Source organism: Pseudobutyrivibrio sp. MD2005 (assembly GCF_000621865.1).
Taxonomy (GTDB): Bacteria; Bacillota; Clostridia; order Lachnospirales; family Lachnospiraceae; genus Pseudobutyrivibrio.
This window is the reverse complement of record NZ_JHXE01000008.1, coordinates 230,686-288,356: the sequence shown is the minus strand read 5'-3', so window position 1 is coordinate 288,356 and position 57,671 is coordinate 230,686. Positions and strand designations below refer to the sequence as shown.

At 40.4% G+C, this 57,671-nt stretch carries 46 protein-coding genes, 6 tRNA genes and 1 other annotated feature (1 of these 53 running past the window's edge); of the genes, 48 read left to right on the top strand and 4 right to left on the bottom strand.

The features are described from left to right. Positions 1-88 precede the first annotated feature (88 nt). From T498_RS0102845 to uvrA, 11 genes are all read left to right on the top strand, one after another. Positions 89-172: transfer RNA gene (locus tag T498_RS0102845), tRNA-Leu, on the top strand. 15 nt (positions 173-187) lie between these two features. Beyond that, positions 188-261, top strand: a tRNA-His gene (locus T498_RS0102840). 19 nt (positions 262-280) lie between these two features. Beyond that, positions 281-353, top strand: a tRNA-Lys gene (locus tag T498_RS0102835). A 15-nt stretch (positions 354-368) separates the two neighbouring features. Next, positions 369-450: transfer RNA gene (locus T498_RS0102830), tRNA-Tyr, on the top strand. A 13-nt stretch (positions 451-463) separates the two neighbouring features. Beyond that, a tRNA-Met gene (locus T498_RS0102825) sits at positions 464-537 on the top strand. A gap of 32 nt (positions 538-569) precedes the next feature. Further along, positions 570-642: transfer RNA gene (locus T498_RS0102820), tRNA-Phe, on the top strand. Positions 643-810: 168 nt separating this feature from the next. Further along, on the top strand, positions 811-2,394 hold the full coding sequence (locus T498_RS0102815) for a glucose-6-phosphate isomerase (RefSeq protein ID WP_028234623.1): 1,584 nt from the start codon (positions 811-813) through the stop codon (positions 2,392-2,394). Positions 2,395-2,484: 90 nt separating this feature from the next. Next, positions 2,485-3,186 (top strand): hypothetical protein, encoded by a 702-nt coding sequence (locus T498_RS0102810; RefSeq protein WP_028234622.1) that lies wholly within the window; start codon positions 2,485-2,487, stop codon positions 3,184-3,186. A 3-nt stretch (positions 3,187-3,189) separates the two neighbouring features. Then, complete coding sequence (locus T498_RS14645; RefSeq protein WP_051524551.1) at positions 3,190-3,816, top strand: YesL family protein; 627 nt, start codon at positions 3,190-3,192, stop codon at positions 3,814-3,816. Between the two features lie 953 nt (positions 3,817-4,769). Then, positions 4,770-6,764 (top strand): excinuclease ABC subunit UvrB, encoded by a 1,995-nt coding sequence (uvrB, locus tag T498_RS0102800; RefSeq protein WP_028234621.1) that lies wholly within the window; start codon positions 4,770-4,772, stop codon positions 6,762-6,764. After that, positions 6,751-9,573 (top strand): excinuclease ABC subunit UvrA, encoded by a 2,823-nt coding sequence (gene uvrA / locus T498_RS0102795; RefSeq protein WP_028234620.1) that lies wholly within the window; start codon positions 6,751-6,753, stop codon positions 9,571-9,573. Before uvrB ends, uvrA begins: the two co-directional genes overlap by 14 nt. Before the next feature lie 217 nt (positions 9,574-9,790). On the opposite strand, the gene T498_RS0102790 is transcribed toward uvrA, so the two are convergent. Continuing rightward, a complete protein-coding gene (locus T498_RS0102790) occupies positions 9,791-10,678 on the bottom strand; it encodes a LysR family transcriptional regulator (protein WP_028234619.1) in 888 nt (295 codons plus the stop codon). 151 nt (positions 10,679-10,829) lie between these two features. Between T498_RS0102790 and T498_RS0102785 the strand changes: the two genes are divergently transcribed. The 8 genes from T498_RS0102785 (at position 10,830) to recD2 (ending at position 19,556) form a co-directional block, all read left to right on the top strand. Next, positions 10,830-12,074 carry a dicarboxylate/amino acid:cation symporter gene (locus tag T498_RS0102785; RefSeq protein WP_028234618.1) on the top strand — a complete coding sequence of 415 codons (1,245 nt, stop codon included), beginning with the start codon at positions 10,830-10,832 and terminating at the stop codon, positions 12,072-12,074. Between the two features lie 59 nt (positions 12,075-12,133). Continuing rightward, positions 12,134-12,802, top strand: coding sequence for an L-serine ammonia-lyase, iron-sulfur-dependent subunit beta (gene sdaAB / locus T498_RS0102780; RefSeq protein ID WP_028234617.1), 669 nt, complete (start codon positions 12,134-12,136; stop codon positions 12,800-12,802). Between the two features lie 23 nt (positions 12,803-12,825). Next, on the top strand, positions 12,826-13,695 hold the full coding sequence (gene sdaAA / locus T498_RS0102775) for an L-serine ammonia-lyase, iron-sulfur-dependent, subunit alpha (protein WP_028234616.1): 870 nt from the start codon (positions 12,826-12,828) through the stop codon (positions 13,693-13,695). A 151-nt stretch (positions 13,696-13,846) separates the two neighbouring features. Next, positions 13,847-14,830, top strand: a complete 984-nt coding sequence (locus T498_RS0102770) for a rod shape-determining protein (protein ID WP_028234615.1) — start codon at positions 13,847-13,849, stop codon at positions 14,828-14,830. A 122-nt stretch (positions 14,831-14,952) separates the two neighbouring features. Next, positions 14,953-15,756 (top strand): flagellar hook-basal body protein, encoded by an 804-nt coding sequence (locus T498_RS0102765; RefSeq protein ID WP_028234614.1) that lies wholly within the window; start codon positions 14,953-14,955, stop codon positions 15,754-15,756. 28 nt (positions 15,757-15,784) lie between these two features. After that, the gene (locus T498_RS0102760) at positions 15,785-16,600 is read left to right on the top strand and encodes a flagellar hook-basal body protein (RefSeq protein ID WP_028234613.1); all 816 of its coding nucleotides are present in this window, start codon (positions 15,785-15,787) and stop codon (positions 16,598-16,600) included. Positions 16,601-16,829: 229 nt separating this feature from the next. After that, a complete protein-coding gene (locus T498_RS16080; protein ID WP_051524550.1) occupies positions 16,830-17,282 on the top strand; it encodes a hypothetical protein in 453 nt (150 codons plus the stop codon). A gap of 39 nt (positions 17,283-17,321) precedes the next feature. After that, positions 17,322-19,556: an SF1B family DNA helicase RecD2 gene (recD2, locus tag T498_RS0102750; RefSeq protein ID WP_028234612.1), complete on the top strand. Its 2,235-nt coding sequence runs from the start codon at positions 17,322-17,324 to the stop codon at positions 19,554-19,556. Here recD2 and T498_RS0102745 read toward each other — a convergent pair. Further along, on the bottom strand, positions 19,546-20,679 hold the full coding sequence (locus tag T498_RS0102745) for an HD-GYP domain-containing protein (RefSeq protein ID WP_028234611.1): 1,134 nt from the start codon (positions 20,677-20,679) through the stop codon (positions 19,546-19,548). The genes recD2 and T498_RS0102745 overlap by 11 nt on opposite strands. A 213-nt stretch (positions 20,680-20,892) precedes the next feature. On the opposite strand from T498_RS0102745, the gene metK reads away from it, so the two are divergent. From metK to T498_RS14620, 16 genes are all read left to right on the top strand, one after another. After that, positions 20,893-22,074, top strand: coding sequence for a methionine adenosyltransferase (gene metK / locus T498_RS0102740; RefSeq protein WP_028234610.1), 1,182 nt, complete (start codon positions 20,893-20,895; stop codon positions 22,072-22,074). A 96-nt stretch (positions 22,075-22,170) separates the two neighbouring features. Next, positions 22,171-23,316 (top strand): sensor histidine kinase, encoded by a 1,146-nt coding sequence (locus T498_RS0102735; protein WP_028234609.1) that lies wholly within the window; start codon positions 22,171-22,173, stop codon positions 23,314-23,316. Further along, entirely contained in the window at positions 23,309-23,998 is a 690-nt protein-coding gene (locus T498_RS0102730) for a response regulator transcription factor (protein WP_028234608.1), read from the top strand. Before T498_RS0102735 ends, T498_RS0102730 begins: the two co-directional genes overlap by 8 nt. Before the next feature lie 55 nt (positions 23,999-24,053). Continuing rightward, a complete protein-coding gene (locus T498_RS0102725) occupies positions 24,054-24,710 on the top strand; it encodes an RluA family pseudouridine synthase (protein WP_028234607.1) in 657 nt (218 codons plus the stop codon). A gap of 19 nt (positions 24,711-24,729) precedes the next feature. After that, the gene (locus T498_RS14635) at positions 24,730-27,018 is read left to right on the top strand and encodes an EAL domain-containing protein (protein ID WP_051524549.1); all 2,289 of its coding nucleotides are present in this window, start codon (positions 24,730-24,732) and stop codon (positions 27,016-27,018) included. 112 nt (positions 27,019-27,130) lie between these two features. Beyond that, positions 27,131-28,570 (top strand): proline--tRNA ligase, encoded by a 1,440-nt coding sequence (gene proS, locus T498_RS0102715; RefSeq protein WP_028234606.1) that lies wholly within the window; start codon positions 27,131-27,133, stop codon positions 28,568-28,570. Further along, the gene (locus tag T498_RS0102710) at positions 28,566-29,897 is read left to right on the top strand and encodes a CCA tRNA nucleotidyltransferase (protein ID WP_028234605.1); all 1,332 of its coding nucleotides are present in this window, start codon (positions 28,566-28,568) and stop codon (positions 29,895-29,897) included. The genes proS and T498_RS0102710 overlap by 5 nt, the downstream gene beginning before the upstream one ends. Before the next feature lie 4 nt (positions 29,898-29,901). Continuing rightward, positions 29,902-31,140 (top strand): hypothetical protein, encoded by a 1,239-nt coding sequence (locus T498_RS14630; RefSeq protein ID WP_051524548.1) that lies wholly within the window; start codon positions 29,902-29,904, stop codon positions 31,138-31,140. 226 nt (positions 31,141-31,366) lie between these two features. Then, on the top strand, positions 31,367-31,639 hold the full coding sequence (locus tag T498_RS0102700) for an HU family DNA-binding protein (RefSeq protein ID WP_028234604.1): 273 nt from the start codon (positions 31,367-31,369) through the stop codon (positions 31,637-31,639). A 110-nt stretch (positions 31,640-31,749) separates the two neighbouring features. Then, a complete protein-coding gene (locus T498_RS0102695) occupies positions 31,750-31,989 on the top strand; it encodes an RNA-binding S4 domain-containing protein (protein ID WP_028234603.1) in 240 nt (79 codons plus the stop codon). Then, positions 31,982-32,290 carry an FtsB family cell division protein gene (locus tag T498_RS0102690; protein ID WP_028234602.1) on the top strand — a complete coding sequence of 103 codons (309 nt, stop codon included), beginning with the start codon at positions 31,982-31,984 and terminating at the stop codon, positions 32,288-32,290. The genes T498_RS0102695 and T498_RS0102690 overlap by 8 nt, the downstream gene beginning before the upstream one ends. Continuing rightward, positions 32,259-33,599, top strand: coding sequence for a tRNA lysidine(34) synthetase TilS (tilS, locus tag T498_RS0102685; RefSeq protein ID WP_036977673.1), 1,341 nt, complete (start codon positions 32,259-32,261; stop codon positions 33,597-33,599). Before T498_RS0102690 ends, tilS begins: the two co-directional genes overlap by 32 nt. Before the next feature lie 4 nt (positions 33,600-33,603). Then, a complete protein-coding gene (gene hpt, locus T498_RS0102680; RefSeq protein WP_028234600.1) occupies positions 33,604-34,128 on the top strand; it encodes a hypoxanthine phosphoribosyltransferase in 525 nt (174 codons plus the stop codon). 33 nt (positions 34,129-34,161) lie between these two features. Next, a complete protein-coding gene (gene ftsH, locus T498_RS14625) occupies positions 34,162-35,997 on the top strand; it encodes an ATP-dependent zinc metalloprotease FtsH (RefSeq protein WP_051524547.1) in 1,836 nt (611 codons plus the stop codon). A gap of 200 nt (positions 35,998-36,197) precedes the next feature. Next, the gene (locus T498_RS0102670; protein WP_028234599.1) at positions 36,198-38,228 is read left to right on the top strand and encodes a glycoside hydrolase family 13 protein; all 2,031 of its coding nucleotides are present in this window, start codon (positions 36,198-36,200) and stop codon (positions 38,226-38,228) included. 97 nt (positions 38,229-38,325) lie between these two features. Then, the gene (locus tag T498_RS14620; protein WP_051524546.1) at positions 38,326-38,778 is read left to right on the top strand and encodes a hypothetical protein; all 453 of its coding nucleotides are present in this window, start codon (positions 38,326-38,328) and stop codon (positions 38,776-38,778) included. Here the strand turns inward: T498_RS14620 and T498_RS0102660 are convergent. Both T498_RS0102660 and T498_RS0102655 read right to left on the bottom strand, forming a co-directional pair. Further along, positions 38,767-39,654 carry an RluA family pseudouridine synthase gene (locus T498_RS0102660; protein ID WP_028234598.1) on the bottom strand — a complete coding sequence of 296 codons (888 nt, stop codon included), beginning with the start codon at positions 39,652-39,654 and terminating at the stop codon, positions 38,767-38,769. The genes T498_RS14620 and T498_RS0102660 overlap by 12 nt on opposite strands. A gap of 91 nt (positions 39,655-39,745) precedes the next feature. Continuing rightward, the gene (locus T498_RS0102655) at positions 39,746-42,181 is read right to left on the bottom strand and encodes a GH36-type glycosyl hydrolase domain-containing protein (protein ID WP_028234597.1); all 2,436 of its coding nucleotides are present in this window, start codon (positions 42,179-42,181) and stop codon (positions 39,746-39,748) included. A gap of 330 nt (positions 42,182-42,511) precedes the next feature. On the opposite strand from T498_RS0102655, the gene T498_RS0102650 reads away from it, so the two are divergent. From T498_RS0102650 to rpoC, 13 genes are all read left to right on the top strand, one after another. Further along, positions 42,512-43,525 (top strand): LacI family DNA-binding transcriptional regulator, encoded by a 1,014-nt coding sequence (locus T498_RS0102650; protein WP_028234596.1) that lies wholly within the window; start codon positions 42,512-42,514, stop codon positions 43,523-43,525. Between the two features lie 86 nt (positions 43,526-43,611). Then, positions 43,612-45,030 carry an ABC transporter substrate-binding protein gene (locus tag T498_RS0102645; protein WP_028234595.1) on the top strand — a complete coding sequence of 473 codons (1,419 nt, stop codon included), beginning with the start codon at positions 43,612-43,614 and terminating at the stop codon, positions 45,028-45,030. 112 nt (positions 45,031-45,142) lie between these two features. Further along, complete coding sequence (locus T498_RS0102640; protein WP_028234594.1) at positions 45,143-46,048, top strand: carbohydrate ABC transporter permease; 906 nt, start codon at positions 45,143-45,145, stop codon at positions 46,046-46,048. 10 nt (positions 46,049-46,058) lie between these two features. Then, positions 46,059-46,916, top strand: coding sequence for a carbohydrate ABC transporter permease (locus T498_RS0102635; RefSeq protein WP_028234593.1), 858 nt, complete (start codon positions 46,059-46,061; stop codon positions 46,914-46,916). Between the two features lie 297 nt (positions 46,917-47,213). Continuing rightward, on the top strand, positions 47,214-47,363 hold the full coding sequence (gene rpmG / locus T498_RS0102630; RefSeq protein ID WP_028234592.1) for a 50S ribosomal protein L33: 150 nt from the start codon (positions 47,214-47,216) through the stop codon (positions 47,361-47,363). 18 nt (positions 47,364-47,381) lie between these two features. Then, entirely contained in the window at positions 47,382-47,579 is a 198-nt protein-coding gene (secE, locus tag T498_RS0102625; protein ID WP_028234591.1) for a preprotein translocase subunit SecE, read from the top strand. Between the two features lie 14 nt (positions 47,580-47,593). Continuing rightward, positions 47,594-48,124, top strand: coding sequence for a transcription termination/antitermination protein NusG (gene nusG / locus T498_RS0102620; RefSeq protein ID WP_028234590.1), 531 nt, complete (start codon positions 47,594-47,596; stop codon positions 48,122-48,124). A gap of 54 nt (positions 48,125-48,178) precedes the next feature. After that, the gene (gene rplK, locus T498_RS0102615; RefSeq protein ID WP_028234589.1) at positions 48,179-48,604 is read left to right on the top strand and encodes a 50S ribosomal protein L11; all 426 of its coding nucleotides are present in this window, start codon (positions 48,179-48,181) and stop codon (positions 48,602-48,604) included. Positions 48,605-48,688: 84 nt separating this feature from the next. Continuing rightward, positions 48,689-49,384: a 50S ribosomal protein L1 gene (gene rplA, locus T498_RS0102610; protein WP_028234588.1), complete on the top strand. Its 696-nt coding sequence runs from the start codon at positions 48,689-48,691 to the stop codon at positions 49,382-49,384. Positions 49,385-49,413: 29 nt separating this feature from the next. Further along, positions 49,414-49,551, top strand: a sequence feature (ribosomal protein L10 leader region). Positions 49,552-49,595: 44 nt separating this feature from the next. Then, positions 49,596-50,102 carry a 50S ribosomal protein L10 gene (rplJ, locus tag T498_RS0102605; protein WP_028234587.1) on the top strand — a complete coding sequence of 169 codons (507 nt, stop codon included), beginning with the start codon at positions 49,596-49,598 and terminating at the stop codon, positions 50,100-50,102. A gap of 56 nt (positions 50,103-50,158) precedes the next feature. Beyond that, positions 50,159-50,533 carry a 50S ribosomal protein L7/L12 gene (gene rplL, locus T498_RS0102600; RefSeq protein WP_028234586.1) on the top strand — a complete coding sequence of 125 codons (375 nt, stop codon included), beginning with the start codon at positions 50,159-50,161 and terminating at the stop codon, positions 50,531-50,533. A gap of 225 nt (positions 50,534-50,758) precedes the next feature. Continuing rightward, on the top strand, positions 50,759-54,667 hold the full coding sequence (gene rpoB, locus T498_RS0102595; protein WP_028234585.1) for a DNA-directed RNA polymerase subunit beta: 3,909 nt from the start codon (positions 50,759-50,761) through the stop codon (positions 54,665-54,667). Positions 54,668-54,686: 19 nt separating this feature from the next. Beyond that, a protein-coding gene (rpoC, locus tag T498_RS0102590; protein WP_028234584.1) for a DNA-directed RNA polymerase subunit beta' crosses the window boundary here: on the top strand, positions 54,687-57,671 show its 5' portion. It continues 672 nt past the right edge of the window; only the first 2,985 of its 3,657 coding nucleotides appear in the window; it begins with the start codon at positions 54,687-54,689; its stop codon lies off the right edge, out of view.

The following is a 57,671-nucleotide window of genomic DNA, read 5'->3' as shown; positions in this document are numbered from 1 at the left end:
ACGCTGGTTTACATAGTTTATAAAAATGCAAAGCATTTTTATTGGTCACACTAATTTTAAAGGCAAGCTTTAAAATTAGTATGAATATGCCGTAGTGGCGGAACTGGCAGACGCGCAGGACTTAAAATCCTGTGGTGGCGACATCGTACCGGTTCGATTCCGGTCTACGGCATTTAATTTGAATATGGTGGGTGTGGCACAGCTGGTTAGCGCGTCGGATTGTGGTTCCGAAGGTCGAGGGTTCGAACCCCTCTACCCACCCTTTACAATTTAATAATGTGCGCGATTAGCTCAGCTGGCAGAGCACCTGACTCTTAATCAGGGTGTCCAGGGTTCGAACCCCTGATCGCGCATTTTTTGTTATACATGGGCGGTTTCCCGAGTGGCCAAAGGGGACAGACTGTAAATCTGCTGCAAATTGCTTCGGTGGTTCGAATCCACCACCGCCCATCTTTTTTAATATCGCGGGATGGAGCAGTCTGGAAGCTCGCCGGGCTCATAACCCGGAGGTCGATGGTTCAAATCCATCTCCCGCAACTCTGTGATTTGTTTGCAAATCATGAATTTGTGTCCAGATAGCTCAGTTGGTAGAGCAGAGGACTGAAAATCCTCGTGTCGTTGGTTCGATTCCGACTCTGGGCACTTTTTTCATGCATAAATATCATTATTCATTGTACTTCTTAATTCTTTTACAAATTATTGTGAAATCCATTCTACTATCCTTGAAAAGCAATCCCATTTATTATAAACTTTCTTAGATATCGTTTTTTGGTAATATTGTTTTAACATAACTATAAAGGAGTGATCAAAATGGTAGAATGGAAAAATTTTGATAAGCTCGAGTCTTACAAGACTCTCCAAGGGCTTAAGAATCAGGTGGAGTTAAAAGAAGTTATGTCAGGAGCAAACGGAGCAGACCGTGTTGCTAAATATTCAGTTCCAATGTCAAATGGTATGTCATACAATTTTGCATCAAAGCAGGTTGATGACACTGTTTTAGATGCACTTGCAAAGCTTGCTGATGAGGCTCAGCTTGCTGACAAGTACGCAGCTCTTTACAATGGAGAGGTTATTAATACAGGTGAGAAGAGATTAGTTCTTCATCAGCTCACACGTGGTCAGCTTGGCGATGATGTTATGGCTGATGGCGTTAACAAGAGAGAGTTTTATGTAAAGCAGCAGGAGCGTATCGCAGAGTTCGCTAACAAGGTTCACGCAGGTGAGATTGTTAACGAAAATGGCGAAAATTTCACAACAGCTGTTCAGATTGGTATCGGCGGATCTGACCTTGGTCCTCGTGCAATGTATCTTGCACTTGAGAACTGGGCAAAGGTTACAGGCACATTCAAGATGGAAGCACGTTTCATTTCAAACGTAGACCCTGATGATGCTGCAGCTGTACTTGCTGGTGTTGATGTTGCTCACTCAATCTTCATTCTTGTTTCAAAGAGTGGTACAACACTTGAGACTCTTACAAACGAGTCATTTGTTAAGGATGCACTTGCAAAGGCAGGCCTTGATGCTTCTAAGCACATGATTGCTGTTACATCTGAAACATCACCACTTGCAAAGTCATCTGATTACCTTGATGCATTCTTCATGGATGATTACATCGGTGGACGTTATTCATCTACATCATCAGTAGGTGGTGCAGTGCTTTCACTTGCGTTCGGCCCAGATGTATTTGCTAGATTCTTAAACGGAGCTGCAGCTGAAGATGCTCTTGCAAAGAATACAGATATCCGCAAGAACCCAGCTATGCTTGATGCACTTATCGGTGTTTACGAGAGAAATATTTTAGGATATGAGTCAACAGCTGTTCTTCCATACTCACAGGCACTTAGCCGCTTCCCTGCTCATTTACAGCAGCTTGATATGGAATCAAACGGTAAGAGCGTTAACCGCTTTGGTGAGGCTATTGATTATGTTACTGGTCCAGTTATCTTTGGTGAGCCAGGTACAAATGGTCAGCACAGCTTCTATCAGCTTCTTCACCAGGGCACAAACATCATCCCTCTTCAGTTTGTAGGCTTCAAGAACAGTCAGATGGCTACAGATGTTGTTATCGAGGGAAGCACATCTCAGCAGAAGCTTAAGGCTAATGTTGCTGCTCAGATTATGGCTTTCGCATGCGGTAAGGATGACGACAATAGAAACAAGTACTTCGAGGGTAACCGCCCATCTTCAATTATCGTTGGAGATCAGCTTACACCTGAGACACTTGGTGCTCTTCTTGCTCACTTTGAGAACAAGGTTATGTTCCAGGGATTCGTATGGAATGTAAACTCATTCGATCAGGAAGGTGTTCAGCTTGGAAAGGTACTTGCAAAGAAGGTACTTTCTGGCGATACAACAGATGCACTTGCTGCATATGCAAATCTTCTTGAGATTTAAGATAGCTTAGATTGTCCGTATTATAAAAAGTTTATAAAAAATAGCTACCGTGTCTTGCGGTAGCTATTTTTTTACGTTAGGATATGTCTTATGGAAAAATATTACATTGATAGAGAACAGGAACAAGTTAATAAAACTCTATCTGGAGAGCGGGCAAAGCTTTCTAGAATGACATTTAGTCAGAAGATAAGTTACATATTTACATATTACAAGATGCATATAGTTATATTCTTAATTATAGTTGGCGCCCTGGTATGGATCGTCCATCATAGATTAAACTATGTAGAATACAAGCTATACGGAACTGTCATCAATTCAGACCAGGTTGATACTAGCCTAGAAAAGACTATGCCTAAGCTTCTTGGTATGGGCAAGCATGAAGGCTTTTCATTAATAGCTGGTTTGTCTGGTGATGTTGATGCTAATTCGTCATCATTTTATAATCAGATAGATATATATACTGTATCTGGCCAAATGGACTTCGTATTTACGGATGAAGTTGGAGTACAATATCTATGTGACATGGGTACACCTCTTGATGTTACCGAAGAATTGCCAGATAATCTTATGGAAATCTGGACAAATAGAGAAGCTGAATTTAGTCAGCGCAAAGAAAATGATGACACTTATTTTGACAACTATGCGGCCGTAGATATCTCCGGCACAAAGGTCCACGATTATTTTGGATTAGACGATAATACCACCTACCTTGTAATCGTAGATTTATCAAACAATGAACAATACATGCAAAACTTTTATCAGCTTTTGTATGACATAGAAATGGGGGAATAGACCTTGGATAAGTTATTTAACAACAGAATTTTTGATGGAATTTCAAAGGCAGCAGATGTTATGCTGATTGGATTTTACTTTTTAGTATGTTCACTGCCTATCGTCACAATAGGAGCCAGTGCTACAGCACTTTATTACGCAACTCACAAATGCATTTTTAAGGGACGTGGTTACACAACAGAGTTTTTCCATTCATTCAAGGATAATTTTAAGCAGTCAACATTGTCATGGCTGATATTTATGTTGTTATTTGGAATCCTTGCAGGCGATATCTACATCACAAGACATCTAATTACACCTGGTAGTCCACTTGCAGCTGCATCAATATTTTTTTCCATAGTATTTGTGGTCAGCATAGTATGGGCAATTTATCATTTTGCCTATATTGCACGATTTGCAAATGGATTCAAGGATTCTTTTAAGGTGTCAGCTATTTTTATGATAGCAAACTTTGGATGGTCACTAATCATCGTTATTGTGGTTGTAATATTATTATTACTAATATACAGATTCCTATTTTTAATAATATTTGCGCCAGGCATCTTTTCATGCGCTCTTCATCCAATGCTTGAGAATGTGTTCCGTAAATACATGTCTGAGGAAGACCGCGCGAAAGAAGATGAATTATAATTAAATAGTTTTAGCATAGAGGCATTCACAAAAGGAATGCCTCTATTTTTACATCAACTAAATTAGTATCTAAAATATATTCTCCTTAATTAATACTTGAATAGAAATATATGTTATAAATTAGCGGGCTAAATGTTGGTAAACCTATTATTTATCAGCATATTAGTCCTGATTTAAGTGGAGAAAAGAATATTTGAATTTCACTTATATAAGAAATGAAAAATAGATAAGTTAAATTTGAAAATAGAATTTTCCACTTAAAAAATGATTTGTGTGGTAAGTGAGTTTTTGCATAAATAAGAAAAAACTTAAGATTCAATAACACAAAAGGCATAATATTAAGTGAAGTTGGCGTGAGAAAAAATATAACTTAACAAGCACACCATTTTTGTTAAGTGAAAAAATAGACATTGACTATAAACTTAAAAATAACTAAAACAATTTAGATAATTTTAAGTGAAAAATAAAAACAAGAAAACTAAACTTAATAACAGCCCTTAATGTTACGCGTAGAGAGAGAAGAATTAAAAAAATACTGATTTATTGCTTATACAAAATGAAACTATCTGCGACAACTCATCTACCACAAGCGCTATTAAAACAAATATCTCTATTCAGTTAAAAAATGGTGGGAAAATATTGCCTAACACAGGCAATAGTACGTAAGTGCTGCTGAGTTTGGTAAGAAAATACCAACCACTTACGGTATGCACATGTTTTGCTGCTACTAATAACATGTGTAAGTTATAAAATTAATGTCTTACGAATAAGACGATGTTATATATAACATATAAAATGCAATTCTGTCAACTATAATAACAAAATTATTTTATGAGCAAACAAATGTTTGACATATATGTATCCTGTGATATAATACTATATACGATTGTGCACAATTAAAATTGTGCGCCTTTAGTAACAATTAACAGATATGCTAATTTTGAGGGCCAAATATGGATTTTAAATTACATTCTGAATACAAGCCAACTGGAGATCAGCCAAAGGCGATAGAGGACCTGGTTCGCGGTTTCAAAGAAGGCAACCAGATGCAGACGCTGCTTGGTGTTACAGGCTCAGGTAAGACATTTACCATGGCTAATGTAATAGAGCAGCTAAACAAGCCTACGCTTATTATTGCACATAATAAGACCCTTGCTGGGCAGCTTTATTCTGAGTTTAAGGAATTCTTTCCTGAAAATGCGGTTGAGTATTTTGTCTCTTATTATGATTATTATCAGCCTGAGGCCTATGTCCCAAGTACTGATACATATATTGCAAAAGATTCATCTATTAATGATGAGATTGATAAGCTTCGTCTTTCGGCTACAGCTTCATTGTCCGAGCGAAGAGATGTAATCATTGTATCGTCAGTATCCTGCATTTATGGTATTGGTGAGCCAGATGATTTCCAAAACATGATGGTAAGTCTTCGCCCAGGAGATTTTAAAGATAGAGATGATGTTATTCACGAGCTTATTAACATTCAGTATCAGCGAAATGATATGGATTTTGCTCGTGGTACATTTAGGGTTCGAGGCGATACATTAGAAGTGATTCCGGCCAACACTAGTGACTATGGCATTCGAGTAGAGTTTTTCGGGGACGAGATTGACCGCATCTGTGAGACGGATATCATGACAGGTCAGGTAAAGCGAGAGCTTGAGCATGTGGCCATTTTCCCGGCTAGCCACTATGTTATCCCGCAGGATAAGATAAATTCTGCCTGCGCCAGCATAGAGGCGGAATTAGATGAGCGTGTTAAGTTTTTCAAATCAGAGGACAAACTTATCGAGGCTCAGCGAATTGCGGAGCGCACGAATTTTGATATCGAAATGCTTAGGGAGACTGGGTTCTGTTCCGGTATTGAAAATTACAGTAGGCATATGACTAATCAGCAGCCAGGGGAGCCGCCAAAGTGCCTTATAGATTATTTTGATGATGATTTTCTCATTATAGTAGATGAGAGTCACATCACCCTTCCACAGGTTCGTGGTATGTTTGCAGGTGACCAGGCCCGCAAGAAGACACTGGTTGAGTATGGCTTCCGTTTGCCATCGGCTTTAGATAATAGACCTCTTAATTTTGGAGAGTTTGAATCTAAGATAGACCAGATTATGTTTGTGTCTGCTACGCCAGGCGATTACGAAGAAGAACACGAGTTGCTTCGTACAGAGCAGGTTATCAGGCCTACAGGTCTTTTGGATCCAGAGGTTGAAGTTCGTCCGGTTGATGGCCAGATAGATGATCTGTTTAATGAGATTCAAAAGGAAGTTGAAAAGAAAAATAAGGTAATGATTACCACCCTCACAAAGCGAATGGCGGAGGACCTTACAGATTATCTGGCAGAGCTAGGTGTGAGAGTGAAATACATGCATTCTGATATTGATACCATGGAGCGCGCGGAAATCATCAGAGATTTGCGATTAGATGTATTCGATGTGCTTGTAGGAATCAACCTTCTCCGTGAGGGATTGGATATACCAGAAATCACATTGGTTGTGATTCTTGATGCTGATAAAGAAGGCTTCCTTAGAAGTGAGCGTTCACTGATTCAGACAATCGGCCGAGCTGCTCGAAATTCCGAAGGACACGTTATCATGTATGCTGATAACATGACAGAATCAATGGAGAAAGCCATATCAGAAACAGAGCGACGTCGTGAGATTCAAAAGGCATATAACGCGGCTCACGGAATCACTCCAAAGACAATTCAAAAGTCAGTTAGAGAGCTTATTTCTATTTCGAAAGAGATTGCTCACAAGGAGATGCAGTTCAAGAAAGATCCAGAAGAGATGGATCAAAAAGAGCTGGAAAAGCTTATTGCAGATATACAAAAGAAGATGCAAAAAGCAGCAGCAGAGCTCAACTTCGAGGCTGCGGCCGAGTATCGTGATAAGATGGTAGAACTTAAACAGATGTTGAGAGATATAGAAAATGAAAGAACGTAAATATATAAAAATTAAAGGTGCAAATGAACACAATTTAAAAAATATAAGCCTAGATATACCAAGAGATGAGTTTGTTGTACTCACAGGTTTATCTGGCTCGGGAAAATCATCCCTTGCTTTTGATACTATTTTTGCTGAAGGCCAGCGTCGATATATGGAATCCCTTTCCAGCTATGCCCGCCAGTTCTTAGGCCAGATGGAAAAGCCTAATGTTGAGCATATGGAAGGTATGCCTCCAGCGATTTCTATTGATCAAAAGAGCACAAACCACAACCCTCGTTCTACAGTTGGAACAGTGACAGAAATCTATGATTACATGCGACTTTTATACGCTAGATGCGGAGTGCCACATTGTCCAAAATGCGGCAAGCCAATCAGCAAGCAGACAGTAGACCAGATGGTTGATTCAATCATGACTCTGCCAGAGCGTACCAAGATTCAGCTTCTTGCCCCAGTTGTAAGAGGTAGAAAAGGTACTCACGAGAAGCTATTTGAGAAAGCTAAAAAATCGGGCTATGTGCGTGTAAATGTTGATGGTAGTGTTTATGATTTATCAGAAGAAATCAAGCTGGACAAAAACATTAAGCATAATATCGAGATAGTGGTAGACCGTCTTGTTGTAAAAGAGGGAATAGAAAAACGTCTTACAGATTCTATCGAGGCTGTTCTTAAGCTTGCAGAAGGCCTTATGATTGTTGATGTTATTGACGGTGAGCCTATCAGGTTTTCAGAGGGATTTTCATGCCCTGATTGCGGAATCAGCATAGATGAAGTGGAGCCTAGAAGCTTCTCCTTCAACAATCCATTTGGTGCCTGCCCAGAGTGCTTTGGTTTGGGATATAAGATGGAATTTGATGAGGATCTAATGATTCCTGACAAGAACCTCTCATTTAATGGCGGAGCAGTTCAGGTAATGGGATGGCAGTCATCGAATAAAAGCAGCAGCTTTGCTCATGCATTATTAGAAACACTGGCAAAGGAATATGACTTCTCACTGGATACACCTTATAAGGATTTACCAGAGAATATTCGCCACATGTTCATTCATGGATTTGATCGTTCTGTAGATGTACATTATGAAGGCCAGAGAGGTCGAGGCGTGTACCCAACTGTATTCGAAGGTCTTATCGAAAATGTAAACAGACGATACAAGGAGACATTTTCTGAGACTGCAAAAAAAGAATACGAGGAGTTCATGTTCTATAGTGATTGCCCATGCTGTCATGGACAGCGTTTGAAAAAGGAATCACTTGCAGTTACTATCGATGATAAAAATATCTTTGAAATGACTCAGTACCCTGTACATGAGCTCTATGACATGATAGAGAATTTGAACCTTACTGAGCAGCAGAAGAAGATTGGTGCTGTAGTGCTCAAGGAGATTAGATCAAGGCTTAAATTCATGGTAGATGTAGGGCTTGATTATCTCACACTTAGTCGTGCCACTGCTACACTTTCAGGTGGAGAGGCACAGCGAATACGTCTTGCGACCCAGATTGGTTCGGGTCTTGTTGGCGTAGCCTATATTTTAGATGAGCCTTCTATTGGATTGCATCAAAAGGATAATGATAAGCTACTTGCTTCACTTAAGGGCCTTAGAGACCTTGGAAATACACTTATTGTAGTTGAGCATGATGCAGATACTATGCGTGCTGCGGATTATCTTGTGGATATCGGCCCACGTGCAGGTAAAGATGGTGGACAAGTTATTGCGGCAGGTACCCCAGAGGAAATCATGGCATGTCCAGATTCTATCACTGGCCAGTATCTTAGCGGAAAGCTTTGCATTCCTGTTCCAAAAGAGCGTCGTCAGCCAACAGGCTGGCTTACAGTTAAGGGAGCAAGAGAACACAACCTTAAAAATATTGATGTGGATATCCCACTTGGAATAATGACAGTGGTAACAGGTGTATCAGGCTCAGGCAAGAGCTCACTTGTTAATGAGATTCTATACAAGGATTTAGCCAAAAGATTAAACCGTGCCCGCAAGGTTTCAGGAAAGCATGATGATATTATTGGAACAGAAGCCTTAGATAAGGTAATCGACATCGACCAGTCTCCAATTGGACGTACACCTCGTTCAAATCCAGCTACTTACACTGGCGTATTTGATTTGATTAGAGATTTGTTTGCAGGAACCACTGAAGCGAAAGAGCGTGGTTATGCAAAAGGTCGTTTCTCTTTCAATGTAAAGGGCGGAAGATGTGAAGCATGCTCAGGTGATGGTATTATCAAAATTGAGATGCATTTCCTTCCAGATGTGTATGTGCCTTGTGAAGTATGCGGAGGTAAGAGATACAATCGCGAGACTCTAGAGGTTCATTATAAAGGCAAGACTATCTACGATATTTTGGATATGACTGTTGAGGAAGCAGTGGAATTCTTCAAAAATGTTCCTAGCATCCTTAATAAGATTCAAAGTCTTTATGATGTAGGATTGGGATATATCAAGCTAGGTCAGCCTTCTACCACATTGTCAGGTGGCGAGGCGCAGCGTATCAAGCTTGCTACGGAATTATCCCGTAGAGCTACAGGTAAGACTATCTACATATTAGATGAGCCTACCACAGGTCTACATTTTGATGATGTTAATAAGCTTGTTGAGATTATGCGTAAGCTATCAGACTCAGGAAATACTGTTGTAGTAATTGAGCATAATCTGGATGTAATCAAATGCGCAGATTATATTATCGACATGGGACCAGATGGAGGAGATAGAGGTGGAACCGTTATTGCAAAGGGTACACCAGAAGAAATTGTTAAGGTGAAGAAGAGCTATACAGGCCAGTATCTTAAAGAATATTTATAATACTCAATATTGATATCATGTGTAAGTTTGAAGAAATTGTGAATTTTTTTCAAAATCTTCACCTAACCATCACATAAGGATTGTATAGTACTACATGTACTAGCGGAAAGCTAATACCAAATTTTTCATAACTCAGCGACCAAGGGCAACTTTGGTCGCACTCCCCGAATATTACGCCAGCGTTTATACGCTGGCTTTTTAAATAGTAAAAAACTTCTTATTTTTCTGGTAGAGTGGCTGCAAGTCTAATAAATTCAGCCATTTCTCGGGTCTTCCATTTGTTTTGATTATAGAATATCTGTCTGTACATAGATGCTGAAAAATCCTTTACATCTAAGACAGAAAGATAGCCATGGCTCACGGCTTCCTCCACGGTAAAATATGGCAAGTAGCTAATGAAATCACTTCCGTGAAGCATTCTTTGAATGAACTCAATAGAACTGATTTCCAGGAAAGGCTTAAAAAGATAGCCTCTGGCAGCAAGCATATTGTCAAGGGAACGTCTGTGAACGGAACCAGCCTCAGGAAGTATGAAAGATTGAGTCAAAAGTGTATCAAACTCAAGATTCTTTTCTTTAGCCAAAGGTGAATCAGGAGAAGCTACAAAAACAGTCTTTTCTCTTACTTCAAGTTCTTTAATCCAATTATTGTTATAGCAAGGCTGATCAAGAATATAAATAAAATCAACTTCTCCGCTGTCCATTTTATCTATCAGAGCATCTGTGTCATTAATGACAATGCTGATATTTACCTTTGGGTAGTGCTCGTGGAAGTATTGCAGTATAGGAGGAAGCTTGTAAAAGCAGATTGAGTCTGTAACTCCAATCCTAAGAGCATTGGATAGTTCCGTGTCCTCTTTGAGGGCAAGATTGGCCTCGTTTATGTCGGACATAATGATATGAGCGTATTTTAGAAAGCGCTGGCCGGGAGGTGTCAAAATGATTTTTTTGCCTATTCTATCAAAGAGCTTGGTATCCAACTCTTTTTCTAATTGTTGGATTTGGATAGTAAGGGCACTTTGAGAATATCCAAGTGAGGCTGCTGCCTTAGAAAAGCTTTCAAATTGGGCTATTTTAGTAAAACTGAGTATCTGTCTAATTTCCATTTTAATCACTCCATCTATTAATAAAATTAATCGATATGATAAAAACTATGAATTTGATTAATCATATAATGCATTATAGAATGATATTACAAATTAAGTCAATGAACGAAAAATTGATTTAAAAATTAAAAGCACTAGGGGGTAAAGTGTAATGAAGAAGAAAAAGATTGGACTAGTTCCAAAGCTAATTATTGCCATTATTTTAGGTATAATAATTGGTCAGTTTATGCCAGAGGGCGTATGTAGACTGGTGGTTACTTTGTCAGGCGTATTTAGCAGTTACTTGAAGTTTGTAATTCCTTTAATGATTTTGGCTTATGTATCAATGGGAATAGCTGATTTGTCACAGGGTGCAGGCAAGCTATTGATATTGACTGTATGCTTGGCATATAGCTCGACATTGATTTTCGGCTCAACATCATTTTTTGTTTCCAGCGCATTGTTCCCAAGCTTCATGAGTCCTGAGGCAATGGATCAAATCGCTGCTACAGCAGACAACTCAGTTGCTCCATTCCTTTCAATTAGCATTCCAGCTTTGATGGATACAATGTCAGCAGTTGTTTTTGCATTTATGTTAGGTCTTTGCATGTCTTTCCTCAGAGGCAAGACAATGGGCGATACACTCTACAATGGAATGCATGATTTCTCAGCTATGATTGATGCAGTATTGCACAACACAATCATCCCAGGTCTTCCACTTTACATTTGTGGAACATTTGTAGATATGACACGTTCAGGCAAGACATTCGCAATCCTTGGTATCCTTTGGAAGGTATTCCTCGTTGTAATTATTATGCATTGGGCAGCAATAATCATTGAGTTTACAATCGCAGGAACAGTTTGTCATAAGAATCCATTAACACTTATTAAGAATCAGCTTCCAGGATATGCAACAGCCCTTGGTACTCAGTCTTCAGCAGCAACAATTCCTGTTAATCTTCAGTGTGCTGAGAAGGACGGAGTAAGTGAGCAGATAAGAAACTTCGTTGTTCCACTTTGTGCAAATATCCATATGTGCGGTTCAATGATTACAATCGTTGCTTGTGCAACAGCCGTTTGTTTGATGAACAATCTTCCTATCAGCCTTGGAACAGTAGTTCCATTTATCTGCACACTTGGCATTGCTATGGTAGCAAGCCCAGGTGCACCAGGCGGCTCAATTATGACAGCACTTCCATTCCTTTATATGATATTTGGACCAGAAGCTGGTAATCCAGATGGCGCAATTTGTGCTATAATGGTTGCACTATATATCACACAGGATTCATTCGGTACAGCATGCAATGTCTCAGGTGACAATGCAATCGGTGTAATCGTAGAGACAATTTACAGAAACTTTATTTACAAGCCAACAGATGGCGAAAGCAATAACAATGAAAAAATAAAAGCGGCATAAATAGACAAAGGTCTGGCAGATTTGCCGGACCTTTATTTAATCTATGCATTGGAGGAAATATGAGTTCAATTAGTGTTTTTGATGTTTTAGGACCAAATATGATAGGACCATCAAGCTCCCATACAGCTGGAGCAAGTTCTATAGCATACCTTGCATGGAAGATGGCAGGAGGAAATGTAAAGAGTGTCACATTCACTTTATATGGTTCCTTTGCAAAGACTTACCATGGTCATGGTACAGACAAGGCTTTGCTAGGTGGAATTCTTGGATTTAAAACAGATGATAAAAGAATCCGTGACTCCTTTAAAATCGCAAATGACAGAGGCGTAGAATTCGAATTTATCGTTAATGAAGAAGAGACTGATATACATCCTAACACAGTAGATATTCATGCTGTATCTGCAGATGGCAGAGTATTGGATGTGCGAGGCGAATCCATTGGCGGTGGAAAATGTCGAATAGTTCTTATCGATAACGTGCCTGTAGATTTTACTGGAGAGTACAGCGCTGCAATCGTCGTTCAAAAGGATATGCCAGGTGTAATCAAACACATTGCCGGTGCATTAAGTGATAGAAATATAAATATAGCATTCATGCGATTGTTCAGAGAAGGAAAGCATGAAAGGGCCTATACAATTGTTGAGACAGACAGCTCGCTTCCAGAAGATATTAAGGATGCGATTATGCAAAACAAATACGTTGAAGATGTAATGATTGTACAGGTGTAAATATATTAAGGAAGGCATGAATTATGGATTTTAAGAAAGCTGATGAAATGTTGGCACTTTGTGAGAAAAAGGGGCTGACAATATCTGAAATAATGAAGCTGCGTGAATGTAGCCAGTTTGAAACTACAGAAGATGAAATAGTTTATAAAATGCAGCATGCATGGGAAATAATGAAAGAATCTGCCATTGGCCCAACAAAAAATGCAGTGAAATCAATGGGCGGTCTTATAGGTGGAGAGGCTAAGAAGCTTAACGAGCATCGTATCAAAGGGAAAAATATAATAGGAAGTGTCATGGGAAAAGCTATCGCTTATTCTATGGCAGTGCTAGAGGTTAATGCTTCCATGGGGCTTATTGTGGCAGCGCCAACAGCAGGCTCTTCCGGAGTTTTACCTGGAGTGCTTTTGGCTCTGCAGGAAGAATACAAAATATCTGACGACAGAATCATAGACGGTTTGTTCAATGCCAGTGCCATCGGATATCTTGCGATGCAAAATGCTACAGTTTCTGGAGCAGTGGGCGGATGCCAGGCCGAGATTGGTGTGGCTTCAGCCATGGCAGCTAGTGCAGCCTGTGAGCTCATGGGTGGAAGTCCACGTGAGTGCTTAGATGCAGCATCAACAGTACTTATGAATATGTTAGGTTTGATATGTGATCCTGTTTTAGGTTTAGTAGAATATCCATGTCAAAATCGTAATGCAAGTGGTGCAGCAAATGCACTTATTGCTGCGGAAATGTCTCTTGCAGGAATAACACAAATGATACCTTTAGATGAAATGCTGGATTGTATGTACAATGTGGGACGTAGAATGCCAGTAGAATTCCGCGAAACAGCTAAGGGCGGCTGCGCAACAACACCATCTGCCTGCAAGCTATGCAACAAATGTTTTTAAAGAGGTAGTATCTTTATCTAATCCATAGTTTTTTACGTTTATATTCCACTTGAAAGTTGTATCATTTCGTATATAATAGAAAAGTAAAAATGCGTAATTTTGCCCAAAGGCAATTTAGATACTTATATAGCAAGAGGAAAGGATTGGAAAAATGGCAGGTTCAGATATCGGAATAGATTTAGGTACAGCTAGTATACTTGTTTACGTTAAGGGTAAGGGAGTAGTTTTAAAAGAGCCTTCAGTTGTGGCTTTTGATAGAGATACAAATAAAATTAAGGCAATTGGTGAGGAAGCACGTCTTATGATTGGACGTACACCTGGAAACATCGTTGCTGTTCGTCCACTTCGTCAGGGTGTTATTTCTGATTACACAGTTACAGAAAAGATGATTAAGTACTTCGTTCAGAAGGCAATGGGCAAGAAGAGCTATCGCAAGCCTCGTATTGCAGTTTGTGTTCCTTCTGGAGCTACAGAAGTTGAAAAGCGTGCCGTTGAGGATGCAGCTTTTGCAGCAGGTGCACGTGATGTAAAGATTATCGAGGAGCCTATAGCAGCAGCTATCGGTGCTGGAATTGATATTTCACTTCCTATGGGAAATATGATTGTAGATATAGGTGGTGGTACAGCTGATATCGCTGTTATCTCACTTGGTAGCTCAGTTGTCAGCACATCTATCAAGGTGGCTGGTGATGATTTTGACGAAGCTATCGTTCGTTACATGAGAAAGAAGCACAATCTTCTTATTGGTGAGCGTACAGCAGAAGATATCAAGATCAAGATCGGCCGTTGCTTCTCACTTGGTGAGCCAGAGACAATGGATGTCAGAGGACGTAACCTTGTATCAGGTCTTCCTAAGACAATCACAGTTTCATCTGAGGAAACAGAAGAAGCTCTTAAGGAATCTACAATGCAGATTGTTGAAGCTATTCACTCTGTTCTCGAGAAGACTCCACCAGAGCTTGCAGCCGATGTTGCAGATAGAGGAATCGTTCTTACAGGTGGCGGTGCACTCCTTCGCGGCTTAGAGGAGCTTATTGAAGAGCGTACAGGCATCAACACAATGACAGCTGACGAGGCAACAACTTGCGTTGCTATCGGTACAGGCCGTTATGTAGAACTTTTATCAGACGAATAATAAAAAATGAAATTTAAACCCCATTTTGTGAAAAAAGTAATTTTTTTTACGAAATGGGGTTAATTTTATTTATAAGTGTCCGATAAACAAGATGGAGAATAATATTATAAGGGGGAAACTGCATGGTAAAGGGACTTTATACAGCCTACACAGGAATGGTAAACGAGCAGAGGCGAATGGACGTAATGACCAATAACCTTGCAAATTCGGCTACCACTGGTTACAAGAAAGAGGCTATGGTTGCACAAGCCTTCGACGAAAGACTTGCAATCAAAATTAAGGACACTTCAGCTTACGCAAACAGACCTGAGGGAATAGGATATATTTCTCTTGGTGCTAAGGTGGGCGAAACCTATACAAATTGGGATCAGGGCGCATTCCAGATTACTGATAAGCCATCTGACATCGCCATAGCAGGAAAAGGATTCTTTGCAATATCTTTTACCAATAAAGCTGGCGAGACATCTGTTAAATATACTCGAGATGGCGCCTTTACAGTAGACCCAGAGGGCTATCTTAGAACATCTGACGGAGATTATGTATTGACTCAAGATGGTGCTATGGATTCCGACCCTAGCGAAGATTATTATGTACAGATTGATCCTAATCTTGAATATGCCATTGCTTCAGATGGAACTATCACACAGAATGGTGAAGAAGTGGCAACAATTGGATTAGTAGATGTAGCTGACTACGATTACATCAATAAATATGGTGAGAACCTTTATGATTTGATTGAAGGTGGCGAGATTATAGAGAGTGAAGGCTACATGGAGCAGGGAATGCTTGAATCATCCAACGTAAATGTAGTTGATGAAATGGTCACTATGATTACAATCGCCAGAGCCTATGAAGCAGGCCAGAAGATGATTCAGGCTGAAGACGAAACACTCGAGAAAACCGTAAATCAGGTCGGCAACGTATAATCAGAAAACCCAGGGGAGGGCAAAAGATATGATGAGATCACTTTGGTCTGCAGCTTCAGGTATGAAGGGGCAGCAAGTATCAGTTGATACAATTGCTAATAACTTGGCTAATGTAAACACAACAGCATATAAGTCTCAGAGCACCCAGTTCAAGACATTGTTGTATCAGACAATGCAGTCAACTAGCACAAATGCCCAGGGCGAGACAAAGCCAACTAGTGCACAGATAGGCTTGGGAACAAGAGTTGCTTCTTTGAATTCTAATTTTACCCAAGGTGCACAGCTTGCAAATGATAGCCCTACTGCAATGTGTATCACAGGAAATGGTTTCTTTGCAGTGCAGGATGGTGAGGAAACACACTATACCAGAAATGGTAATTTTAACTGGGCCCTTAATGAAGGTGGAAATAAAGTCCTTACTACGGCTGAAGGATATAAGGTGTTGGATCAGGGCGGTAGAGAAATTACAGTTCCTAATGCAGTTGAAAAAGGATTTACTGTAAATCCTGAAACTGGTGCAATATCATATCAGAATCCAGATGGCACTTACACAAACACAGGCCAGAACATAGCTTTATATCAGTTTACAAATAGAGTTGGTCTAGAAAAGATAGGCGAAAATTTGTATGATGAAAGTGATGCATCAGGTGAGCCACTTCCTGAATGGAATACGCAAGGAGTAATCAGAAGCCAGATCGTGCAGAACTATTTGGAGGGCTCAAATGTAAATGTAGCGGATGAAATGGTAAATCTTATTATTTCACAGCGCGCATACGAAATGAATTCAAAGGCTATTACAACTTCAGACACAATGCTGGAGCAGGCTAACAACTTGAAACGCTAATGTTACTTTTCACATTAATAAATATTTTATACATTAATTCTTGTCAAGCTTGCTTGTAAGAGAATTATGTATAAATATTTATTAACTGGAATCAGTGACTAATACTACATGAATAATTGCAAGTGCTTTAGCACTTGGAGAACTCTGAAAGAGTTCAATTATGAATGTAGTTTAGTCAATGTGAAAAGTAATATAAAAAGTATAAGTTTTTCAACAGGGGGATAAGAAAATGGATGTATTAAGCACGAGCACGTATTTGCAAACGCAATACGCAAATCAAAGCAAAGCACTTGCAGAATCAACTGCAAAGTCAATTAGTGGGATTTCAGAAACATCATCAAGGGAAGAAATCGAAGATGCGGTTAAAGGTTTCGAAACCTTCATGATGGAGCAGGTCATCAAACAGATGAAGGAAAGCCTTACAGAAGAGGACGAAGAGAGCAGCAACATCTCTATGTACAAGGATTTGTATATGGACAAAGCTATTTCGGAAATCGCTTCTCAGCTTGTTGACCAGATCGGCGGAGATGTAACAGATGATTTTGTTGATCAGATTATGCGAAACTACGGAATCACTGGCACATCAAATGCACCAGCAGATAACAAAGGACTAGATAATGCTCAAGTGTCTGATGCTATTGCTGAGACTAACGCATCAACAGTCACTGAAGTATTGGCTTAAAGGTGCAACATAATAGATTTTTGTGATATTATATATCTCATGGAAGAAATTATAGGATACGTTGAGAATATAATATTTAGAAATACGGATAATGGATACACAGTATTAGACCTGGTAGCAGATGAGGAATTAATCACCTGCACAGGTCTTTTTCCTGTGATAGGGGAAGGTGAAAATCTTCGCTTGAAGGGGGATTACACTGAGCATCCTACATACGGAAGACAGTTTAAAGTGGCAAGCTATGAGGTGGAGGCGCCAGCTGACGAGCTATCTATGGAAAGATATTTGGGCTCTGGTGCTATCAAAGGGATTGGCCCAAAGCTTGCAGCCAGAATTGTTAAGAAATTTGGGGCTGACACATTTAACATCATAGAGATTGAGCCTGAAAGACTTGCAGAGGTAAAAGGCATTTCCATAACAAAGGCTATGGAGATTTCAGATCAGATTGTGGGCGCCAAGGACATTCGTAATGCCATAATTTTCCTGGATAAATATGGGTTACATGGCAATAAAGCTATTAAGATTTTTAACCGTTTTGGAAATGAAATCTACAATGTAATCAAAAGCAATCCATACAAGCTGGCTGATGAAATATCGGGTATTGGCTTTAGAACAGCAGATGAAATCGCAAGCCAGGTGGGAATCAAAGTCGACTCTGAGTTTCGAATCAAAGGTGGAATCCAGTATATTCTTGGTCAGGGGGCAGGCATGGGACACACATATCTGCCTATCGATACATTGACTAAGATGTCGCAGGATTTGCTGGGGGTTGATGCAGATTCCATAGATGCCCAGATAATGAATCTTGCCATGGACAATAGAATCATTATAAAAAAGGATTCTGAAGGCGTAAGGCAGGTTTATTCTAAATCCTTCTACAGAATGGAAGAATCCATTGCAGGTATGCTTAGAGAATTGGATGTTAAATACAAGGTGGATGAGAACGACCTTTCAGACACAATCAGGCGTATCGAAATGCAGGAAAATATCGAGCTTGATGATCTTCAGAAGAATGCGGTAATTGCAGCTGCAAAACGAGGCTTCTTTGTCCTTACTGGTGGCCCTGGTACTGGTAAGACTACTACAATCACTACAATGATTAAGCTGTTTGAAGAGCAGGGCTACAATATCTTCTTAGGAGCCCCAACAGGACGTGCGGCAAAACGAATGAGTGAAGCCACAGGCTATGAGGCTCGTACAATTCATCGTATGCTTGAGGTTGCCGGCAATATCAGCGATGACGATGACAGCAACACATCATTTGCCAGATTTGAACGCAATGAGGATAACCCTCTAGAGTGCGACGTTATAATCATAGATGAGATGTCCATGGTGGATGTTTCTCTTATGTATTCATTGCTTAAGGCTATTGCGCCAGGCACCAGATTAATACTTGTAGGTGATGAGCATCAGTTGCCAAGCGTTGGTCCTGGCAATGTGCTTAAGGATATTTTGGCATCGGACAAGTTCACTTCGGTTACTCTTAAAAAGATTTTCCGTCAAGCGCAGGAAAGCGATATTGTCATGAATGCTCACAAGATTCACCAGGGCGAGCATGTTACCCTTGATAATAAATCAAAGGATTTCTTTTTCTTAAAGAGGGCAGATGCAGACACAATCATCAATGTTATGCTTACCCTTGTTAGGGATAAGATGCCCAAATATGTAGATGCAGGTATCAGTGAAATACAAGTGCTTACTCCTACAAGAAAAGGTTTGATTGGAGTTGAGAGGCTCAATACTATTTTGCAGCAGTTTCTCAACCCTCCATCAAAGGAGAAAAAGGAATGGAGTGGTGATACCAGAATCTTCCGCGAAGGCGATAAGGTTATGCAGATAAGAAATGATTATCAGCTGGAGTGGGAAGTTACAGGTAATTACAACATCACAGTGGAAAAAGGCGTAGGCGTTTTTAATGGTGATGTTGGCATAATAAAAGATATTAATGATTGGGCTAAAACAATCACGGTTGAATATGAGGAAGGCAAAAGAGTTGTTTATCCTTTTGCCAATCTTGATGAGCTTGAGCTTGCTTATGCAATCACAATTCATAAGTCTCAGGGTTCGGAATATCCAGCTGTGGTTATGCCTATTATGGAAGGCCCAAAGATGTTAATGAACAGAAATATTTTATATACAGCGATTACCAGGGCGAAAAAATGCGTCACCATGGTAGGTGACGCAGATGTGTTTTATTCGATGGTGGATAACACCTCTCAAGCCCGTAGATACTCTGGACTTAAATCCAGAATAGAAGAAGCTTTTATAGAATAGATTTAATAAATAAATCTTTATACGCGCTATCGGCGAGATTGATGATTTCGCCATTATCCATTTGGATGACAGGTCGTGACAGGTTGCTCTTATTGATGTAAACCACGCGGCCTGTTTTTGCGTTGTTAAGAATTATACGGCTGTTGTTGTATGTGTTTGCAATATGCTCAAGGAAGGTCAGAACGAATTTGGTATGGTATTTGTTTAATCCATCTTTTTCAAACTCACTGATAACCTGGAAAGAGCAAAGTGGATCGCGATGAGCCCTGGCACTAGTCATAGCATCGTATACATCAGCAATGGCGATAATGCATGAAAAATCATCCATTTCATCTTCCATAAGGCCTCTAGGATAACCACTGCCGTCACTTCTTTCATGGTGCTGCAAAGTGGCAGCTAAAATTCTAGAATCAAATCCTTTATTATTAAGAAGCTTTTTGCCTAGAAGAGGATGTGAGCGCATCATAGCAAATTCTTCGTCGGTAAGTTTACTTGGCTTATTTAAAATTTCCTCTGGGATTTGAGTCTTTCCAATATCATGTAAAAGCCCAGCTAAAGTGAGGGTGTTTAAATCTGCACTAGAAAGATGGAGCCACTTGCCGATTGAACGGGAAATAAGTGCAACATTTAAAGAATGAGAATAGATTGGATCTTCAAGGTTGCGCATATTTGCAAGCATATCAAAAAGCTCCAGAGTAGTTTTTGATTTAAAAAGTGTCTCAATATTTTCAAGCATTAAATCAGTGCAATCAGCGCCGCCACCAGCAATAATTGCTTCGAAATCTTCCTTAAGATATGTGATATTTAAGGCATAATCCGATTGGAATTTCTGGAATTTAGGCGAAGCCTTTAGTCTTTGAGTATAAGAAATCTGCTCACTGACACGGGACTCTGGTTTTGGAGGAGCGGCTGGCTCTGGTTCCGGAATTGGTTCTGGCTCAGGCTCAGGCTCTGGTTCAGGGTCTTCTACAGTGACAGACTCTATTTTGTAAAATGTAAGTTTGGCAATAAGCTGATTCGTAAGAGTTTCGCCTGCTTTTGAAATTGTTTGACCTCGTTTAGTAAGAATTGGCTCGGCGAGAATCATACCAGCTGAAAGTTTGTCTACAGGTAAAGTTGCCATATAATATCCTCACAATTATGTTTTGATATAGTAAATGTATCTTATAATTAAATTTTAACAGATAATAACCTGCAAGCAATCATTATATTTCAAAAATTCTATGTCTTTTATGTGATAAAAATTCACAATATCTCTGTTGAATATGGGGTATAATGGGGATATAATGATTAAGCTTAGGCAACTATTAAAATTTCATAGAAAGAGAGTCACTAAATGGAAAAGTTACTTTTTACTTCAGAGTCAGTAACAGAAGGCCATCCAGATAAGGTATGTGATGCCGTATCGGATGCCATCCTCGATGCTTGCCTAGCTGTAGATCCAATGAGCCGTGTTGCTTGTGAGACTGCTTCATGTACAGGATTCGTTCTTGTTACAGGAGAAATCACAACAAAGGCACAGCTTGATGTTCCAGCTATTGTTCGCAAGACTCTTCTTGAAATCGGTTATGACGATGGAAAGAAAGGCATCGATGGAAATTCTTGCGCTGTTATGGTCGCTCTTGATCAACAATCCGCAGACATTGCAATGGGTGTTGACAAGGCTCTTGAGGCAAAGGAAGGCTCACTTACAGATGACCTGGATACAGGCGCTGGTGACCAAGGTATGATGTTCGGTTTCGCAACTAACGAAACAGAAGAACTTATGCCTTATCCTATTTCTCTTGCTCATAGACTTGCTCTACAGCTAGCAAATGTCCGCAAAGATGGTACACTTAGCTACCTTCGCCCAGATGGAAAGACACAAGTATCTGTAGAGTATGACGAAGCTGGCAAGCCAGTCAGACTTGAAGCTGTAGTTTTATCTACACAGCATGATGAAGACGTTACTCAGGAACAGATTAAGGCAGACATTAAGAAGTATGTCTTCGACCCAGTCCTTCCAAAGGACATGATTGATGATAAGACAAAGTTCTACATCAATCCAACAGGCCGTTTTGTTATCGGCGGCCCACACGGTGATGCTGGTCTTACAGGCCGCAAAATCATCGTTGATACATATGGTGGATACGCTCGCCACGGCGGCGGTGCTTTCTCAGGAAAGGATTGCACAAAGGTAGACCGTTCGGGAGCTTATGCTGCTCGTTACGTTGCAAAGAACGTGGTTGCAGCAGGTCTTGCAGATAAGTGTGAGATTCAGCTTTCATACGCTATCGGCGTTGCAGAGCCAACATCAGTTATGGTAGACACATTCGGCACAGGTAAGCTTTCAGATGAAAAGATTATCGAAATCGTTCGTGAGAACTTCGATCTTCGTCCAGCAGGAATCATCAAGATGCTCGACCTTCGTCGTCCAATCTACCGTCCAACAGCCGCTTATGGTCATTTTGGACGTACAGATGTTAAGCTTCCATGGGAGCAGACAGATAAGGCAGAGGCTTTAAAGAAATATCTTTAAAATTGTCAAATATGATATAATAAAAGCAGTCACATAATGTGGCTGCTTTTTTTAAGGCTTCGCCCCGATGGAGAAGCTGAGTGATGAGGATAAAATATGAAACTGAAAAATCGTCTTATAATCTCATTTTTAATAATCACAATTGTTCCGGTGTTAATTTTCAGCTGTTTAATGATGGGCCTTAAGGGCATAGTAAAAGAAGCTACAGAAAAGCAGCTGTTAACTAACGAATTAATCCATTCAATCAAAATTCATATTGATGAGTCAGGCAAATTTGATGAATTGGTCATCAATTTTTGTGTTGCAGAATTCATAATCCTGTTACTTACGGCAATTATTATGGTTGCTTGGATATATCGCGGTATCGCTCCACAGCTTAAGATACTCAAGGCTGCAGCAAATAACATAAAGGAAGGCAACCTTGATTTTAGCGTGGCAAGCACCGGCAAAGACGAAATGAGTGAGCTTTGCAATGCATTTGAAGATATGCGCGTTCGTCTTAAAAACAATGCCAAGGATAGGTTGGAGGACGAAGCGGAGCAGCGCGCATTGATTTCTAACATTGCCCACGATTTGAAAACTCCAATCACAGCGATAAAGGGATATTCTGAAGGAATGCTTGATGGCGTGGCAGACACCCCCGAAAAGCAGGAAAAGTATATTCGTACCATTTATAATAAAGCAAATGAGATGAACACTCTTATTAATGAGCTGACACTTTATTCAAATATCGATACAAACAAAATCCCATATAATTTCCAAAAGCTCAATTTAAGCGCCTACTTCCAGGATTGCATAGAAGAGCTTGGAATGGATTTGGAAAATCAACATATTAGGCTTGACTATGCTAATTTCGTGGATCCAGAGGTGCTTATAATTGCGGATCCAGAGCAGTTAGGAAGAATTATTCATAACATTGTGAGTAATTCAGTAAAATATATGAGAGCTGATGTTGCTTCCCGAATAGGGATTGTTGTAAAAGATGTAGGCGATTTTGTTCAGATAGAGATTTCTGATAACGGCAAAGGAATTGCCACTCATGATTTACCATACGTGTTTGATAGATTCTATCGAGCAGATACATCCCGCAATTCAGCGGCAGGTGGAAGTGGCATTGGTCTTTCTATAGTTAAAAAGATTATCGAAGATCACGGTGGAAAAATCTGGGTTACAAGCAAGGAAAATCAAGGCACAACAATGTATTTTGTAATTAGAAAATATCAGGAGGTAATAAATGAGTAGAATACTTATCATTGAAGATGAGGAAGCAATTGCAGAGTTAGAAAAAGACTATTTGGAGCTTTCCAACTTTGAGGTAGACATAGAAGCTGATGGAGAAAAGGGCCTCCAAAAGGCGTTAGCTGGCAATTATGATATGTACATATTGGATTTAATGCTTCCTGGCGTTGATGGATTTGAGCTTTGCAAACGTATCCGTGAGGTGAAAAACGTGCCAATCCTTATGGTTACAGCTAAAAAAGAAGAGATTGATAAGATTAGAGGTTTGGGCCTTGGGGCTGATGACTATATTACCAAGCCATTTTCGCCAAGCGAGCTTGTCGCAAGGGTGAAGGCGCATCTTGCCAGATACGAAAGACTTGTTCAGTCTCCTGCCATCAAGAAAAATGAAATCAGTATCAGAGGCCTTAGAATTGATAAAGCTAGCAGACGAGTTTGGATTAATGGAGAGGAAAAGATATTTACGGCTAAAGAGTTCGATTTACTCACATTTTTGGCAGAGAATCCTAATGTTATCTACTCAAAGGAGCAGCTATTTGAGACTTTGTGGGGAGAGGAGTCTATTGGCGATATCTCTACTGTCACAGTGCACGTAAATAAAATCCGTGAAAAAATTGAGCTCAACACATCAAAGCCTCAATATATAGAAACAATTTGGGGTGTAGGCTATAGGTTTAAAGTCTAGTAAGCGCAGTTCATATTGGTTATAATATAAATAAAAATAAGGGGAGGTAGTAATTATGGATGTTATTTTTGAGGACGATAGCATAATTGTTTGCTATAAGCCAGCGGGAGTGGCTACTCAAACTAAAAATATTGGTGAGAAAGATATGGTTAGCGAGGTTAACAACTATCTTTCCAGCAAGAATGAGCCACCAACAACGCATGTGGTTCATAGATTAGATCAGCCTGTAGAGGGCATTATGGTGTTTGCTAAGACATCTGAGGCTGCAAGTAAGCTTACAAAACAGATTACAGAGCATACCTTCAAGAAAAAGTATTACGCTATTATCAGCAGAGAATCATTCCCTGATGAAGGCGAATTAACAGATTATCTTGTAAAGGATAACAGAACTAATCTGTCCAAGGTTGTAAAGGAATCTGATCCACGTGCTAAAAAGGCAGTGCTTCGATATAGAGTTGTGGAACAGTGGGACGACCGAAAGCTTTTGGATATTGATTTATTTACTGGTAGACATCATCAGATTAGAACTCAACTTGCAAGTAGAACCGCTCCAATACTGGGGGATGTTAAGTATGGCGGTGTGGCAACAGGTCATAATCTTGCGTTGTGTTCATACTATATTGGGTTCAACCATCCTGCAACAGGTGAGAGGATGGGATTTGATATTAAACCAAAGGGAGAAGATTTTGCTGACAGCAGGGTAGCGGGCTAAAGAAAACGGGGGAAGCTATTTGATTAAGCTTTATATTCTACTATTTATGCTCACAGCATTTATTTTGCTGGCTTGTGCAGTATATATTGGTACAAAACACACAATTAAACATAGTAAGCTTGCAATATCGATTATCCAACTGTTTGTACTTGCCATAATTACCAGTTTGGCATACACACATGCTATAGCAGTTAAGGATCCTAAGCTGTCTGAAGTAGGATATATTGTATATTTTTGTGGCATAGATTGGATTCTAATTACATTTCTGTTTTATGCTCGTCAATATACAAAAGTTTGGCTTGATAATTACGCGGCTCCACTCATTACAAACACTATTGCGGTGCTTGATAATATTAGTTTGATTACTAATCTAAAATGGCACCATGCTTTTACTTTACGAGAAAAGCGAATAGCGTTATACGATTGGTTTTTTGCCTTCGACATACACGATTATTATTATGTGCACTTGATTTTTTGTTATATCTTAGTTGCAATGATAATCGTTGTATTGCTGAAAAAGACACTGCAGACCAGCGGATTTCATCGCACCAGATATCTTTCAATATTGCTCATGTTTGTGGGAATAATATTGATTAATGTTTTATATCTGTTCTTCAATTTCCCTGTTGATGTGTCCATTTGCTTCTACGCAGTTGCGGCAATTTTTGTGGGTTACTACTCGCTATTGTACAATCCTAAGACTTTTGTTGAATACATGCTTACAACCATCACAGAGAGGATGGAGTGTGCGCTTATTTCTTATGATGAAAATGATAATTGCATCTATTCAAATCAGTTTGCCAACAGAATGTTTTGCCAGACTGGAGATAAAAGAGTCTTAGAGGTTCGTTTTAGAAAATGGCGTGAGGGTAAGGATTCCAATTCGATATCAAACACCAGCTGGAATGATGTGTACAACATTAATGGCGATGAATATCGTTTTGATGTGCATTTCAACAAAATATACGATAAGCGAGGCTACTATTGCGGCTGTTATTTCTCGTTCTATGATGTGACAGGCGATTTTATAGCATACGAAGAAGAAAAGTACAGAAATAGCCATGATAGCTTGACTGGAGCTCTAAATCGAGAAGCATTTTTTGAAGAGGTCAGAAGAATCCTTGATGAAAATCTTGGCGTTGAATACGTTATGGTTTGTGGCAATATCAAGGGATTTAAGCTGATAAATGATATGTTTGGCCCGGAAGAGGCTGATCAGCTTCTGATTAAATGTGCTGACACAATCCGTGAAAAGCTTAAAAAGGGTTCGGCATTTGCCAGACTTGAGGCAGACAGATTTGCGGTACTTATGCCAAAGAGTCGATACACAGAAGAGCTATTTATGACTGGCATGAATAAGGTGAGCAATTATCTTAACAATGCTCAGTATAGAATGGTTATACTTCTTGGTGTTTACGATATTTTTGATAGGCAGGCGCCAGTTATATCAATGGTTGATGGAGCGCTTCTTGCAATTGAGTCTATCAAAGGAAGCTTTAAAAATGCCATAGCTTACTACGGAGATATGCTTCGTAGAGAATATCTTACTGAGCAAAAGATAATAGGCGAGTTTGAAGAGGCTCTTTCAACAGGACAGTTTGCTATGTTCCTACAGCCAGTTGTAAATATGGATGGCAAGTTTGTGCTGGCAGAGGCTTTGGTTCGCTGGATACATCCTGATAGAGGAATCATCGCTCCGGCTTCGTTTATTCCACTGCTTGAAAAGACAGGCTATATTTACAAGCTTGATACTTATATGTGGGAGCAGGCTGCGAAGCGATTGGCATATTGGTCATCATTAGGATATGATGAGCTATCGATTTCAGTTAATATATCCGTAAAGGATTTTTACTACATCGATTTATACGAGACGCTTGTGAGTCTCGTAGAGAAATACCATATAGCGCCGTATCGCTTAAAGCTTGAAATCACTGAAACAATATTCATGACAGAAAAGGAACGTCAGCTTGATATCATCCATTCTCTTAAGGAATATGGTTTCCTGATTGAGATAGATGATTTTGGAAGCGGATATTCTTCTTTAAACATGTTAAAAGAAGTGCCGGCTGATATTTTAAAAATGGATATGGCATTCCTATCCATGGATAAAAATGCCAGCAAGGGTCGCAAGATAGTCAATACAATAGTCAGTCTTGCAAAGGCTCTTGATATGATGGTTATCATCGAGGGTGTAGAAACAGAGGAGCAGGTTAATTACCTTAGTGGCACTGGAGCTGATTACCTTCAGGGTTACTATTTCAATAAGCCACTTCCAGTTAAGCGCTTTGAAGAGGAATATCTTTTATAAACATATTGCTATGTACAAGTCCACTCTTTGTAATGAAGGGGTGGACTTGTTTTAAATTATTTTATATAATGAACAGGCTAAAAAAGATTTAAATTAAGATAAGGAGAAAAAAATGGCACAGGAAAAAAAGCTGGTAGAAGCGATTACCTCCATGTCTGAGGATTTCGCACAGTGGTATACCGATGTAGTTGTTAAGGCTGATTTGATTGCATATTCATCAGTAAAGGGATGCATGATTATCAAGCCCGATGGGTATGCTATTTGGGAAAATATCCAGCACGAGTTAGACAGAAGATTCAAAGAGACAGGAGTACAGAATGTGTACATGCCGATGTTTATTCCAGAGAGTCTTCTTCAGGTTGAAAAGGACCATGTAGAGGGATTTGCACCAGAGGTAGCTTGGGTTACACACGGTGGTCTTAACCCGCTTCAGGAGCGTCTTTGCGTTCGTCCTACTTCAGAAACTCTTTTCTGTGATTTCTATAAGGATATTATTCACTCTCACAGAGATTTACCAAAGGTTTACAACCAGTGGTGTTCAGTAGTTCGATGGGAAAAGGAGACACGTCCATTCCTTCGTTCACGTGAGTTCTTATGGCAGGAGGGTCACACTGCTCATGCTACAGCAGAGGATGCAGAGGCTCGTACAGTTCAGATGCTTAATCTTTATGCAGATTTCTGCGAAGAAGTACTTGCTATGCCAGTAGTTCGCGGACAGAAGACAGATAAAGAAAAGTTTGCAGGAGCAGAGGCTACATACACAATCGAAGCTCTTATGCATGATGGTAAGGCTTTACAGTCTGGTACATCACACAACTTTGGCCAGAACTTCTCTAAGCCATTTGGTATTCAGTACACAGATAAGAACAATCAGCTTCAGTATGTACATCAGACATCTTGGGGTATGACTACACGTCTTATCGGTGCTATCATTATGGTACATGGTGATGATTCAGGTCTTGTACTTCCACCACGTATCGCACCTACACAGGTAGTTGTTATTCCTATTCAGCAGAAGAAGGAAGGCGTACTTGAAAAGGCAGGCGAGGTTTGCGAGCGTCTTGGTAAGACAATGCGTGCTAAGCTTGACGATTCAGATAAGTCACCAGGTTGGAAGTTCTCTGAGGCAGAGATGCGCGGTATCCCTGTTCGTGTAGAACTTGGACCAAAGGATATCGAGGCAGGCAAGTGTGTACTTGTTCGCCGTGATACACGCGAAAAGATTGAGTGTCCACTTGATCAGGTAGAGACAAAGGTAGCAGAGCTTCTTGAGACTATCCAAAAGGATATGTTTGAGCGTGCAAAGGCTCACCGCGATAGCCACATCTGGGATGCTCACAATTATGCTGAGTTCACAGAAATCGCTAACAACAAGCCAGGCTTCATTCGTGCTATGTGGTGCGGAGACGTAGCTTGCGAGAACAAGATTAAAGAGGATTTAGCTGTTACTTCACGTTGTATGCCATTCAACGATCAGGAGCACATTTCTGACGTATGTGCATGCTGCGGCAAGCCAGCTAAGAAATTAGTATATTGGGGTAAAGCTTATTAATATGAATTTACCAGCAGATGTTTCAAAAATTATAAATATTTTAGAATCTAACGGACACGAAGCCTATGCAGTAGGCGGCTGTGTCCGTGACTGCATTCTAGGGAAAGTTCCTCATGATTGGGACATAACCACATCGGCTTTACCTGAAACGGTAAAGTCTCTTTTTGATAGGACTTTTGATACTGGAATCGAACATGGCACAGTAACTGTACTTATGCATGGTACAGGCTACGAGGTCACCACATATCGAGTGGATGGTAAATACGAGGATGGTCGCCACCCTAAAGAAGTTACATTTACAGCATCCCTAGAGGAGGACCTTAAGCGTCGCGATTTTACAATAAATGCTATGGCCTACAATGAGAGCAAGGGGCTTGTAGATTTGTTTGGTGGCGAAGAGGATTTAAAGGCAGGGATTATCAAAGCAGTTGGAAATCCTACCGAGCGCTTTACAGAGGATGCCCTTCGCATGCTTAGAGCGCTTCGTTTTTCTGCACAGCTTGGATTTGAGATAGAGCCAGCCACTTATCAGGCTATCAAGGAACTGGCGCCTACTTTAGACAGAATCAGTGCTGAGCGAATTCAGGTGGAGATGGTTAAGCTTGTTACATCGGATCATCCTGAAAGATTACGCAATGTGTATGACACAGGCTTATCTAAGGTGTTCTTCCCAGAGTTAGATGTGATGTTAGAGTGCCAACAGAACAACAAGCACCACATTTACACAGTTGGCGAGCATAGTATCGTGGCAATGGGGCTTATTCCAGAGGATAAAGTGCTTCGCCTTACGATGATGCTTCACGATATTGCAAAGCCAGCCTGCAAGACTACAGATGAAAAAGGGCAGAATCATTTTAAGATGCATCCTGTAAAGGGTGCAGAAATGGCACGTGCCTTTTTACGCCGCCTGAAATTTGATAACGATACCACAGACAGGGTATGTAATCTTGTTAAAAATCATGATGACAGGCCTGAGATTTCGGAGAGAAATGTTCGTAGAATGATTATCCGCGTCGGACAGGAGAATTTTAATGACCTTCTTGCGGTAAAGCGAGCTGATTGTCTTGCACAATCAATGTACCATCGTCAGGAGAAGCTTACTTATATTGATGAGCTTGAGCGTGTATACAAAGAAATTGTTGCAGCAGGCGATTGCTTGAAAATCAAGGATTTAAAGATAAACGGAAAAGATTTATTGGAGCTTGGAGTTCCACAAGGACAGCGCATTGGAGCTATTTTAAAGGACGTTTTTGAAGAGGTGGTTGATAATCCATCTCTTAATGATAGAGAATATCTACTAAACAGAGTAAAAGATATGCTACAATAAAGCTATGAAAGGGATTTTTACATACAAAAAGCAAAAATTTATATTGGTATTGGGGATTGTTTTAGCCATTTCTTCTGGCTGTGGCTCTCATCCTAACAACGCCACTGTCACAAACCACACTGGCTCGGCACTTAAGGGGAATACTCAAGAGGTTGAGACTGAGGAGACGCTAACCGAAGAGGATTCTGTAGTTACTGGCTCTGAGCTTTATATAGTTGAGAATCTCAACATGACAGATGAGACTATTTCGTTATATTCCCTCAGTGAAGGAAAGCAATTTCGCTACAACTACAACATGACTACTAGATTCCTTGACAAATATGGGAAGAATAGTGTCTGGGCGAGCTTTACTACAGGTACAGTCGTTACGATAGGCGAGCTTTTGCCGTCGTCAGGAGCGCTTTCTACGGTGCAGAAAACAGATGACGTTTGGATTTATGAGGATATTTCTAAATACAAGCTTGATGCGTCTAGAAATCTTATAACAATCGATGGAAGTAATTACAAAATTACAGATTCAACCAAAGTATATTCAGATTCAGAGAAAATACTTCTTTCAGATATTGGCAAGGATGATGTGATTACAGTTGTTGGCCAAGAAAAAGAGGTAATATCTATTGCTGTTACCACAGGTCACGGCTACATTTATCTTACTAACACCGAGCTATTTGATGACAGCATGATTTTCATTGGAAACAAGATAGTTTCCATGGTTTATGGGGATGAATTAATCGAAGTTCCTGAAGGTACCTACAAGGTCACTGTTGCCAATAATGGCTGGGGCGGAAGTGACGAATATACCGTAGTTAGAAATGAGACTACCCAGATTAACCTTGACGACTTAAAGGGGGATGGACCATCGTTTTGCACTTTAACTTTCCTGGTTACTGTTCCGGACACTTATGTCTATATTGACGGGCAGATGATTGATGTAACTGAACCTCAGAGTGTACAGTATGGTACACATAAGCTTGTTGTTAAATGTGACGGCTATGAATCTTGGAATAAGACACTGGTTGTAAATTCGGAATCTGCCACTATTACACTTGCACTAGAATCTGAAAGTGGAACTACGTCTGCAGATACATCAGAAGCAGAAAATACAGCCGAAGAAACAGAGTCTGAAGAGGGTGGTGAAAGTGCAGAAGAAGAGACTGCTGGCAGCTCAATAAAGGACGATTATGACTATGAAGTGGATTATTTATCCACAGTATCCGATTTAATCAGTAATCTTATGAACTAAAATATGTGAAAAAGATGTGAACAAGCCGAAAAATCAAGGATTTGTAAATGGTAATAATGTTTAAAAATGTTGCAAAAAATTTGTAATAATACATAAAAACCTTATAAAATCGGGATTTTTGGGGTTTTGTTGTTGACAGTATACTTTAAAACAATTATAAAGGATATTGTAGTTAGGGGCTTTTCCCTTACTAACTTTTAAAACAAATTCTCGAGGAGGAATAGTAATGAACAAGACAGAATTAGTAGCAGCTATCGCTAGCAAGGCTAACATTTCAAAGAAGGATGCTGAGGCTTCTGTAAAGGCTTTCACAGAAGTTGTAGCTGAAGAACTTAAGAAGGGTGAGAAGATCCAGCTCGTTGGCTTCGGTACATTCGAAGTTTCTGAGAGAGCTGCTCGTACAGGTAGAAACCCACAGACAGGCGCTGAGATGAAGATTCCTGCATCTAAGGCTCCTAAGTTTAAGGCTGGTAAGGCTCTTAAGGATTCTATCAACTAATCATTTTTTAAATTAGATGATGGTGGGGTTCGGCAATGCCGAGCCCCTTTATTTTTGAAAGCCTTCCCCCTCTGGGGGAAGGTGCCCCGAAGGGGCGGATGAGGGTAAATATGAGACTAGACAAATATTTAAAAGTAAGTCGTTTGATAAAACGACGCACGGTTGCAAATGAGGCATGTGACGGTGGTAGAGTACAAATTAATGGAAAAATTGCGAAAGCCTCCACTGATGTTAAGATTGGTGATATAATAGAGATAGCATTTGGAAACAAAAATGTTAAGGTAGAAGTGCTTGATATTCAGGACACTACAAAAAAAGAAGCTGCATCGGAGCTATTTAAGTATGTCTAATAGAAGAAAATTACGTAGACGAAAGAAAACCTCTACAGGTAGAATATATGTAGCAGTTATCATGTTGTTTATGATAGGTGCCATGATGGTTCAGATGATTAATCTCTATCAGAAGAATCAGGAATATAAAAAGACTGAAGAGGCCTTGGAGGCTCAGTTGGATTCTGCAAAGGAGAAGCAGAAGCAGCTAGAAGAGCAAGAAGAATACGTTGGCTCAGATGAATATATTGAAAAGGAAGCAAGAGAAAAACTTGGATTGTCAAATCCCGATGAAATCATTTTTAGAGAAGAAAAGAATTAGAGAATATATCAATAAATATAATATGATAAATAAAGGCGACAGCGTGATTTTGGGTCTTTCAGGTGGACCCGACTCTGTGTGCCTTTTTTTTGTGCTGCTAGCACTTAAAGATGAATATGAAATTGAAATACAGGCTATTCACGTCAACCATATGATACGAGGTGAGGATGCCGATGAAGATGAGGCATATGTGCGCCAATTATGTAAGGCAAATGATGTGCCTCTTAAGGTATTAACAATAGATATCCCTTCCTTGGCAAAAGATAGCGGCCGTTCCCTAGAAGAGGAAGCACGCTTTGCAAGGTATGATGCCTTTGAAGAGGCAGCCAATGAAATAGAGAAAGCTGGCAAAAGGGCTCGCATTGCTATTGCACATAACGCAGATGACAACGCGGAGACTGTTTTGTTTCATATGGCAAGGGGCGCAGGGCTTGATGGAATGTGTGGTATTGCCCCTGTTAGAGATAGAATAATCAGGCCTTTACTAGAAGTTCCTAAATCAGAAATACTTGGTTTTCTTAATGCCAATGAAATCCCTTATTGCATAGACGCTACAAACAGTGAAGTTGATTACGATAGAAATAGAATAAGACATAATATCATCCCTGAATTATTGCAGGTAAACGAAAGAGCCCTTGAACATATTACTGATATGACTGCTAGGCTCTCTGAGATTGCAGATTACATTTCTCTTGAGGCAAATGGACTGCTTCAAATTGCAAAATCATCGGAAAATCGACTTAGGAAGCGTGCTATTGCGACAGCGCCTCACGTTATTGCCAGTCAGGCACTAAAGGAATACTTGAGCCAGTTCATGCCTTATCAAAAGGATGTGTCGGCTATTCATGTGGAATCTATTCTGGGACTATTAAATGCTGAGGGTGAACGCCAGATTCAGCTTCCATACAAAAAAACTCTCATTATCTCATATGAGGAAATATATGTGGTTGATGAGGAAGAACAAAAGAAAAATGGAACATTCAATACCCGTGAGTTCGCCTATGAGAAGGGAATGAAATACCCTAAAGAAATATATACGAAATGGTTTGATTGTGATAGAATAAGGACTAATATTGTAATACGGACCCGACAAGAAGGGGACTATCTTTGCATTGATTCTCAGGGAAATCGTAAATCGATTCAGGATTATTTCGTTGATGAAAAAATCCCACGTCATTTGCGAGATGAGGTGCCACTTGTATGTGATGGAAATCATGTTATGTGGGTGGTAGGCCACAGGGTTAGCGAATATTACAAGATTACAGATAATACTACTCGAGTATTAGAGATAAGTTACACGGAGGAATAACAAAATGAGCGAGAGCATTAGAGTTCTGTTGCCAGAAGATGAATTGGCAGAACGAATTGCTGAAATTGGTGAGCAGATTAGCAAGGATTATGAAGGTGAGTCAGTATTTTTAGTATGTGTATTAAAGGGCGCAGCTTTCTTTGCTTGTGAGTTGGCAAAACGTATTACAGTTCCAGTTATTATTGATTTTATGGCTACTTCAAGTTATGAAGGCGGCACAGTATCTACTGGAGTTGTTAAGATCAAAAAGGAACTTGATCTTGATCCTACAGGACAAAATGTAATTATTGTTGAAGATATTATTGATAGCGGAAACACACTTAATTTCTTAGGTCAGTATTTTAAAGACAGAGGTGCTAAATCAGTACGTATGGTAACAATGCTTGATAAGCCAGATCGTCGCGAGGTTGATGTTCACGTTGATTACACTGGCTTTACTATTCCTGATCAGTTCGTAGTTGGATATGGATTGGATTATGATCAGAAGTATCGTAACTTACCATATATTGGTGTGGTAGAGCTAGATTAGGAGGCTGAATTGAGGAAACGTAGAGCTTCAGGAATGATAATTTACGCTCTGTTTGTGGCAGTTGTATTGTTTATGCTATACACAAGCATGGGCAAGCCTACTACAACTTACACAATGGCGGAATTCAAATCTGCCCTTGCTGATGGGGAGGTTAAATCTGTTAGCATTTCGCAGAATGAGCAAGTGCCTACAGGGGCAGCAAATATTAAGCTAAAAGGCGGCGACACAGTTACTCTTTATGTATCTGATGTCAATACAGTTCAGGAAATGCTTGATGATGCTGATGTATCCTATAGTCTGTCGGATGTTCCGCGTGATAGCTGGATTTCAGATCTTCTTCCAATGCTGATTGTGCTTGGAGCAGTATTCATATTATTTATGATTATGATGAATGCTCAGGGCTCTGGTGGAGGTGGAGCTAATTCTAGGATGATGAATTTTGGCAAGAGCAGAGCCAAAATGACAAACAAAGAGGATATAGACACAAGATTTGATAATGTAGCAGGTCTTAAAGAGGAAAAAGAAGAAGTTGAAGAACTTGTAGATTTCCTTAAGGATCCTCAAAAATATACTCAGTTGGGAGCACGTATCCCTAAGGGAGTTATCCTTGTGGGCCCTCCTGGTACAGGTAAAACCCTTCTTGCTAAGGCTATAGCAGGTGAGGCAGGAGTACCATTCTTCTCTATTTCCGGTTCGGATTTTGTAGAAATGTTTGTAGGTGTCGGTGCATCTCGTGTGCGTGATTTGTTTGCTGAGGCAAAACAGAACGCACCATGTATTGTTTTTATTGATGAGATTGATGCTGTTGCCAGACGTAGAGGTACTGGTATGGGCGGTGGCCATGACGAGCGTGAGCAGACATTAAACCAGCTTTTGGTTGAAATGGACGGTTTCGGCGTTAACGAAGGTATTATCGTAATGGCGGCTACCAACCGTGTAGATATATTAGATCAGGCTATCATGCGCCCAGGACGTTTTGATAGAAAGGTGTACGTTGGAAGGCCTGATGTAAAAGGCCGTGAGGAAATCCTCAAGGTACACTCAGCTAATAAGGCTTTGGCTGAGGATGTTGACTTACACCAGATTGCTCAGACTACTGTGGGCTTTACTGGTGCAGATCTTGAGAATCTTCTTAATGAGGCTGCTATTCTTGCTGCTGGTGAGGATAGAGCATATATCGTTCAGGATGATATTAAGAAGTCATTTGTAAAGGTCGGAATCGGTAAAGAGAAAAAGAGCAGAGTAGTTTCTGAGAAAGAGAAAAAGATTACTGCATATCATGAGGCTGGACATGCAATACTTTTCCATGTATTGCCAGATGTTGGCCCAGTATATTCCGTATCAATAATACCTACGGGCGCAAGTGCGGCAGGTTATACAATGCCTATAAATGAAAATGATGAAATGTTTAATACCAAGGGCAAGATGACACAGGATATTATCGTTTCATTAGGCGGTCGAGTTGCTGAAGAAATTATATTTGATGACGTGACTACTGGGGCTTCAAATGATATTAAGCAAGCAACACAGATGGCTAGAAATATGGTTACTAAGTACGGCTTTTCAAAGACAATCGGCATGGTTCACTATGGCGATGACGATGAAGAGGTATTTATCGGCCGTGATTTAGCCCATACTAAAGGCTTTTCTGATGCCACAGCTAAGGCAATTGATGATGAAGTTAAAAAGCTCATTGATGATTGTTATGAAAAAGCTGTGAAAATTTTAAAAGAGAATGAACAGATTTTGCATAAATGTGCTAATCTATTATTAGAAAAAGAAAAGATTGGTAGAGATGAGTTTGAAGCATTATTTGAGGCTTCAGGTTCAAGCGAGACCGCTGTAGAAGGCATAGATTGGGGAGAATAGTGCAATATGCACAAAAAGGTTCGAGATGTTTTGTTATATTTGTGCACACTTGAGTGTTGCACCGCCATATAATAAACATCGTAAAAACCCCCCAATACATTATATAATTTTTACTAACCCCATAGTAAAAATACCTTCTCCTAAAAAGACAGCGATCGTTGCTGTCTTTTTTATTTTCTAAAAACTCAAGGGGAGTAATTATGAATATCCAAGCAATTTACTCAGATGGTACAGCTGAATATAGATGTCCGATGGAACCCAAGTCTTTTGATCTAGTTACTATAAGGCTCAGAGTTTATCATCAAGAGGAATTAAAAGCTTATTTGGTTTCAAAGGACTTAAATGAGAAGAAAGCAATGCACTTAGAGCGCACTCGAGGTGAATTTGATTTCTATACTTGTGATGTCCAGCTTAAGGATAAGGAATTTAGATATCATTTTGAAATAGAGGGCGATTCAGGGCTTTACTATTATGATAGAGTTGGATTGTGGCGAGACTTGAGAGAACATTATGATTTCTCAATAATGCCAGACTTTTCCACACCTGCCTGGGCAAAAGGTGCAGTTATGTACCAAATACTTGTGGATAGATTTTATAACGGCGATTCCAGCAACGATGTTGAGAATAATGAATATCACTATGTTGGGGCGCCGGTTCAAAAAGTGTCAGATTGGAGTTCTCTTCCAGCAACACTTGATATAGGAAGATTTTATGGTGGCGATTTAGAGGGCGTTAGGCAAAAGCTACATTATCTGAAAAGCTTAGGTGTTGAAGTAATTTATTTTAATCCTTTGTTTGTGTCACCTTCTAATCATAAATACGATACTTCTGATTACGATTATATCGATCCTCATCTCACTGTAATAAAGAATGATGGTGGGGAATGCCTGAAGGATGGCGACTACGATAACACTCATGCAACAAAATATAAGCTGAGAGTTACCAACAAGGAGAATCTTGAGGCTAGTAATCAGTTTTTTGCAGATTTTGTAAGAGAGGCCCATGAAAAAGGAATCCGAATCATTATTGATGGCGTGTTTAATCATTGTGGTTCCTTTAATAAATGGCTTAACAGAGAAAAAATATATTCAAAAGAAGAGGGATATGAGCCAGGTGCTTACGAAAGTAAGGATAGTCCATATCATGATTTCTTCTTTTTCTATGAAGATTCGTGGCCAGATAATAAATCTTATGATGGATGGTGGAGCCACGATACATTGCCAAAGCTCAACTATGAGGAATCAAAGCGTTTGTATGATTACGTTTTGAACATTGGCAAAAAATGGGTAAGCGAACCTTATAACTGCGATGGATGGCGATTAGATGTTGCAGCGGATTTGGGCCATTCAGAAGAGTTTAACCATAAGTTTTGGCATGATTTCAGAGATGCGGTAAAATCCGCAAATCCAAATGCTATTATTTTGGCGGAGCATTATGGCAACCCGAGTGCATGGTTGGCTGGTGATCAGTGGGATACCATCATGAATTACGATGCATTTATGGAGCCACTTACATTCTTCCTTACAGGAATGGAAAAACACTCAGATGAATTTCAGCCTAGTGCCATTGGTGATGGTGAACGTTTTAAAAATACTATGCTACATTTTATGGCAAGGCTTAAGACACCATCCTTGTATTGCTCTATGAATCAGCTGTCAAACCATGATCACTCTAGATTCCTTACTAGAACAAATCATGTGGTAGGGCGAATCGCTACCAAGGGAGCGAGGGCAGCAGAAGATGGCGTGAGCATACCGATTATGAAGCTGGCAGAACTGATACAGTTCACATGGCCTGGAGCTCCTACCTTATATTACGGAGATGAAGCAGGCGTTTGTGGATTTACTGATCCAGATAGCCGTCGTACATATCCTTGGGGTAATTGTAATTACGATTTGATTGATTTTACTCGAGATATGATCATGGTTCACAAGCTGAGCCATGCCATAAAAGAAGGCTCGTTCAGATTCTTGAACTGTGGTCAGGGATTTATTAGTTATGCAAGGTTCACAGCAAACGAGCAGGTTATTGTAGTTGTAAACTCAAATGGAAGCAGAATAGAGGTGGATATACCTGTTTGGATTGCGGGAGTTCCACTTAATAGCACTCTGGAGAGAACAATTATGACAAATGAGGTTGGTTATTCTATTATGCCGACCGATATAAATGTTGAAGGTGGAAATCTTCATGTTGAACTATCTGCCTACACTGGCATAGTGTACAAAAGATAGAGTAGGATTTTTGTTTTACAACTCACACAACATATAGTATAATCATTTCAGGTTTTGGCAAAGCGCCACTACATTTGGATTATACGGGAGAGTAACTATGGCAAAGGATCTCACATGTCAGAGCAATATCGACATGCAAGCACTTGAGGACCGGCATAAAGAGTTAGAGAAAGCATGGAATGATTTGCTAAAGGAAAAAAGAGAATTTGAGGCACGTATTCACTGCCTTGAGCAGCAGGAAAAACAGTTTGAGTTAAAATGGGAGCTTCTCATCCAGGAAACTCAAAAGCTTGCTGATGACAAAAAGCAATTCGAGCGTAAGAAGAAATTTTACGAACAGGTTCAGTCAAGCTATATGGAACCATATGGCATGGAGGACAACATTGTTCATGGAGAGATGTTCTTCTCTGGAGTTTCTACGCAAACGGCCCTTAAAAAGCGGTATAAGGACCTTATCAAGATTTATCATCCTGATGGAGAATCAGGTGATACTGCTACAGTCGCAGAAATCAATCGTGAATATGAGGATTTAAAGGCTTCATTCATTTAAAAAAGCCATATCCTCAGGTAAGTCTGCGACGAACACCATTTCCTCCCCGGTGATTGGATGGTTAAATTCAATCTTGTGAGAGTGAAGTGCCTGGCGGTTCATGTATTCCATATCGGGATTGTATAAATGGTCACCAATCAGAGGATGGCCAATATATTTAAAATGAACTCGTATTTGGTGGGTACGGCCTGTTTCTAAATGAATGGAAACCAGGCTGTGCCCATTTTTTTCATGAATAACCTGATAATGGGTGATTGCATTTTCTCCATTTTCGAAATCCACCTGTCTTGTTATTATAGAGTCACCCATTCGACCAATTGGAGCATCGATGGTACCGCATTCAGGTTCGATGTGACCTCTTACAATGGCATAATACTCCCTGTGAAACTTCCTGTTTTTAACCATGGTTGAAATGATATTGGCACTCACCAGGTTTTTTGCAATGACGGTCAGACCGGATGTGTTTTTATCCAGTCGATTTGCACATCGGAAAATAAAAGGCTTTCCCTGAGCCTTATAATAATAAGCCAGACCATTAGCCAGTGAATCCTCGTAATGATTAAGACTAGGATGTATAGGCAGCCCTGCAGGCTTATTAATCACAATAATATCCTCATCCTCATATACAATATCTAAATCCATCTTCACAGGTGGAATCTTTTCGGAAGAATCCTCTTCAGATATATTCACTGTCAGTAGTTCGCCCGCAGACAGCTTTCTATTCATATGAACCCACTCGCCGTCAATTACAACGTTATTAGGCATCTTTTTAATGGCAGTGATATTGGCAGAAGAGTAGCCCTGAGCCTTAAGATATTTATCTATCTGAAATCCATCGTATTCAGTTGTTATTTCATAAGTTAGTGTTCGATTCATAAGGACAATTATTAAGCAAAAGAGCCAGACATGTCAATGTCTGGCTCTTTCTTAGAAGGAGAATAATATTATTTAAATTAAGAAAAAGAAGCTACTTCATAGTTGCTACTACACTTACTGTCTTCTTGCTTCCGTCGAATGGGATTACATTTCCTGCAACCTCTACGCCGTCAACTGTAAGTGATGCAACGCCCTTTTGAACCTTGTTAGGGTTCTTGATTTCAATATTGTAGGTTACACCGCGGTAAACACGTGTGATATTGAAATCACCGAATTCTGCTGGAATACATGGATTAACTGAAAGTCCCTCAAGTGTAGGATAAATTCCAAGAATGTACTGAGAGATATTTGTAAATGTCCATGCAGCAGTTCCTGTAAGCCAGCTGTTCTTAGCCTCACCGTGGAACTTGGCATCAGCTCCTGCTACCATCTGTGAGTAAACATAAGGCTCTGTTCTATGAATCTCAGAAATGTCCTCTATGTATGATGGACAAGTCTTCTTGTAAACTTCAAAGGCTCTGTCACCACGACCAATACATGTTTCTGCAATAGAAATCCATGGGTTGTTGTGGCAGAAGATTCCTGCATTCTCCTTGTATCCAGGTGGATATGATGTGATTTCACCAAGCTCAAGATGATATCTTGTGTAAGCTGGCTGAAGAATCATAACACCATACTTTGTATCAAGCTTTTCCTTAACTGAATCAAGGGCTTTCTTAGCGTTGCCATCCTCGATACCAACACCAGCCATTACGCACATACCCTGTGGCTCAATATAAATCTGTCCTTCATCACATTCCTTAGAACCAACCTTGTGGCTGTATGCGTCATAAGCTCTTACGAACCAATCACCGTCCCAGCCATCCTTCTCAATGGCTTTAATCATCTTATCAACCTCAGCTAAAACTCTGTCAGCTTCAGCATTGTCGCCCATAAGCTTGCAAAGGTCTGCGTACTCGCGACCATATTTTACAAACATACCAGCAATAAATACTGATTCAGCAACAGGTCCCTCTGAAGGTCCGAAGCACTGGAAGCTTTCACCTGGATGCTCAGAGAAGCAGTTAAGGTTCAAGCAGTCATTCCAATCGGCACGACCAATAAGTGGAAGATCATGTGGTCCCTTGTGATTAACAATGTAATCAAATGAACGCTTCAAATGCTCCATAAGTGTAGTTGCCACTGACATATCGTTGTCGTATGGAACCATCTCCTTAAGGATTGAAGTATCACCAGTTTCGCGAATGTAAGCGCTTGTTCCAGCGATTAACCATAATGGATCATCGTTAAAGCCTGAACCGATATCAGAATTACCCTTCTTTGTAAGTGGCTGATACTGATGGTAAGCGCCGCCATCCTGGAACTGAGTTGAAGCGATATCAATGATACGCTCTCTAGCTCTGTCGGGAATTAAGTGAACGAAACCAAGAAGATCCTGGCAAGAATCTCTGAAGCCCATTCCACGACCAATACCTGTTTCATAGTAAGAAGCAGAACGTGACATGTTAAATGTAACCATGCACTGATACTGGTTCCAAATGTTAACCATACGGTTTACATGCTCATCCTTAGACTCTATATGGAACTTGCTAAGAAGATCATTCCAATATGTATTAAGAGCTGCGAAAGCCTTATCGAAATCTTCTGTTGTCTGGTACTTAGCAAGAAGAGCGTTAGCTTTCTTCTTATTGATGATACCGGGAGCTTCCCACTTATCATCCTCAGCATTTTCGATGTATCCTAAAGCAAATACGAAAGTCTTGCTTTCGCCAGCCTCAAGGCTAACATTTATTTGATGAGAAGCGATGGGATACCACCCAGAAGCGATTGTTTTATGAAGCTTTCCTTCGATAACAGCTGCTGGCTTATCAGGTCCGTTGTATGCACCACGGAATTCATCACGGCTAGTCTCAAAGCCATCAATCTTAGTATTTACAGAGTAAACTGCGTAATGATTACGGCGCTCTCTGTATTCTGTCTTGTGATAAATAGTAGAATCGATTACTTCAACTTCACCGATTGAAAGGTTACGCTGATAGTTCTTCATATCATCATCAGCATTCCATAAGCACCATTCTACATAAGAGAAAAGTGAAAGCTCCTTTTTAGCTGAACCTGTATTTGTCAATGTAATCTTAGTGAGCTCAACAGCATCATCTACAGGGACAAAAGTAATAAGCTCTGCTTTTATATTATTTTTAAGGCCGGTAAACTTACTATATCCAATACCATGGCGACATTCGTAAGAATCGAGCTCGGTTTTTGTAGGCTGCCAACCAGGGTTCCAGATTGTATCGCCGTCTTTGATATAGAAGTACTTGCCGTTAGTATCTGGTGTTGTATCGTTGTAACGATATCTTGTCATTCTAAGAAGTTTCGCATCTTTATAAAATGTATAACCACCGCAGGTGTTAGATATTAAAGTAAAGAAATCCTTGCAACCTAAGTAGTTAATCCAAGGTAATGGGGTTTTTGGTGTGGTTACAACATATTCTTTGTTGACATCATCGAAAAATCCAAATTTCATTTTATCCTCCTAAGAAAATGATTAAAGATTAAATAGTGTATCTTGATAAACGATTAAGTGAGTAAAAAGTGATATACAAGGGATTAAATAAAAATATCACACGTAAACGTTTAAGTAATTAGACAAACTAATTCCCCTATAGAATAGCAATAAGTGTGGCGAATAACAATTATATGAAACAAAGTTTGTTGAAAACTCACTAAACTAGTTAACGAAACTGTAACTTAAAGACGAATTTTCGAAAACATCTTGTGAATTATCGTAAAAGGATTTATATTTAAGTCACGAAAACGATTAAGTGGAAGAGATAAACTAGGGAGAGGAAAAGAAATGGTTTCACTAAAGGACATTGCAGCGGCCTGTGGCGTATCTACAGCTACAGTAAGCAAGTCATTAAATGATCATAGCGATATTGGTATTGAGACAAAAGCTAGGATACAAAGAACTGCAAAGGAAATGGGCTATGTCCCAAATGCAGCGGCGAAGACGATGAAGACAAATCGCACACATAATATTGGCGTCCTATTTATGGATGATGCTAACAGCGGTTTGACACATGATTTCTTTGCACCAGTTTTGGAAAGTTTTAAAAAAGAAGTTGAAAAAAATGGTTATGACATAACTTTTATCTCTAATGATAGAAGTAGACCGGGAAGAACATCTTATTTGGAACATGCAAGATATCGTCGTTTTGATGGAGTAATAATTGCGAATGTACATTTTGATGATCCAGAAGTTTTTGAACTGGTTAAAAGCAATATACCTGTAGTTACAATAGATCACCTTTACAACGAAACTACAGCAATTCTTTCTGATAATGTTGGTGGTATGTCGGATTTGGTGGATTTTGCAGTGGTTTCAGGGCATAGAAGAATCGCCTATATTCATGGCTTGAGTTCTTCTACAACGAATTTACGCCTGGTTACATTTAATAGAAAAATGGAGGAATATGGTATCGAAGTTCCTGATGAGTATATCAAAGAATCTCCTTATAGGGATACACATGGAGCTTACGAAAAGACATTAGAATTACTTAAGTTAAGAACAAGACCAACTTGTATCTTCTATCCAGATGATTATGCAACATATGGAGGTCTGAGAGCTATTGCGGAAAGAGGCTTAAAGGTACCAGATGATATATCAGTTGTAGGTTTTGATGGAATTAAGGTGGCTCGCCACATTTGTCCGCGTCTTACAACATATAGGCAGGATACAGATGGCCTTGGAACTCAGGCAGCTAAGAATCTTATCGATTTAATCGAAAGGCCAAAGACCACATTGATTAAGCAGATTGTGGTAAAAGGAAAACTCCTTGAGGGAGATACTCTAAAAAAACTTAATTAGGCATTTGGTTGAGAAATCAACTTATATAAATGCAGTAATAATCAAGCAAAACGTGCAAAGCGCGTAAAAATTGGGAGGAACACAAAATGAAAAAACGTTTAGTAAGTTTGCTAGCAATGGCAACAATGACAGCAACAATGTTTGCTGCATGTGGTAGTTCAGAAACAGCTTCAACAGACACAGCTAGCTCAGACAGCACTTCTACAGAAGAAACCACTGCTACTGAGACAACTGATACAGCTGATGCTGCAGTAGAGCTTCCTGAAGACACAGGTAAGGTTCTTAACATCTATGGATGGAACGAGGAGTTCAAGAGCCGTCTTACAGATCATTATGCAGGCTACACAGAAGTAGATTCAACACATGGTAAGATTGGTGATGTTGATGTCGTTTGGAATATCACTCCTTCAACAGACAATGCATACCAGAACAATCTTGATGAGGCACTTTTAGCTCAGGAATCTGCTGCAGCAGATGACAAGGTTGACTTATTCCTTGTAGAAGCTGACTATGCACTTAAGTATGTTGATACAGATTATGCAATGGCTCTTAAGGATCTTGGAATTACAGATGCTGACCTTGCTGATCAGTACAAGTACACACAGGATATCGTTACAGATTCAAACGGTAACTTAAAGGGTTCTTCATGGCAGGCTTGCTCAGCTGGATTTATTTACAACAGAGAAGCAGCTAAGGAAATCCTTGGCACAGATGATCCAGATGAAGTACAGGCAGCAGTAGCTGATTGGTCTAAGTACAATGAGACAGCAGCTAAGGTAGCTGAAGCTGGTTACAAGATGTGCTCTGTAAACGATACATACCGCGTATATTCAAACAATGTATCTGGTAAGTGGGTACAGGATGGCAAGGTTGTAATTGATAAGAACATTGAAAAGTGGGTTGATGACTCTAAGGAACTTGTTGATGCTAAGGCTGAGACAACAGATGATCTTTGGGGTGATGACTGGGCAAAGGGTAAGAGACCAGAAGGTAAGATATTCGGCTACTTTGGACCAGCTTGGTTCTTCAACTTCTGCCTTGATGCAGATCAGGATGGCACAATCGCTAACAAGGGCGGCTGGGGATACTGTGTAGGACCACAGTCTTATTACTGGGGTGGTACATGGATCTGCGCAGCTACAGGTACAGACAATGCTAACCTTGTAAAGGATATCATCCTTACAATGACAACAGACAAGGCAGTACTTAAGGATATCGCTCAGAAGGATGCTGATTGTGTAAACTCTAAGACAGTTCTTGCAGAACTTGCATCTGACGATTCAGGTAACCTTGATCTTCTTGGTGGACAGAACCCATATGCACAGCTTGCAGAAGGTGCTGAGAAGGTAGACCTCTCAAATCTTTCAGCTTATGATCAGGGATGTAACGAAGAGTTCCAAAAGGCTATGAAGAACTACTTCCAGGGTAACGCTACAAAGGATGAAGCTCTTGATATGTTCAAGAAGGCAATTGTTGAGAAGTACCCAGATGTAACAGCTGACTAGTATCAGGTTTTTGATTTTCTTTAGAAAATCGATGACTGGAGACTGACAATCATATTGGGGCACATGGGGGATATGCTCCATGTGCCCTATTTTAAAGACAAAGGGAGTATTTATGGCTAAGAAAAGTAAAGTAGTTAGATACAATAAATGGGGCTACATATTTTTAATTCCGTTTCTTGTAGTATTTATAATTTTTCAGTTGATACCATTGGTATCTACTATTTATAATTCTTTTTTCGAGAATTATCGTTCGGGATTAACTCAGATTGGTCCTAATTTTGTTGGAATCGAAAATTACAAAACAATAATTACAAATGGTGATTTACCATTATATTTCAAGAACACAATGATTATGTGGATTTTAGGCTTTATTCCACAGATAGTACTTTCATTATTATTAGGAGCTTGGTTTACTGATCCTTCACTTAGATTAAAGTGCCAGACATTTTTTAAAACAGTAATCTATATGCCAAACTTGATTATGGCATCAGCATTCGCAATGTTATTCTTTACATTATTTGCAGACGGCGGCCCAATAAACTCATTGTTAATTCAGGTCGGTGTATTTAAAGAAGCGTTTCAGTTTATGAGCCATGCAGGATCTGTCAGAGGACTTGTGGCAACTATGAACTGTCTTATGTGGTTTGGAAATACGACTATTCTTCTGATGGCAGGCATGATGGGTATTGATCCTTCATTATTCGAAGCGGCTCAGGTTGATGGCGCAACTGCTAATCAGATTTTTTATAAAATCACTCTGCCATTACTTAGACCAATCTTGGTATATGTAATGATTACATCACTTATCGGTGGTTTACAGATGTTTGATGTTCCACAGATTTTAACAAACGGTACTGGTGATCCAATGCGTTCATCAATGACACTTATCATGTACTTGAACAAGCATTTGTTTAGCAAGAACTTCGGTCTTGCTGGTGCGCTTTCAGTATACATGTTTGTAATCACTGGAATTTTAAGTTTGATTGTTTACAAGTTTACAAATTCAGAAAAGAATTAGGAGAGTAGAAATGGCAGAAAAAAAGAAACAATCTGGCGGCGGTATTCACTTCAGAAGACTGATTGCCTACATTGTATTAATAATAATATCGTTCTTGTGCTTGTTCTGGTTTTATGTACTGTTCATTAATGCTACAAGAAGCAATTCGGAATTAAGTGCTGGATTTACAGCTATCCCTAGCTCGCATTTGGTGGAAAACTGGGTGAATCTTAAGAATGGAACACTACCTATAATAAGAGGTATGTTTAATTCTTTGATTATTGCATTTTTAACAGCAACACTTGCTACATATTTTTCAACAATGACAGCGTATGCTATTCATGCATATGATTTTAAGGGAAAGAAATTCATCTTTACATTCATTCTTATGATTATGATGATTCCTACCCAGGTAACTGTACTTGGTTTCTTGCAGTTGATTGATAAGATGAAGCTTGATAACAGCGCTATTCCTCTTATCGTACCTGCAATAGCATCTCCAGCGGTATTCTTCTATATGAAGCAATACATGGATGCTACACTTCCTCTATCACTTGTTGAAGCAGCAAGAATTGACGGCTCTGGAGAATTCAGAACCTTCAATCAGATTGTAACACCTCTTATGAAGCCAGCTATTGCTGTACAGGCAATCTTCAGCTTCGTAGGCAGTTGGAACAATTACTTCACGCCAGCTCTTGTGCTACATGATGACGCAAAGAAGACTCTTCCTATATTAATAGCCCAGCTTCGTAATGCAGACTGGCTTAAGTTTGATATGGGACAGGTATACGTGATGATTGCATTCTCAATCTTCCCTGTTATAATTGTATACCTAATACTTTCTAAGCACATTGTAGGTGGTGTGACTTTGGGTGGTGTAAAAGGTTAGCAAGTAATTTGCACAAGCTTGCTTGGGTAAATTGCTTACTACAGCGAGCCCATTGCCGAAGGCAATTTGCAAGGGCTCTGCTTTCCCGTATTGGTCTAGCTGACTGATGAGGGTCGTGTTTTTGTAATATATAAATTCAGAAAAAGACTTGACAGACTTACCTGGCTGTGCTAAATTTAGCTAGCGACTAAGAAAAGCAGGTCTTTTTTTTATGCTCTTTTTTCGCCTCATCTATTGTTCGCTATGATGAGTGAGTATAAACAAGGCCAAAGTAGAAATTTAACGGAGGTGGAAGTTGTGCGCACAAAGATAACATTGGCATGTACAGAATGCCAGCAGCGTAATTACAACATGACAAAAGACAAGAAGACACACCCTGACAGAATGGAAACCAAGAAGTATTGCAGATTCTGCAAGAAGCACACAATGCACAAAGAAACAAAATAATCTTTGGGAGGTGCAATTATGGCAGACGAAAAAAAGGTTAAGTCAGGACGTTTTTCGGGTCTCAAGACTGAGTTCGATAAAATCGTTTGGGCAGATCCAAAGGACGTGTCAAAACAGACAACAGCAGTTGTTGCTGTGTCAGTAGTTGTAGCAGTGGTCATCATCGTTTTAGATGCATTGATCAACAAGGGTGTTAATATCCTAGTTAATTTTTAATGGAGGCATCGCATATGGCAGAGGCAAAGTGGTATGTAGTTCATACTTACTCAGGCTATGAGAACAAAGTCAAGACAAACATTGAAAAGGCTATCGAGACTCAGCATCTCGAGGAGCAGATTCTTGATGTACGAGTACCTATGGTTGAGGTTACCGAAACTAAGGATGGCGTTAAAAAGCAAGTTTCAAAGAAGATGTACCCTGGTTACGTTCTTATTGAGATGATTATGAACGATGAAACCTGGTATGTTGTCAGAAACACAAGAGGTGTTACTGGTTTCGTTGGACCAGGAAGTAAGCCAGTGCCATTGTCAGAGGCAGAGGTTCAGGCATACTTACTAGGTGGCACCACCGAAAAGGTCAACGTTGAGGTTGACTTCGAAATTGGCGATACTCTTAGCGTTGTCGATGGTACATGGAAAGATACTGTCGGAATTGTTAAGTCTATCAACACTAAGAAGCAGACAGTTACAATCAGCGTTGAAATGTTCGGACGTGAAACACCGGTTGAGATTGATTTCACGGACGTACGTAAGATGGATTAAATTAGCATTATAGAATTTAATTTATGCTAATGCTTATTAAGCAGGAGGAATATCATGGCAAAGAAAATTGAAGGCTATATCAAGTTGCAGATTCCAGCAGGCAAGGCTACACCAGCCCCACCAGTTGGTCCAGCACTTGGTCAGCATGGTGTAAACATCGTGGAGTTTACAAAGCAGTTTAACGCAAAGACAGCAGATATGGGCGATACAATCGTTCCTACAATCATCACTGTTTATGCAGATAGAAGCTTCAGCTTCATCACAAAGACTCCACCAGCAGCAGTTCTTATCAAGAAGGCTTGCAAGCTTCAGAAGGCTTCAGGTACTCCTAACAAGACAAAGGTTGCAAAGATTACTAAGGCTCAGGTTCAGGAAATTGCAGAGACAAAGATGCCTGATCTTAACGCAGCATCACTCGAGGCTGCTATGAGCATGATCGAGGGAACATGTAGATCAATGGGCGTTGAGGTTGTTGAATAATTAACAGCTTAGCGAAAACAACGTTCTTACAATTTATTATTTGAGTGGGAGAGCAATTAGCTCGATAAACCACAGGAGGTAAACATGAAAAGAGGAAAGAAATACGTTGCAGCTATTAGCTCATATGATAAGTCAGCTGCATACGAACCAGCAGAAGCAATCGCACAGGTAAAGAAGAATGCTACTGCTAAATTTGATGAGACAATTGAAGCTCATATCAGAACTGGTTGTGACGGTCGTCACGCTGAGCAGCAGATCCGTGGTGCTGTAGTACTTCCACACGGAACTGGTAAGACAGTACGAGTTTTAGTATTCGCTAAGGGTGCTAAGCTTGATGAGGCACAGGCTGCAGGCGCTGATTTCGTTGGCGGCGAGGAGCTCATTCCAAAGATCCAGAACGAAGGATGGAGTGATTTCGATTCAGTAGTTGCTACTCCAGATATGATGGGTGTTGTTGGACGTCTTGGTCGTGTACTTGGACCTAGAGGACTTATGCCAAACCCTAAGGCTGGTACAGTAACTATGGATGTTGCTAAGGCTGTTGAAGAAATCAAGGCTGGTAAGATTGAGTATAGACTTGATAAGACAAATATTATCCATGTACCTATCGGAAAGGCTTCTTTCACAGAGGAGCAGTTAGCGGACAACTTCCAGACTCTTATGGACGCTATCAACAAGGCTAAGCCAGCAAGCTTAAAGGGTCAGTACATTAAGAGCATTTCACTTGCTCCTACAATGGGACCTGGCGTTAAGCTTAATGTTGCAAAAGTTTCAAACTAATTGTTGACAGTCCTATATACAAAATGATATAATGCACAAAGTTGTTGCCGAAGACAGCAGGTGGCGTTAGCCGTAAAGAGATTTATCTCTACCAGCCGAGGACGATTAAGTATTTATCGATTAATCACCTCTATGTCTTTATGGCATAGAGGTTTTTCTTTTACTTATCCTCATATAAGCAACACGCAAAATTTATAAGGAGGAAAAATTCGTGGCAAAAGTTGAATTAAAGCAGCCAATCGTTGACGAGATTTCAGCACAGGTTAAAGATGCAGCTTCAGTTGTAGTTGTTGATGCTCGTGGACTTACAGTTGCAGAAGACACACAGTTACGTAAGCAGCTTCGTGAAGCAGGCGTTACATATAAGGTTTACAAGAACACACTTATGAAGCGTGCTTTCGAAGGAACAGACTTTGCACAGCTTGACGGAGTTCTTGAAGGACCTAGCGCAATCGCTGTTTCAAAGGATGATGCTACAGCACCAGCAAGAATTCTTGCTAAGTTTGGTAAGACAGCTCAGAACCTTGAAATCAAGGCAGGTGTCGTTGAAGGAACATTCTATGATGCTCAGGGAATGCAGGCAGTTGCAGCAGTACCAAGCAGAGAGGAACTTCTTTCAAAGTTACTTGGAAGCTTACAGTCACCTATTACAAACTTCGCTCGTGTTCTCAACCAGATCGCAGAGCAGGGTGATGCTCCAGCAGAAGCTGAGGCATAATTATCCAATTGGATTTAACAGATTTTATTTATATTTTTTAATGGAGGAAAATAATCATGGCAAAGATGACAACAGAAGAGTTTATCGCAGCTATCAAAGAGCTTAGCGTATTAGAGTTAAATGACCTTGTAAAGGCATGTGAGGAAGAGTTCGGCGTTTCTGCAGCAGCAGGCGTTGTAGTTGCAGCAGCAGCTGGCGATGCAGCAGCAGCTGAGGAAAAGGATGAGTTCGACGTAGAGCTTACAGAAGTAGGTTCTGAGAAGGTTAAGGTTATCAAGGTTGTTCGTGAGGCTACTGGTCTTGGACTTAAGGAAGCTAAGGAACTCGTTGATGGCGCTCCAAAGGTAATCAAGGAAGCAGCTGACAAGGCTACAGCAGAGTCAATCAAGGCTCAGCTTGAGGAGATCGGCGCAAAGGTTACATTAAAGTAATCAACGCTTTGATTTTTATAAATTGGCAGGTTCGTATGAACCTGCTAATTTTTTTGAAAAATATACAAATTAATACTTGACTTTATTGTTGCTTTTGGCATAGAATGTAGTTTGCACTATTGTGGTGCAGTGTGTATTTCTATGCTTATTTTTATGGGCATGTTTTTACACATTATTTTGATTAAGATTTATCCAATTTAAAATAAAATGAGAGGTGGAACGTCAATGGAGAAAAACAGAATACGTCCAGTGAAAGCTGGAAAAAACTTGCGTATGAGTTACTCGAGACAAAAAGAGGTTCTTGAGATGCCTAATTTAATCGAGGTCCAAAAGAACAGTTATGATTGGTTCGTAAAGGACGGATTAAAGGAAGCATTTGCAGATATCTCTCCTATTCAAGATAGGGGTAATCAGTTAGAGCTTCATTTTGTTGACTTCACACTGTGCAAGGATGAGGTGAAATATACTATTCCACAGTGCAAAGAAAGAGATGCAACATATGCTGCACCATTAAAGGTTAAAGTGCGCCTTGTAAACAAGGAATCCGGCGACATGCAGGAACACGAGATCTTTATGGGTGATTTGCCACTTATGACTGAGACAGGCACATTCGTTATCAACGGAGCAGAGCGTGTTATTGTCAGCCAGTTAGTTCGTTCACCAGGTATCTACTATGCAATCGGTCACGATAAGATTGGTAAGGAATTATATTCATGTACAGTAATTCCTAACCGTGGTGCTTGGCTTGAGTATGAAACAGATTCCAATGACGTTTTCTATGTACGTGTAGACCGTAACAGAAAGGTACCTGTTACTGTACTTATTCGTGCACTTGGTTTAGGTACTAACCAGGAAATTTTAGATGTATTTGGCGAGGAGCCAAAGATTCTTGCTACATTCGCTAAGGATCCAGCTATTACTGAGAAGAATCCACAGGGTAGCTATGAAGGTGGTCTTCTTGAGCTTTATCGTAAGCTTCGTCCAGGTGAGCCACTTGCTAAGGATAGTGCAGAGTCACTTATCCATGGTATGTTCTTTGATCCTAGACGTTACGATCTTGCAAAGGTTGGACGTTATAAGTTTAACAAGAAGTTAATGCTTAGAAACCGTATCACTGGTCATATCTTAGCAGAAGATGTTGTTGACACTACAACAGGCGAGAAGATTGCTTCAGCTGGAGATAAGGTTACACTTGAGTTGGCAGATGCTATCCAGAATGCTGCTGTTACTCATGTATACATCCAGACTGAGTCACGCAATGTTAAGGTTCTTTCTAACATGATGGTTGACATCACAAAGTTTGTTGATTGTGATGCTGAGGCTCTTGGTATTACAGAGCTCGTATACTATCCAGTTCTTGAGAGAATTCTTGAGGAGAACTCTACAAAAGAAGATATTGAGGATGCTATTGAGCGTTCAGTAGCTGATCTTATCCCTAAGCATATTACTGTTGAGGATGTATTTGCATCTATCAACTACAACATGCACCTTGAGTACGGCATTGGTAAGGATGATGATATCGATCACCTTGGAAACCGTCGTATTCGTGCCGTTGGTGAGCTTTTACAGAACCAGTACAGAATTGGTCTTTCACGTCTTGAGAAGGTTGTACGTGAGCGTATGACTACTCGTGACCTTGAGGACATTTCTCCACAGAACCTCATCAACATTAAGCCTGTTACAGCTGCTATCAAGGAATTCTTTGGTAGTTCACAGTTGTCACAGTTCATGGATCAGAACAACCCACTTGGTGAGTTGACACATAAGAGACGTCTTTCAGCACTTGGTCCTGGTGGTCTTTCAAGAGATCGTGCCGGATTCGAGGTTCGAGACGTTCACTACTCTCACTATGGACGTATGTGCCCTATCGAGACACCTGAAGGACCTAACATCGGTCTTATCAACTCTCTCGCAAGCTATGCTCGTATCAATGAGTATGGTTTCATTGAGGCGCCATACAGACGTATTGACAAGACAGATCCAGAAAATCCTCGTGTAACAGACGAGGTTGTATACATGACTGCAGATGAAGAGGATAACTACCACGTAGCACAGGCTAACGTCAAGCTTGACGAAGAAGGCCACTTCATGAGAAAGAACGTATCAGGTCGTTTCCGTGAGGAGACACAGGAATACGATAAGAAGATGTTCGATTACATGGACGTATCTCCTAAGATGGTATTCTCAGTTGCTACAGCCCTTATTCCATTCCTTCAGAACGATGATGCTAACCGTGCCCTCATGGGTTCAAACATGCAGCGTCAGGCCGTTCCACTTCTTACTACAGAAGCACCAGTTGTTGGTACAGGTATGGAGCCAAAGACAGCAGTCGATTCAGGTGTCTGCGTTGTTGCTAAGCGCGCAGGTATCGTTGAGATGTCTGAAACAAAGAGAATTATCGTTAAGGCTGACGAGGATGGAACAAGAGACGAGTATGATCTTCTTAAGTTCACACGTTCTAACCAGTCTAACTGCTATAACCAGCGCCCAATCGTATTTAAGGGCGATCATGTAGAAGCAGGCGAGGTTATCGCTGATGGTCCTTCTACAAAGAATGGTGAGCTTGCCCTTGGAAAGAACCCACTTATCGGATTCATGACATGGGAAGGTTACAACTACGAGGATGCTGTTCTTCTTTCAGAACGCCTCGTTCAGGATGATGTTTACACATCTATCCATATTGAAGAGTACGAAATCGATGCTCGTGATACAAAGCTTGGACCAGAAGAAATCACTCGTGATGTAGCTGGTGTTGGTGATGATGCTCTTAAGGATCTTGATGAGAGCGGTATCATTCGTATCGGTGCAGAGGTTCGTGCCGGTGATATCCTTGTTGGTAAGGTTACACCAAAGGGTGAGACAGAGCGTACTCCAGAAGAGAGACTTCTTCTTGCAATCTTCGGTGAGAAGGCTAGAGAAGTTCGTGATACATCACTTCGTGTTCCACACGGTGCTTACGGTATCGTTGTTGATGCAAAGGTATTTACTCGTGAAAACGGCGATGAGCTTTCTCCAGGTGTTAATAAATCAGTACGTATCTACATCGCTCAGAAGAGAAAGATCGGTGTAGGTGATAAGATGGCCGGTCGTCACGGTAACAAGGGTGTAGTTTCTCGTGTACTTCCAGTAGAAGATATGCCATATCTTCCAAACGGTCGTCCACTTGATATCGTACTTAACCCACTTGGCGTTCCTTCACGTATGAACATTGGTCAGGTCCTTGAGATTCACCTTTCACTTGCTGCAAAGGCACTTGGATTTGATATTGAAACACCAGTATTTGATGGTGCAAAGGAAATTGATATTCAGGATACTCTTGAGCTTGCAAATGACTATGTAAATATGCCATTTGATAAGGAAGAGGCTGAGAACGGTGAGGAGACATTCTACGATAAGTATGTTGATGTACTTCGTGAGGATGTTATGGATTATCTTTCTACAAACCGTGCTCACAGAGCTCTTTGGAAGGGTGTTCCTATTTCTAGAGATGGTAAGGTTCAGCTTCGCGATGGCCGTACAGGTGAGCCATTTGATGGTCCTGTTACAATCGGACACATGCACTACCTGAAGCTCCACCACCTTGTAGATGATAAGATTCACGCACGTTCAACTGGTCCTTACTCTCTTGTTACACAGCAGCCACTTGGTGGTAAAGCGCAGTTCGGTGGACAGCGTTTCGGAGAGATGGAAGTTTGGGCCCTCGAGGCTTATGGTGCATCATATACACTTCAGGAAATCCTTACTATGAAGTCTGATGATGTTATCGGTCGTGTTAAGACATACGAAGCTATTATTAAGGGCGAAAATATTCCTGAGCCAGGTATCCCTGAGTCATTCAAGGTATTACTTAAGGAATTACAGTCACTTGGTCTTGATGTACGTGTGCTCGATGAAAACCGTGAAGAGGTTGAGCTCATGGAGACAAGTGAATATGGAAATACAGACCTCAATGCTATCATCGCAGGTAGCGACAGAAACTTTGCTTTCGAAGATGATAATTCATTTGCTCAGGCAGGATTCTCTACTAAGAAGTTTGATTCTGATGGAGATCTTGTTGATGATGAAGATGAAGCACCATTTGTAGAAGACGATGATGATTTCGCAGATGTTGCAGATGATTTTGATGAGGAATAATTAGGAAGGGAGCTACAAAATGCCAGAGAATAAAGAAGCGACATATCAACCAATAGCATTTGACGCAATACAGATTGGATTGGCATCACCTGAGAAGATCAGACAGTGGTCTCGTGGCGAGGTTAAAAAGCCTGAGACAATCAACTATCGTACACTGAAGCCTGAAAAGGATGGTCTTTTCTGCGAGAAGATTTTTGGACCTAGCAAGGACTGGGAATGTCACTGCGGAAAGTACAAGAAGATTCGTTATAAAGGTGTAGTTTGTGACCGTTGTGGTGTTGAAATCACAAAAGCAAGCGTTCGTCGTGAGCGTATGGGTCATATCGAGCTTGCTGCACCAGTTTCACATATTTGGTACTTCAAGGGTATCCCTTCACGTATGGGACTTATTCTTGATCTTTCACCAAAGACACTTGAGAAGGTTCTCTACTTTGCATCATACATCGTACTTGATGCAGGAGAGACAGCTCTCATGTACAAGCAGGTTCTTACAGAAGCTGAATACCAGGATGCTAGAGAGCAGTATGGTGACAGCTTCAGAGTAGGAATGGGTGCTGAAGCTATTCAGGAGCTTTTAAAGGACATCGACCTTGATGAAGAAGCTACTAGACTTCAGATTGAATTAGATAGCGCTACAGGTCAGAAGCGTTCACGTATCATTAAGAGACTTGAGGTTGTTGAAGCATTCCGCGAGTCTGGAAACAGACCTGAGTGGATGATTATGACAGTTATCCCTGTTATTCCACCAGATCTTCGTCCTATGGTACAGCTTGATGGTGGCCGTTTTGCTACATCAGATTTGAACGATTTATATCGTCGTATTATCAATAGAAATAACCGTCTCCGTAGATTATTAGAGCTTGGTGCTCCTGATATCATCGTACGTAACGAAAAGCGTATGCTTCAGGAAGCTGTTGATGCTCTTATCGATAACGGTAGACGTGGTCGTCCAGTTACTGGTCCTGGTAACAGACCTCTTAAGTCACTTTCAGACATGCTTAAGGGTAAGTCAGGACGATTCAGACAGAACCTTCTTGGTAAGCGTGTTGACTACTCAGGACGTTCAGTTATCGTCGTTGGACCAGAGCTTAAGATTTACCAGTGTGGTCTTCCAAAGGAGATGGCACTTGAGCTCTTCAAGCCTTTCGTTATGAAGGAGCTTGTAAGCAACGGTATGGCACACAACATTAAGTATGCTAAGAAGATGGTTGAAAAGTTTGAGCCAGAGGTTTGGGACATCCTTGAAGATGTCATTAAAGAGCATCCAGTTATGCTTAACCGTGCTCCTACACTTCACAGACTTGGTATTCAGGCTTTCGAGCCAATCCTTGTAGAAGGTAGAGCTATCAAGCTTCATCCACTTGTATGTACAGCTTTCAACGCCGATTTCGATGGTGACCAGATGGCTGTTCACCTTCCACTTACACAGGAGGCACAGGCAGAGTGTAGATTCATGCTTCTCTCTCCTAACAACTTACTTAAGCCTTCAGATGGTGGTCCTGTAGCCGTTCCTTCACAGGATATGGTACTTGGTATTTACTACCTTACACAGGAGCGTGGTACTACAGTAGGCGATGCTGAGCCAGCAGTTGGTGAAGGCAAGATATTTAAGAACCTCAACGAAGCAATTCTTGCTTACGAGAATAAGGCTCTTACAATGCATGCACGTATTACAGTTCGTGTTTCTAAGACACATGCTGATGGTACTGTAGTAACAGGTAATGTTTCATCAACACTTGGTAGACTTCTCTTTAACGAGATTATTCCTCAGGATTTAGGATACGTTGATCGTACAAATCCAGAGAATGAGCTTGTACCAGAAGTAGACTTCCACGTTGGTAAGAAGCAGTTAAAGCAGATTCTTGAAAAAGTTATTAATACACACGGAGCTACAAAGACAGCTGAGGTTCTTGATGATATCAAGGCAATGGGTTACCACTACTCAACAATAGCTGCCATGACAGTTTCTATTTCAGATATGACAGTTCCTGCTCAGAAGCCAGAGCTTATTGCACAGGCTGAAGAGACAGTTGATAAGATTACTCGTCAGTACAAGAGAGGTCTTATCACAGAGGAAGAGCGTTATCGTGAAGTTGTAGATACATGGAAAGAGACTGATGATGAGCTTACAAGAGACCTTCTTGATGGTCTTGATAAGTACAACAACATCTTCATGATGGCTGACTCAGGTGCCCGTGGTTCTGATAAGCAGATTAAGCAGCTTGCTGGTATGCGTGGTTTGATGGCTGATACAACAGGTAAAACTATCGAACTTCCTATCAAGTCAAACTTCCGTGAGGGTCTTGATGTACTTGAGTACTTCATGTCAGCTCATGGTGCTCGTAAGGGTCTTTCAGATACAGCTCTTCGTACAGCCGATTCAGGATACTTGACACGTCGAATGGTTGACGTTGCTCAGGAACTTATTATCCGTGAGTCTGACTGTGTAGCTGGTACAAATAGAGAAATCCCAGGAATGTGGGTATACGCATTCATGGATGGCCGTGAAGAGATTGAGTCTCTTAAGGATCGTATTACAGGTAGATTCTCTTGCTACTCTATCTACGATGCTAAGGGCGAAATGATTGTTAAGGCAAATCATATGATTACACCTAAGCGTGCAGCTGCAATCATTGAGCGTGGTGTTGATGATAAGGGCGAGCCAATCAAGAAGGTTAAAATCAGAAACGTACTTAACTGCCGTTCACACGTTGGTGTTTGTGCTAAGTGTTACGGTGCTAACATGGCTTCAGGTCGTGCTGTTCAGGTTGGTGAAGCAATCGGTATCATCGCTGCTCAGTCAATCGGTGAGCCAGGTACACAGCTTACTATGAGAACATTCCATACTGGTGGTGTTGCTGGTAACGATATTACACAGGGTCTTCCTCGTGTCGAGGAGCTTTTCGAGGCTAGAAAGCCTAAGGGACTTGCAATCATCTCTGAGATTGCCGGAACAGTTACTATCGAAGAAGATTCTAAGACAAAGAAGAGAGAAGTTGTTGTT

Bases quoted from the DNA above. Each gene is read 5' to 3' on its own strand.
- T498_RS16080 (WP_051524550.1), top strand. From the start codon at position 16,830: ATGGATGTATTAAGCACGAGCACGTATTTGCAAACGCAATACGCAAAT.
- sdaAB (WP_028234617.1), top strand. From the start codon at position 12,134: ATGAGTTCAATTAGTGTTTTTGATGTTTTAGGACCAAATATGATAGGA.
- T498_RS0102655 (WP_028234597.1), bottom strand. From the start codon at position 42,181: ATGAAATTTGGATTTTTCGATGATGTCAACAAAGAATATGTTGTAACC.
- T498_RS0102745 (WP_028234611.1), bottom strand. From the start codon at position 20,679: ATGGCAACTTTACCTGTAGACAAACTTTCAGCTGGTATGATTCTCGCC.
- T498_RS0102725 (WP_028234607.1), top strand. From the start codon at position 24,054: ATGGATGTTATTTTTGAGGACGATAGCATAATTGTTTGCTATAAGCCA.
- T498_RS0102770 (WP_028234615.1), top strand. From the start codon at position 13,847: ATGGCAGGTTCAGATATCGGAATAGATTTAGGTACAGCTAGTATACTT.
- sdaAA (WP_028234616.1), top strand. From the start codon at position 12,826: ATGGATTTTAAGAAAGCTGATGAAATGTTGGCACTTTGTGAGAAAAAG.
- secE (WP_028234591.1), top strand. From the start codon at position 47,382: ATGGCAGACGAAAAAAAGGTTAAGTCAGGACGTTTTTCGGGTCTCAAG.
- rplL (WP_028234586.1), top strand. From the start codon at position 50,159: ATGGCAAAGATGACAACAGAAGAGTTTATCGCAGCTATCAAAGAGCTT.
- T498_RS0102790 (WP_028234619.1), bottom strand. From the start codon at position 10,678: ATGGAAATTAGACAGATACTCAGTTTTACTAAAATAGCCCAATTTGAA.
- tilS (WP_036977673.1), top strand. From the start codon at position 32,259: ATGAAATCATTTTTAGAGAAGAAAAGAATTAGAGAATATATCAATAAA.
- T498_RS0102765 (WP_028234614.1), top strand. From the start codon at position 14,953: ATGGTAAAGGGACTTTATACAGCCTACACAGGAATGGTAAACGAGCAG.
- rpoB (WP_028234585.1), top strand. From the start codon at position 50,759: ATGGAGAAAAACAGAATACGTCCAGTGAAAGCTGGAAAAAACTTGCGT.
- rplA (WP_028234588.1), top strand. From the start codon at position 48,689: ATGAAAAGAGGAAAGAAATACGTTGCAGCTATTAGCTCATATGATAAG.
- metK (WP_028234610.1), top strand. From the start codon at position 20,893: ATGGAAAAGTTACTTTTTACTTCAGAGTCAGTAACAGAAGGCCATCCA.
- uvrB (WP_028234621.1), top strand. From the start codon at position 4,770: ATGGATTTTAAATTACATTCTGAATACAAGCCAACTGGAGATCAGCCA.
- uvrA (WP_028234620.1), top strand. From the start codon at position 6,751: ATGAAAGAACGTAAATATATAAAAATTAAAGGTGCAAATGAACACAAT.
- T498_RS0102645 (WP_028234595.1), top strand. From the start codon at position 43,612: ATGAAAAAACGTTTAGTAAGTTTGCTAGCAATGGCAACAATGACAGCA.
- rplK (WP_028234589.1), top strand. From the start codon at position 48,179: ATGGCAAAGAAAATTGAAGGCTATATCAAGTTGCAGATTCCAGCAGGC.
- T498_RS0102700 (WP_028234604.1), top strand. From the start codon at position 31,367: ATGAACAAGACAGAATTAGTAGCAGCTATCGCTAGCAAGGCTAACATT.
- T498_RS0102815 (WP_028234623.1), top strand. From the start codon at position 811: ATGGTAGAATGGAAAAATTTTGATAAGCTCGAGTCTTACAAGACTCTC.
- T498_RS0102810 (WP_028234622.1), top strand. From the start codon at position 2,485: ATGGAAAAATATTACATTGATAGAGAACAGGAACAAGTTAATAAAACT.
- T498_RS0102640 (WP_028234594.1), top strand. From the start codon at position 45,143: ATGGCTAAGAAAAGTAAAGTAGTTAGATACAATAAATGGGGCTACATA.
- T498_RS0102650 (WP_028234596.1), top strand. From the start codon at position 42,512: ATGGTTTCACTAAAGGACATTGCAGCGGCCTGTGGCGTATCTACAGCT.
- T498_RS14630 (WP_051524548.1), top strand. From the start codon at position 29,902: ATGAAAGGGATTTTTACATACAAAAAGCAAAAATTTATATTGGTATTG.
- T498_RS0102735 (WP_028234609.1), top strand. From the start codon at position 22,171: ATGAAACTGAAAAATCGTCTTATAATCTCATTTTTAATAATCACAATT.
- proS (WP_028234606.1), top strand. From the start codon at position 27,131: ATGGCACAGGAAAAAAAGCTGGTAGAAGCGATTACCTCCATGTCTGAG.
- T498_RS0102690 (WP_028234602.1), top strand. From the start codon at position 31,982: ATGTCTAATAGAAGAAAATTACGTAGACGAAAGAAAACCTCTACAGGT.
- T498_RS0102785 (WP_028234618.1), top strand. From the start codon at position 10,830: ATGAAGAAGAAAAAGATTGGACTAGTTCCAAAGCTAATTATTGCCATT.
- recD2 (WP_028234612.1), top strand. From the start codon at position 17,322: ATGGAAGAAATTATAGGATACGTTGAGAATATAATATTTAGAAATACG.
- T498_RS0102730 (WP_028234608.1), top strand. From the start codon at position 23,309: ATGAGTAGAATACTTATCATTGAAGATGAGGAAGCAATTGCAGAGTTA.
- ftsH (WP_051524547.1), top strand. From the start codon at position 34,162: ATGATAATTTACGCTCTGTTTGTGGCAGTTGTATTGTTTATGCTATAC.
- nusG (WP_028234590.1), top strand. From the start codon at position 47,594: ATGGCAGAGGCAAAGTGGTATGTAGTTCATACTTACTCAGGCTATGAG.
- T498_RS0102760 (WP_028234613.1), top strand. From the start codon at position 15,785: ATGATGAGATCACTTTGGTCTGCAGCTTCAGGTATGAAGGGGCAGCAA.
- hpt (WP_028234600.1), top strand. From the start codon at position 33,604: ATGAGCGAGAGCATTAGAGTTCTGTTGCCAGAAGATGAATTGGCAGAA.
- T498_RS0102660 (WP_028234598.1), bottom strand. From the start codon at position 39,654: ATGAATCGAACACTAACTTATGAAATAACAACTGAATACGATGGATTT.
- T498_RS0102635 (WP_028234593.1), top strand. From the start codon at position 46,059: ATGGCAGAAAAAAAGAAACAATCTGGCGGCGGTATTCACTTCAGAAGA.
- T498_RS0102695 (WP_028234603.1), top strand. From the start codon at position 31,750: ATGAGACTAGACAAATATTTAAAAGTAAGTCGTTTGATAAAACGACGC.
- T498_RS0102670 (WP_028234599.1), top strand. From the start codon at position 36,198: ATGAATATCCAAGCAATTTACTCAGATGGTACAGCTGAATATAGATGT.
- T498_RS14620 (WP_051524546.1), top strand. From the start codon at position 38,326: ATGGCAAAGGATCTCACATGTCAGAGCAATATCGACATGCAAGCACTT.